At 66.2% G+C, this 56,201-nt stretch carries 57 protein-coding genes (2 of these 57 cut by a window edge); 21 read left to right on the top strand and 36 right to left on the bottom strand.

All coding sequences use genetic code 11. The features are described from left to right. Positions 1-456, bottom strand: partial view of a phosphoglycolate phosphatase gene (gph, locus tag P8R42_22170; protein ID MDG2307301.1) — the 5' portion only. The gene continues 288 nt to the left of window position 1, outside the view; only the first 456 of its 744 coding nucleotides appear in the window; its start codon is at positions 454-456; its stop codon lies beyond the left edge, outside the window. Then, positions 374-769 carry an iron-sulfur cluster assembly accessory protein gene (locus tag P8R42_22175; protein MDG2307302.1) on the bottom strand — a complete coding sequence of 132 codons (396 nt, stop codon included), beginning with the start codon at positions 767-769 and terminating at the stop codon, positions 374-376. Before P8R42_22175 ends, gph begins: the two co-directional genes overlap by 83 nt. Before the next feature lie 121 nt (positions 770-890). Here P8R42_22175 and P8R42_22180 point away from each other — a divergent pair, with 121 nt between their 5' ends. Then, positions 891-1,463, top strand: coding sequence for a hypothetical protein (locus P8R42_22180; protein MDG2307303.1), 573 nt, complete (start codon positions 891-893; stop codon positions 1,461-1,463). A 45-nt stretch (positions 1,464-1,508) separates the two neighbouring features. On the opposite strand, the gene P8R42_22185 is transcribed toward P8R42_22180, so the two are convergent. From P8R42_22185 to P8R42_22225, 9 genes are all read right to left on the bottom strand, one after another. Beyond that, positions 1,509-2,168: a methyltransferase domain-containing protein gene (locus tag P8R42_22185; GenBank protein ID MDG2307304.1), complete on the bottom strand. Its 660-nt coding sequence runs from the start codon at positions 2,166-2,168 to the stop codon at positions 1,509-1,511. 114 nt (positions 2,169-2,282) lie between these two features. Then, complete coding sequence (locus P8R42_22190) at positions 2,283-2,474, bottom strand: helix-turn-helix domain-containing protein (protein ID MDG2307305.1); 192 nt, start codon at positions 2,472-2,474, stop codon at positions 2,283-2,285. 265 nt (positions 2,475-2,739) lie between these two features. After that, entirely contained in the window at positions 2,740-4,287 is a 1,548-nt protein-coding gene (gene secD / locus P8R42_22195; protein MDG2307306.1) for a protein translocase subunit SecD, read from the bottom strand. Continuing rightward, complete coding sequence (gene yajC, locus P8R42_22200) at positions 4,288-4,584, bottom strand: preprotein translocase subunit YajC (GenBank protein ID MDG2307307.1); 297 nt, start codon at positions 4,582-4,584, stop codon at positions 4,288-4,290. A gap of 4 nt (positions 4,585-4,588) precedes the next feature. Continuing rightward, complete coding sequence (gene tgt / locus P8R42_22205; GenBank protein MDG2307308.1) at positions 4,589-5,776, bottom strand: tRNA guanosine(34) transglycosylase Tgt; 1,188 nt, start codon at positions 5,774-5,776, stop codon at positions 4,589-4,591. Between the two features lie 97 nt (positions 5,777-5,873). After that, complete coding sequence (queA, locus tag P8R42_22210; protein ID MDG2307309.1) at positions 5,874-6,911, bottom strand: tRNA preQ1(34) S-adenosylmethionine ribosyltransferase-isomerase QueA; 1,038 nt, start codon at positions 6,909-6,911, stop codon at positions 5,874-5,876. Continuing rightward, the gene (locus P8R42_22215; GenBank protein MDG2307310.1) at positions 6,901-7,656 is read right to left on the bottom strand and encodes a slipin family protein; all 756 of its coding nucleotides are present in this window, start codon (positions 7,654-7,656) and stop codon (positions 6,901-6,903) included. The genes queA and P8R42_22215 overlap by 11 nt, the downstream gene beginning before the upstream one ends. Then, positions 7,656-9,005: a nodulation protein NfeD gene (locus P8R42_22220; GenBank protein ID MDG2307311.1), complete on the bottom strand. Its 1,350-nt coding sequence runs from the start codon at positions 9,003-9,005 to the stop codon at positions 7,656-7,658. The genes P8R42_22215 and P8R42_22220 overlap by 1 nt, the downstream gene beginning before the upstream one ends. After that, a complete protein-coding gene (locus tag P8R42_22225) occupies positions 8,954-9,718 on the bottom strand; it encodes a uracil-DNA glycosylase (protein MDG2307312.1) in 765 nt (254 codons plus the stop codon). Before P8R42_22225 ends, P8R42_22220 begins: the two co-directional genes overlap by 52 nt. A 31-nt stretch (positions 9,719-9,749) precedes the next feature. Here P8R42_22225 and P8R42_22230 point away from each other — a divergent pair, with 31 nt between their 5' ends. After that, the gene (locus P8R42_22230) at positions 9,750-10,643 is read left to right on the top strand and encodes a zinc dependent phospholipase C family protein (protein MDG2307313.1); all 894 of its coding nucleotides are present in this window, start codon (positions 9,750-9,752) and stop codon (positions 10,641-10,643) included. Between the two features lie 48 nt (positions 10,644-10,691). Here the strand turns inward: P8R42_22230 and coaBC are convergent, their stop codons facing one another. Genes coaBC through P8R42_22245 form a run of 3 tightly spaced genes read right to left on the bottom strand, consistent with a single transcriptional unit; the run spans position 10,692 to position 14,001 of the window. Next, positions 10,692-11,924: a bifunctional phosphopantothenoylcysteine decarboxylase/phosphopantothenate--cysteine ligase CoaBC gene (coaBC, locus tag P8R42_22235; GenBank protein ID MDG2307314.1), complete on the bottom strand. Its 1,233-nt coding sequence runs from the start codon at positions 11,922-11,924 to the stop codon at positions 10,692-10,694. Then, positions 11,921-12,916 (bottom strand): lysylphosphatidylglycerol synthase transmembrane domain-containing protein, encoded by a 996-nt coding sequence (locus P8R42_22240; protein ID MDG2307315.1) that lies wholly within the window; start codon positions 12,914-12,916, stop codon positions 11,921-11,923. Before P8R42_22240 ends, coaBC begins: the two co-directional genes overlap by 4 nt. After that, a complete protein-coding gene (locus P8R42_22245) occupies positions 12,913-14,001 on the bottom strand; it encodes an Mrp/NBP35 family ATP-binding protein (protein ID MDG2307316.1) in 1,089 nt (362 codons plus the stop codon). Before P8R42_22245 ends, P8R42_22240 begins: the two co-directional genes overlap by 4 nt. A 76-nt stretch (positions 14,002-14,077) precedes the next feature. On the opposite strand from P8R42_22245, the gene P8R42_22250 reads away from it, so the two are divergent. The 5 genes from P8R42_22250 to grxD are packed head-to-tail and all read left to right on the top strand — an operon-like array spanning position 14,078 to position 17,759. Next, positions 14,078-15,073 carry a polyprenyl synthetase family protein gene (locus P8R42_22250; protein ID MDG2307317.1) on the top strand — a complete coding sequence of 332 codons (996 nt, stop codon included), beginning with the start codon at positions 14,078-14,080 and terminating at the stop codon, positions 15,071-15,073. Positions 15,074-15,084: 11 nt separating this feature from the next. Then, positions 15,085-16,074 (top strand): GTP 3',8-cyclase MoaA, encoded by a 990-nt coding sequence (moaA, locus tag P8R42_22255; protein MDG2307318.1) that lies wholly within the window; start codon positions 15,085-15,087, stop codon positions 16,072-16,074. A 6-nt stretch (positions 16,075-16,080) separates the two neighbouring features. Continuing rightward, on the top strand, positions 16,081-17,118 hold the full coding sequence (locus tag P8R42_22260; protein ID MDG2307319.1) for an NAD(P)/FAD-dependent oxidoreductase: 1,038 nt from the start codon (positions 16,081-16,083) through the stop codon (positions 17,116-17,118). Between the two features lie 41 nt (positions 17,119-17,159). Further along, the gene (locus tag P8R42_22265; GenBank protein ID MDG2307320.1) at positions 17,160-17,405 is read left to right on the top strand and encodes a BolA/IbaG family iron-sulfur metabolism protein; all 246 of its coding nucleotides are present in this window, start codon (positions 17,160-17,162) and stop codon (positions 17,403-17,405) included. 33 nt (positions 17,406-17,438) lie between these two features. Beyond that, on the top strand, positions 17,439-17,759 hold the full coding sequence (gene grxD, locus P8R42_22270; protein ID MDG2307321.1) for a Grx4 family monothiol glutaredoxin: 321 nt from the start codon (positions 17,439-17,441) through the stop codon (positions 17,757-17,759). Between the two features lie 8 nt (positions 17,760-17,767). Here the strand turns inward: grxD and coaE are convergent, their stop codons facing one another. Both coaE and P8R42_22280 read right to left on the bottom strand, forming a co-directional pair. Then, entirely contained in the window at positions 17,768-18,376 is a 609-nt protein-coding gene (gene coaE, locus P8R42_22275; protein ID MDG2307322.1) for a dephospho-CoA kinase, read from the bottom strand. A gap of 13 nt (positions 18,377-18,389) precedes the next feature. After that, positions 18,390-20,744 carry a penicillin acylase family protein gene (locus P8R42_22280; protein MDG2307323.1) on the bottom strand — a complete coding sequence of 785 codons (2,355 nt, stop codon included), beginning with the start codon at positions 20,742-20,744 and terminating at the stop codon, positions 18,390-18,392. 268 nt (positions 20,745-21,012) lie between these two features. Here P8R42_22280 and P8R42_22285 point away from each other — a divergent pair, with 268 nt between their 5' ends. After that, positions 21,013-21,285 carry a hypothetical protein gene (locus tag P8R42_22285; protein MDG2307324.1) on the top strand — a complete coding sequence of 91 codons (273 nt, stop codon included), beginning with the start codon at positions 21,013-21,015 and terminating at the stop codon, positions 21,283-21,285. A gap of 55 nt (positions 21,286-21,340) precedes the next feature. Then, on the top strand, positions 21,341-21,562 hold the full coding sequence (locus P8R42_22290; protein MDG2307325.1) for a hypothetical protein: 222 nt from the start codon (positions 21,341-21,343) through the stop codon (positions 21,560-21,562). Positions 21,563-21,680: 118 nt separating this feature from the next. Here the strand turns inward: P8R42_22290 and P8R42_22295 are convergent, their stop codons facing one another. Continuing rightward, entirely contained in the window at positions 21,681-22,841 is a 1,161-nt protein-coding gene (locus tag P8R42_22295) for a sigma-70 family RNA polymerase sigma factor (GenBank protein ID MDG2307326.1), read from the bottom strand. Between the two features lie 821 nt (positions 22,842-23,662). On the opposite strand from P8R42_22295, the gene P8R42_22300 reads away from it, so the two are divergent. Then, complete coding sequence (locus P8R42_22300; protein MDG2307327.1) at positions 23,663-23,884, top strand: hypothetical protein; 222 nt, start codon at positions 23,663-23,665, stop codon at positions 23,882-23,884. 27 nt (positions 23,885-23,911) lie between these two features. Here the strand turns inward: P8R42_22300 and P8R42_22305 are convergent, their stop codons facing one another. Then, positions 23,912-24,586, bottom strand: coding sequence for a class I SAM-dependent methyltransferase (locus P8R42_22305; protein MDG2307328.1), 675 nt, complete (start codon positions 24,584-24,586; stop codon positions 23,912-23,914). After that, entirely contained in the window at positions 24,576-26,255 is a 1,680-nt protein-coding gene (gene murJ / locus P8R42_22310) for a murein biosynthesis integral membrane protein MurJ (protein ID MDG2307329.1), read from the bottom strand. The genes P8R42_22305 and murJ overlap by 11 nt, the downstream gene beginning before the upstream one ends. Before the next feature lie 36 nt (positions 26,256-26,291). Between murJ and tatA the strand changes: the two genes are divergently transcribed. Beyond that, on the top strand, positions 26,292-26,549 hold the full coding sequence (gene tatA / locus P8R42_22315; protein MDG2307330.1) for a twin-arginine translocase TatA/TatE family subunit: 258 nt from the start codon (positions 26,292-26,294) through the stop codon (positions 26,547-26,549). Between the two features lie 17 nt (positions 26,550-26,566). Here tatA and P8R42_22320 read toward each other — a convergent pair whose 3' ends face one another. Beyond that, on the bottom strand, positions 26,567-27,463 hold the full coding sequence (locus tag P8R42_22320) for a hypothetical protein (GenBank protein MDG2307331.1): 897 nt from the start codon (positions 27,461-27,463) through the stop codon (positions 26,567-26,569). Positions 27,464-27,574: 111 nt separating this feature from the next. Between P8R42_22320 and P8R42_22325 the strand changes: the two genes are divergently transcribed. Next, a complete protein-coding gene (locus tag P8R42_22325) occupies positions 27,575-27,901 on the top strand; it encodes a gamma-butyrobetaine hydroxylase-like domain-containing protein (protein ID MDG2307332.1) in 327 nt (108 codons plus the stop codon). A gap of 16 nt (positions 27,902-27,917) precedes the next feature. On the opposite strand, the gene P8R42_22330 is transcribed toward P8R42_22325, so the two are convergent. Further along, on the bottom strand, positions 27,918-28,109 hold the full coding sequence (locus tag P8R42_22330; GenBank protein ID MDG2307333.1) for a ferredoxin: 192 nt from the start codon (positions 28,107-28,109) through the stop codon (positions 27,918-27,920). Between the two features lie 116 nt (positions 28,110-28,225). On the opposite strand from P8R42_22330, the gene P8R42_22335 reads away from it, so the two are divergent. Continuing rightward, positions 28,226-28,840 carry a 2,3-bisphosphoglycerate-dependent phosphoglycerate mutase gene (locus tag P8R42_22335; GenBank protein MDG2307334.1) on the top strand — a complete coding sequence of 205 codons (615 nt, stop codon included), beginning with the start codon at positions 28,226-28,228 and terminating at the stop codon, positions 28,838-28,840. A gap of 4 nt (positions 28,841-28,844) precedes the next feature. Here P8R42_22335 and P8R42_22340 read toward each other — a convergent pair whose 3' ends face one another. Genes P8R42_22340 through P8R42_22365 form a run of 6 tightly spaced genes read right to left on the bottom strand, consistent with a single transcriptional unit; the run spans position 28,845 to position 37,764 of the window. Then, positions 28,845-30,671 (bottom strand): FAD-binding protein, encoded by a 1,827-nt coding sequence (locus tag P8R42_22340; protein ID MDG2307335.1) that lies wholly within the window; start codon positions 30,669-30,671, stop codon positions 28,845-28,847. Positions 30,672-30,686: 15 nt separating this feature from the next. Continuing rightward, entirely contained in the window at positions 30,687-31,964 is a 1,278-nt protein-coding gene (gene serS, locus P8R42_22345; GenBank protein MDG2307336.1) for a serine--tRNA ligase, read from the bottom strand. Positions 31,965-32,011: 47 nt separating this feature from the next. After that, the gene (locus tag P8R42_22350; GenBank protein MDG2307337.1) at positions 32,012-32,386 is read right to left on the bottom strand and encodes a YraN family protein; all 375 of its coding nucleotides are present in this window, start codon (positions 32,384-32,386) and stop codon (positions 32,012-32,014) included. 34 nt (positions 32,387-32,420) lie between these two features. Continuing rightward, positions 32,421-35,201: an Hsp70 family protein gene (locus tag P8R42_22355; protein ID MDG2307338.1), complete on the bottom strand. Its 2,781-nt coding sequence runs from the start codon at positions 35,199-35,201 to the stop codon at positions 32,421-32,423. Continuing rightward, complete coding sequence (locus P8R42_22360; protein ID MDG2307339.1) at positions 35,198-37,057, bottom strand: Hsp70 family protein; 1,860 nt, start codon at positions 37,055-37,057, stop codon at positions 35,198-35,200. The genes P8R42_22355 and P8R42_22360 overlap by 4 nt, the downstream gene beginning before the upstream one ends. Further along, a complete protein-coding gene (locus P8R42_22365) occupies positions 37,054-37,764 on the bottom strand; it encodes a DUF2760 domain-containing protein (GenBank protein ID MDG2307340.1) in 711 nt (236 codons plus the stop codon). The genes P8R42_22360 and P8R42_22365 overlap by 4 nt, the downstream gene beginning before the upstream one ends. A gap of 98 nt (positions 37,765-37,862) precedes the next feature. Here P8R42_22365 and gatC point away from each other — a divergent pair, with 98 nt between their 5' ends. The 3 genes from gatC to gatB are packed head-to-tail and all read left to right on the top strand — an operon-like array spanning position 37,863 to position 41,118. Continuing rightward, a complete protein-coding gene (gene gatC, locus P8R42_22370; GenBank protein ID MDG2307341.1) occupies positions 37,863-38,150 on the top strand; it encodes an Asp-tRNA(Asn)/Glu-tRNA(Gln) amidotransferase subunit GatC in 288 nt (95 codons plus the stop codon). Beyond that, positions 38,150-39,631, top strand: a complete 1,482-nt coding sequence (gene gatA / locus P8R42_22375) for an Asp-tRNA(Asn)/Glu-tRNA(Gln) amidotransferase subunit GatA (GenBank protein ID MDG2307342.1) — start codon at positions 38,150-38,152, stop codon at positions 39,629-39,631. The genes gatC and gatA overlap by 1 nt, the downstream gene beginning before the upstream one ends. Further along, the gene (gatB, locus tag P8R42_22380; protein MDG2307343.1) at positions 39,628-41,118 is read left to right on the top strand and encodes an Asp-tRNA(Asn)/Glu-tRNA(Gln) amidotransferase subunit GatB; all 1,491 of its coding nucleotides are present in this window, start codon (positions 39,628-39,630) and stop codon (positions 41,116-41,118) included. Before gatA ends, gatB begins: the two co-directional genes overlap by 4 nt. 13 nt (positions 41,119-41,131) lie before the next feature. Here gatB and P8R42_22385 read toward each other — a convergent pair whose 3' ends face one another. Further along, entirely contained in the window at positions 41,132-43,063 is a 1,932-nt protein-coding gene (locus P8R42_22385) for a hypothetical protein (protein MDG2307344.1), read from the bottom strand. A 486-nt stretch (positions 43,064-43,549) separates the two neighbouring features. Here P8R42_22385 and P8R42_22390 point away from each other — a divergent pair, with 486 nt between their 5' ends. Further along, positions 43,550-44,020: a hypothetical protein gene (locus tag P8R42_22390; GenBank protein ID MDG2307345.1), complete on the top strand. Its 471-nt coding sequence runs from the start codon at positions 43,550-43,552 to the stop codon at positions 44,018-44,020. Positions 44,021-44,491: 471 nt separating this feature from the next. Here the strand turns inward: P8R42_22390 and P8R42_22395 are convergent, their stop codons facing one another. Further along, positions 44,492-45,058 carry a PKD domain-containing protein gene (locus P8R42_22395; protein MDG2307346.1) on the bottom strand — a complete coding sequence of 189 codons (567 nt, stop codon included), beginning with the start codon at positions 45,056-45,058 and terminating at the stop codon, positions 44,492-44,494. Positions 45,059-45,208: 150 nt separating this feature from the next. Here P8R42_22395 and P8R42_22400 point away from each other — a divergent pair, with 150 nt between their 5' ends. Beyond that, on the top strand, positions 45,209-45,928 hold the full coding sequence (locus P8R42_22400; protein ID MDG2307347.1) for a DUF1499 domain-containing protein: 720 nt from the start codon (positions 45,209-45,211) through the stop codon (positions 45,926-45,928). 171 nt (positions 45,929-46,099) lie between these two features. Next, the gene (locus P8R42_22405; protein ID MDG2307348.1) at positions 46,100-46,384 is read left to right on the top strand and encodes an HU family DNA-binding protein; all 285 of its coding nucleotides are present in this window, start codon (positions 46,100-46,102) and stop codon (positions 46,382-46,384) included. Between the two features lie 183 nt (positions 46,385-46,567). Here P8R42_22405 and secA read toward each other — a convergent pair whose 3' ends face one another. The 7 genes from secA to P8R42_22440 all read right to left on the bottom strand — a co-directional run bounded on the left by secA (position 46,568) and on the right by P8R42_22440 (position 55,515). Beyond that, on the bottom strand, positions 46,568-49,243 hold the full coding sequence (gene secA / locus P8R42_22410) for a preprotein translocase subunit SecA (protein MDG2307349.1): 2,676 nt from the start codon (positions 49,241-49,243) through the stop codon (positions 46,568-46,570). Positions 49,244-49,345: 102 nt separating this feature from the next. Continuing rightward, the gene (locus tag P8R42_22415) at positions 49,346-51,145 is read right to left on the bottom strand and encodes a tetratricopeptide repeat protein (protein MDG2307350.1); all 1,800 of its coding nucleotides are present in this window, start codon (positions 51,143-51,145) and stop codon (positions 49,346-49,348) included. Between the two features lie 4 nt (positions 51,146-51,149). Beyond that, positions 51,150-52,025, bottom strand: a complete 876-nt coding sequence (gene murI, locus P8R42_22420) for a glutamate racemase (GenBank protein MDG2307351.1) — start codon at positions 52,023-52,025, stop codon at positions 51,150-51,152. 11 nt (positions 52,026-52,036) lie between these two features. Then, positions 52,037-52,624 carry a ribosome biogenesis GTP-binding protein YihA/YsxC gene (yihA, locus tag P8R42_22425; protein MDG2307352.1) on the bottom strand — a complete coding sequence of 196 codons (588 nt, stop codon included), beginning with the start codon at positions 52,622-52,624 and terminating at the stop codon, positions 52,037-52,039. 22 nt (positions 52,625-52,646) lie between these two features. Beyond that, complete coding sequence (locus P8R42_22430; GenBank protein MDG2307353.1) at positions 52,647-53,078, bottom strand: hypothetical protein; 432 nt, start codon at positions 53,076-53,078, stop codon at positions 52,647-52,649. A gap of 52 nt (positions 53,079-53,130) precedes the next feature. Further along, positions 53,131-53,862 carry a molybdopterin-binding protein gene (locus P8R42_22435; GenBank protein MDG2307354.1) on the bottom strand — a complete coding sequence of 244 codons (732 nt, stop codon included), beginning with the start codon at positions 53,860-53,862 and terminating at the stop codon, positions 53,131-53,133. A gap of 3 nt (positions 53,863-53,865) precedes the next feature. Continuing rightward, positions 53,866-55,515, bottom strand: coding sequence for a thiamine pyrophosphate-binding protein (locus tag P8R42_22440; GenBank protein ID MDG2307355.1), 1,650 nt, complete (start codon positions 55,513-55,515; stop codon positions 53,866-53,868). Positions 55,516-55,627: 112 nt separating this feature from the next. On the opposite strand from P8R42_22440, the gene P8R42_22445 reads away from it, so the two are divergent. After that, positions 55,628-55,906: a BolA family transcriptional regulator gene (locus tag P8R42_22445; protein MDG2307356.1), complete on the top strand. Its 279-nt coding sequence runs from the start codon at positions 55,628-55,630 to the stop codon at positions 55,904-55,906. Positions 55,907-55,916: 10 nt separating this feature from the next. Continuing rightward, a protein-coding gene (locus P8R42_22450; protein ID MDG2307357.1) for a Na+/H+ antiporter crosses the window boundary here: on the top strand, positions 55,917-56,201 show its start. 1,311 nt of this gene lie beyond the right edge of the window; the window shows 285 of its 1,596 coding nt (coding positions 1-285); its start codon is at positions 55,917-55,919; its stop codon lies beyond the right edge, outside the window.

The following is a 56,201-nucleotide window of genomic DNA, read 5'->3' on the forward strand; positions in this document are numbered from 1 at the left end:
GAGAATGTCGTCCGAGAAGCCCCGGGGCTTGTTCGTGAGGACCGCCATCTGCGCCCCTCGGGCCGTCAGCTCGCGGATCGCAGCTTCGACCCCGGGGTAGAACCGGGTCCGATCGAGGCAATGGTTGCGGTAGTAGCTCTGGAAGGAGGCCAGCACATCGTCGATGCGCTCCGCCGGAGATTCCGGAGCCAGGACCTCGACGCTCCGCGCCACGAGGAGGCGGGCACCATTGCCGCTGAAACCGACGATCGTCTCGGTCGGGAGTTCGCCCAAGCCGTTGTGGCCCAAGGCTGCGTTGACCGCCGCGGCGAGATCCCCGAACGAGTCGACCAGGGTGCCGTCGAGATCAAAGACGATCAGACGGTAGATGGGCTCAGACCGAGAAAGAGGTGCCGCAACCGCACGTGCGATCCGCGTTGGGATTCGTGAACTTGAAGCCGGCGCCGTGAAGGCCATCGGCGAAGTCGACGACGGTGCCCTCGAGGTACTGGAGATTCTCCCGATCGACGAACATCCGAACGCCGCCCTCGAACTCGGACACGAGGTCTTTCTCGGTGGGCGCGTCGTCGAAGCCGAGCGTGTACGACATGCCCGAGCATCCGCCATTGGCCACGCCAACGCGTAGTCCTGCTCCGTCCGGACGCCCTTCCTTTTTCAGAAGAGCCCGCACGCGTTCCACGGCCGCGGGAGACAGCCCCACACCGTCGGTATCGGTGACATCCGCCGCGGGCGCGGCGTCTTTCTCTGTCGCGTCGACCTGTTCGCTCATCGTACAAAAAAACTAGCCACGTCCTTACCTACAGTCAAGCAGTCGCTATTCCGATAGAATGTTCGTAGAATCCGATTCGTAAGTCGGAAATCAGGAAACCGGAGAAGAGGGAGCGAGCGCCATGTCGCGAGCAGCGATTCTCGAATCTCACCCCACCGAGTTCTTCCGCGGCCTCGTGCGCGACGCGATGCAGGCCCAAGGCATCGAATCCGCCGAGGAGACCGAGTACTACCTCGTCTCGCTGCTCGAGGCACACGTCCGCAAGCAAGGCGGACTCCTCGATGAGCCACTCGCGGTGACCTACCTCGAAGCCGAGTCCGGAGCACCCGCGGAGAGCTTCCAGAGGTACAAGAAGGTCGGCGACACGGCCCTTTTCGTGTCCGGCCTCTTCGTGGAATGTCTGGAGCGGACGGTCGTGCAGCCGACGTACTACGTCGAGCTCGGCCAGCTCGCGTACCGGCGGATCGCGGAGGTCGGAGCCGAGCGTGTTCGCGAGATGTTCGACACGCTCGCGACCCAGTTCGCCGACCTGGTCCGCGTCCTCGGAGCCATCAGCAGCCGCGAGCTCTTCACTACGGATCGCGACACCCTGCGAATCTACCGCCGCTGGCTCCTGACCCGAGGCGCCACGGACGCCACGGAACTCGTGCGCCGCGGGATCATCCCGGGCGAGCCGAGCGGGTTCCAGCACTGACTCCACCCGGGGACCGGGCCGAGTCGAGACCGGGAGGAACCGGCGTCAGCCCGTAGCGCTGGCGCGCTCGTAAGCCTCGGGCTTGCGAGCGATCATCACCGTGAAGAGCGATCGCGGCGATGTCTTGAAACGGCGGACGTCCTCGAGTTCGACCTCTTCGAGTAGCTCGCCGGCACCCAGTTTCGTACTCCAGCCCAGCTTTCGCGTGATCGGATCGAGCCGGTCGACGACCGACGATACGATGCGCCGGGGGCTGCGGAAATGGTTGATGATGACCAATCGGCCGCCCGGACGGCACACGCGCGCCATCTCCCGCATCATCGCCTGCGCATCCGGCACGACGCTGACCACGTGGAACGACGTCACGTAGTCGAAGGACGCATCCGGGAAATCCAGGGCCTGCGCATCACCGACCGCAAGCTCGACGTGCCCCCAGCCGCTCCGCTCGATCTTGCGCTGGGCACGCGTGAGCATGTCCTCCGCGAGATCGACACCGACCACTTCACAGTGCGGCGGGTACGCGGTCAGCGAGAGCCCCGTGCCCACACCTACCTCGAGAACGCGGCTACCGGGTTCGAGGTTCATCGACTGGATCACCTGATTGATCCGAGGCGAGAACACGTTCGTGAAGATCCGGTCGTATAGCACCGAGAACTGCGAGTAGATCTTGCTCTCGTGGGCAAGCTGCGTCGTCGTCGATATCATCGGTTCCTCCCCCTGAAGCGACTGCTTGCCTTCCTACCAGCCCCGAGCGCCTTGCGCGCCCCGACCAGGCGATCATCCCCTGAGGATCGCCGTCAGCAGATAGGAACATGCTACTCAGGCAGCCGCGGCGCCCCGCATTTGTCGCTTGAAGGAGGCGATGTCCTGTCTACGGAAACGCCACTGTCTTCCCGCTTTGAAAGCCGGCAAAATCTGCTTACGAGCGAACTCGTTCACACGATCAGGGCTCATGTCGAGCAGCCTCGCTACGTCGCGACTGTTGAGAAGTGCGTTTTCTCTTACAAGCATGACTCGAAGTCCCCTGAGTAGGGTGCCGAGTGGCTAACATGCCCCCGCGCGGAGGGTCAACCCGGCCCGATCTACCGTCCCTAAAGGGTATCATTTCATTGATATTCCAACAACTTACGTAATTCGGAAGAAAACCGCGCGGTGCGCGAGAGAAACCCTCGATAAATCGCCTGTGTAACGCCACGACAACTCCCGAGGGGCTCCGAGCCAACCCGATTTTCATCTTCCCCCCGGTCGAAAATAGCTCCTCAAAGGCCCCACAGGCTCAAATGCTGACCGCCGGGAGGCGCCCGCGGGCCAGTCGGAGGTCGTAGTAGATCCGGGTTCCGAAGACGGCTGTGACGACGGTCGTCACGATGCCGATGCACAGGGTCACAGCGAAGCCCTTCACCGGCCCGGAGCCGAACTGGAAGAGGATGAGGCCCGAGACAAAGGTCGTGATGTTCGAGTCGCGAATCGCAGCCCAGGCCCGCTCGTAGCCGGCCTCAAGAGATGCCCTCGGGGTCTTCCCGAGCCTCAACTCCTCACGAACCCGCTCGTTGATGAGCACGTTCGCGTCGACCGCCATCCCCATCGTGAGCACGATTCCCGCGATGCCCGGGAGGGTGAGCGTGGCACCGAAGGCCGCCAAAAGCGCCATCAGGAAGACTACGTTCATCGCGAGTGCCGCATCCGCCAGCAAGCCGGCGCCGCGGTAGTACCAGGCCATGAACAAAACGACGAGGACGCCACCGACGGCCAGCGAGATCACACCCTGACGGATCGAATCGCGACCAAGCGAGGGGCCCACGGTGCGCTCCTCGATGATCTTGATCGGGGCGGGAAGAGCGCCGGCGCGCAAAACGATGGCCAGATCCCGGGCTTCCTTGATGTCGAAGCTACCGGTGATCGAGGCCCTCCCCCCACCGATCCGCTCACGGATCACAGGAGCCGAGAATACCCGGCCATCGAGGACGATCGCCATGTTCCGCCCCACGTTTTCTGCCGTGAGGGCTTCGAACTGGGCGGAGCCGGCGTCGGTCAGAACGAGCTCGACGTACGGACCCTCGAGCTGCGTACCCGGCCGAACCCGTGCGTCGGCCACAGCCGCGCCGGTCATCTGAACCTTCTTGTCGAGCAAGTACTCCCTGGGGCCGCCGCCGGAGTTCGGCGAGGACGGCACCGTCACGGTGGCGCCCTCCCCTCCGGTGTTCACGAACTGGAACTCCAACACGGCGGTCTTACCGATGAGCTCCTTCGCACGCTGCGGGTCCTGGACGCCGGGCAGCTGCACGACGATGTCGCTGGCCCCCTGGCGCTGAATGATCGGCTCGGCGACACCGAATTGGTCGATCCGATTGCGGATTGTCTCGAGCGACTGGTCGAGCGCGAGCTTCTTGATCCGGTCGACCTCTCGCTTGTCCGGAGTGAGGGTCAGGTCCGCGAGAGAGGAGCCCGCCGACCCGATCTCCAGACTCGGAAAGCGCGTGGCAACGAATTCATCGAAGGCCTGGCGTTGTTCCGCCGACTCGAGATGAACGGTGAGAGCCGTCCCCTCGTGCTCGATCTCCTTCACGCCGATCTCTTCGTCGCGCAGCTCACGGGCGAGCTCCTCGCCGGTGCGACCGATGTTGTTCTCCACGGCCTTGTCGACCTCGACGGTGAACAGGAGATGGGTTCCCCCGCGGAGATCCAGGCCGAGCTGGATGGGATCTTCGGGCAGGAAGGACGGGGTCATCCCTGCGGGCAGCACGACCGGAAGCAGATACGCGAACGAGGCGATCGTGGCGACCAGCAGGGCAGCCAGGCGGTAGTTGACGTTGCCGGAGCTCATTTAGGACTTTTCCTCGGTCTTTCCGGGTCGGTTCACCTGACCGACGGCGCTGCGCGAGAGCTTGATCTGTACTTTGGGGGCGACCTCGACCTGAACGTCCCCCTCACCGAGCTTGACGATCTTACCGTGGATTCCGCCGGTGGAGATGATCGGATCCCCGACCTTCAGATTGTCGAGCATCTCCTGGGTCTCTTTCGCCTTCTTCTGCTGCGGTCGGATCAGCAAGAAGTAAAAGACGACCAGGATCAGCGCGAATGGGGCCATCTGAATCAGGGCGCCTGCGTCGGGTGCGTTCATTGGATCAGTTCCTTTCCCCGTCGGAAGCGGATGCCTCCGGACCGCCCGTGGCGGTCAGGAATGCCGCTGCCTCCTGCTCGAAACGCCCCTCGTCCAGGGCACTTCGCAGACGGGCCATACGACTCAAATAGAAGTGGAGATTGTGCGTGGTGAGCGCCCGCGCCGCCAGCATCTCGTTGGTCACGAAGAGGTGCCGGAGATAAGCGCGGCTGAAGCGCTCGCATGCCGCGCACGAGCACTCGGGATCGAGCGGTGCCGCATCCTCGCGGTGCGCAGAATTCCGGATAGCCAGCCGTCCCTCGGAAGTGAAGGCCATTCCGTTGCGTGCATTGCGCGTCGGAAGCACGCAGTCGAAGAGATCGAATCCCATTGCCGTGTATCGAACCAGTTCCTCGGGAGTCCCGACGCCCATGAGGTAGCGAGGGCGATCCTCGGGCAGGAGCGCCACCGTATGCGCCGCAACCTCGTAGGTCGCCTGACGGTCCTCCCCGACGGACAGGCCGCCCACTGCGTATCCGTCGAATCCGAGGTCGGCAAGCTCAGCCGCGCTCTGCTCACGCAGCGTCTTGTCCAGACCTCCCTGGACGATGGCGAAGACCTGCTGATCGGTGCGCGTGCGGGCCGCACGGGCTCGCTTGGCCCACCGCGTCGTCCGGGCCCGCGCCTCTTCGACCTCCGAGCGCGGCGCGTTCCCGGCGGCGCACTCGTCCAGGACCATGGCGACGTCGACACCGAGGTTCTCCTGAACCTCGATGATGTCCTCGGGCCGGAACCGGTGGCGGCTCCCGTCGACGTGGCTCTTGAACTCGACGCCGGACTCGTCGATCCGGCGGAGGTCCTTCAAGCTGAAGATCTGGAAACCGCCGCTGTCGGTCAGGATCGCCCGGTCCCATCCCATGAAGCGATGTAGCCCACCAAGCCGGGCAATCTGCTTCGATCCCGGGCGCAGCTCGAGGTGGTAGGCATTCGAGAGGATTATCTCGGCGCCGAGCCCCTCGATTTCCCAGGGCGCCATCGCCTTCACCGCACCATAGGTGCCGACGGGCATGAAAGCGGGCGTCTCAACCGAGCCGTGAGCGGTCCAAAGGCGCCCACGGCGGGCGCCCGATGCCTTGGCGCGTCCGAGGACCTCGAAACCCAGGGGCTGCGAGCCCTCCTGGGCCGAACTCTCTGGTGTCCCGGACGCCGCCATCCCGTCAGACTTAGCAGGGCCCGGCGCCGATTTCCGCGCGAGGCCGAGGGCTATGGGCCTGACCCAAGATGGGTCGCGGCGATCCTGGGTCAGGCTCCTAGGGCAGGACCACCATGGCGTCTCCGTAGCTGTAGAAGCGGTAGCCCCCCTCGAGCGCGGCTCGATAGGCCTGCTCGGTGTGCGCCGTTCCGGCGAATCCGCACACCAGCGACAGCAGCGAGGACTCCGGCAGGTGGAAGTTCGTGAGGAGCGCGTCGATGGCGCGAAACTCCGCACCGGGCCGCAACACGAGATCGGTCGTCTGGAGGCCCGCGGGCCACCCGCTGCGCGCAGCCGCTTCCAGCGCGCGGGTCGTCGTCGTCCCGACCGCGATCACGCGGCCCCGTCCCCGGGTCTCCGCGATGGCCTTGCGCGTCTCTTCGGGGACTTCGTAACGCTCGGGCTCGACCGCCAGCGTCTCACGCCCGGGCTGCCCGGCCATGAAGGTTGCCGGGCCGACGTGAAGTACGACCTCTGCGAACCGGACCCCACGCGCGGCCAGTTGCTTGAGGAGCCGCTCCGACAGATGGAGACCGGCGGTCGGCGCCGCCACTGAGCCGAGCTCGCGGGCGAAGACGGTCTGGTAGCGGTCGCGATCGACGTCGGTCGGCCCATTCGGACGAAGGATGTACGGAGGCAGAGGCGTTTCGCCGAACCGCTGCGCCAAAGCGAGTGGGGCCGCTCCCGCACCGAAAGAGATCTCCAACGTGCCAGCTTCGAGATGGATGATCTCGACCTTGTCCTCACTCGGGCCGTCGCGCCCCACGAGCCGAAGCGACTCACCTATGCGCAGCCGCCGCATCGGTCGTGCGATCGCACGCCACGTCGTAGGTGCCGTCTCCTCGAGGAGGAGGAGCTCCACCCTTCCGCCGGTTTCGCGCTCTGCCCGCAGCCGCGCGGGGAAGACCCGACTTCGGTTCGCGACCAGGAGATCGCCCTCTTCGAGCAGCCCCGGCAGGTCGACGATCCATCGATGGGAGGGGGAGCCGTCCCCCGATCGCGAGAGAACGAGCAGCTTCGCGCCGTCTCGCTCGGCCGCAGGCTCCTGCGCAATTCGATCCGGTGGAAGGTCGAACTCGAACGGACTAGTCCCCACTCTTGCCCTGGGCGTCGAGGAACGGCCGAACCAGGTCGATCGGAACCGGGAACAGCGTCGTCGAGTTGTTCGGTCCGGCGATCTCGCTGAGCGACTGGAGGTAGCGCAGCGTCAGGGCCATCGGGTGCGTCCCCAGCACGGCGGCGGCATCCGCGAGCTTCTGCGAGGCCTGGAACTCACCCTCGGCCGAGATCACCTTCGCTCGCCGCTCACGCTCCGCCTCCGCCTGCCGGGCGATCGCGCGCTGCATGTCGGTTGGAAGATCGATGTCCTTGATCTCGACCGTCGAGACCTTCACCCCCCACGGCTCGGTCTGCTGATCGACGATCGTCTGGATCTGTGCGTTCACCTTCTCGCGCTCGGCCAGAAGCTCATCGAGTTCCACCTGGCCACAGACACTGCGCAGCGTCGTCTGGCCGATCATGTTGGATGCATAGACGTAGTTCTCAATCGCGATGACGGCCGACTGTGGCTCGACGACGCGGAAGTACAGCACCGCGCTCACCTTCACTGACACGTTGTCGCGGGTGATGACCTCCTGCGCCGGGATGTCCATTGTCACCGTGCGCAGATCCACCCGCTGGATCGACTCGATCAGCGGAATCACAATGATGATGCCCGGGCCGCGAACCCCGACGCTCCGCCCGAGGCGGAAGATCACGCCACGCTCATATTCCTGGATGATCTTCACACCACTCATCACCAGCAAGACCAGGATCACGACAAATACGGCCAACGGGGTCATCATTCTTTTGTCCTCTCTCCGCCCAGCGGAGCCACGTGCAACGTGAGGCCATCAACTTCGAGCACCCGCGCAGGGCACCCCTCGTCGATCGGCTCGGCCGACTCGGCCTTCCAAATCTCGCCGTGAACGAAGATCGTTCCTCTCGGCGCAGCCCGAGTTCGCATCTCACCGACGCTCCCGACAAGGGCCTCCCTACCCGTCGTCGGACGGCCGCGCATCGCCCGCACGACCAATGTCGCAACCGTCAGCATCGCAAGCCCCACTGCAGCCGCTGCGCTCCCGATCAGCATTCGGTCCACGTAGACCCCGGGCTCCGACTCATCGAACAAGAACAGCGACCCGAGGACGAAGGCGATCACCCCAACGCCCCCCACGATCCCGAAGCTCGGAAGGAAGAGCTCGGCAACCAGGAGCGCCAGGCCCAGGACGATGAGAAGGACCCCCGTCGTGTCGATCGGCAAGATCTGAAACGACGCGAGCGAAATCGCGAGGCAGAGGCCGCCGACGAGACCCGGCACCAGCGTCCCCGGGTGCGAGAGCTCGAGGTAAAGCCCGAGCAACCCGGCGAGCATGAGCATGTACGCGATGCTCGGGTCGGCGAGGAGCATCAGAACCTCCTGCCGCAGCGTCATCTCCATGCGGACGAGCGTCGCCCCGGCGACGTGCAGCACCTGCTCCTTCTCCCCAATCGTCACTGTGCGGCCATCGGCCTTTGCCAGCAGGTCGTCGACGTCGGTCGCGATGAGATCGATCACGTTCTTCGCAAGAGCCTCGCGGTCGGTCGCGGACACCGCGCGACGCACCGCCCGCGTGGCCCATTGCGCGTTCCGGCCCCGTTGTTCCGCGATCGCTTTCGCGAAGGAGGCCGTAAAGCTCTTCACCTTGGCCCCCATCGCGCCGGCGATGTCCCCACCGCCACCTTCGACGGGCGTACTCGCGCCGATGTTCGTTCCGGGAGCCATCGCCGCGATGTTTGCGGCCATCACCACGAAAACCCCGGCGGACGCCGCGCCCGCTCCACCGGGCGCCACATAGGCAATTACGGGGACCGGCGAGGCCAACAGCGCCTTCACGATGGTTCGCGTCGACGTGAGGAGACCCCCAGGCGTGTCGATCTCGATCACGAGCGCCGCGGCCTTTTGCTCCTCCGCTGCCCGCAAGCCGTCGGCGATGAAGTCCGCGCTGGCTGGACTGATCGCGCCGTCGACGCGCAACCAGAGCACGCGCGGTGAAGCCTGCGCGTCGAGCGCGGCGAGCGCGAGCGGCAGGACGACGAACAGAAGAGCGCCGAGGCGCTTCAGCCGCCTGCCATCCCGAGACGCTGCATAACTTGCTGAATGTCTTCCCACACTTGCCTCTTGAAACTGGGGTTCCGCAGCAGGTGCGCCGGATGGAACGTCGGCATCAGCGCAATGCCATGGTACTCATGCCATTCGCCGCGCAAACGGGTGATCGGACGCGTCGTCTGCAGAAGAGTCTGCGCTGCGAACTTCCCGAGGGCGACGATCACTTCGGGCTTCACGAGTTCGATTTGACGGATCAGGAACGGGGAGCACGCCGACACCTCTTCCGGCTCCGGGTTGCGATTGTCCGGCGGCCGGCACTTCACGACGTTGCAGATGTAAACCTCGGAGCGATCGATCTTCATGCCCTTTTCGATGATGTCGGTGAGCAAGGCGCCGGCGCGCCCGACGAACGGCTGGCCTTGCTGGTCCTCATCGCGCCCCGGCCCCTCCCCCACGAAGACGATCCGTGCGTCCGGGTTCCCGGTGCCGAAGACAATCTGCGTTCGGGTCGCCGACAACCGACACCGAGAACAGTCGCCGAGTTCGGAGCGGAGCGCCCCCAGATCGGTCGCCGCCAGACCACCGGCCACGGCCTCGTCGGGCCGTACCGCGACCTGCGGCTCAGCAGCAGCGGCTCCGGGCAACTCGGGCGTGGCCTCGGCAGCTTCGCCCCTCGGCCACGCCAGGCTCGGCGTGAGCTCGTCGACACCCGACAGCGCCATCCATTCCACATGCGCGGCAAGATCGCGTGCGAGACTCCGGATGACTTGTGACATCTCAGAGGAGATCCTACGCTAACCATCGCAAATGTCACAACTCGCGCTTCTTCTCGCAGCCGCCGCTGCCATCGTTCTCGCCCCAAGCGACGCCTGGGCCTGGGGACCGGTCACACACCTCGTCCACGGGGCCATGCTCCTTGAGCGGCTGCCCATGCTGCCGCCGGACGTTGCCTCACTGCTGGCGAGGTTTCCGTACGAGTACCTTTACGGGTGCATCGGCGCCGACATCGTCCAGGCGAAGAAGTTCACGAAGAGCCTCTACACCCACTGCCACCACTGGCGCACCGGGTGGGAGGTCCTCGACGGCGCGACGACCGAAAGCGAGCAGGCCTTCGCCCGCGGGTATCTCTCGCACCTGGCGAGCGACACCTTCTCCCACAACTACTACTTGCCCGTCCGCCTGATCAGCAGCTTCCGCTCCACCTCGATGCAACACGTCTACTGGGAGGCACGATTCGACGCGAACCAGGCCGAAGAGAGGTGGCCCCTGCTCACTCTGGTCGCCTCGAATCTCTATCCGCACTGCGACGAGCTCGTGGAACGCATCGTCGAGCGAACCCTGTTCTCCTTCCGAACCAACAAGCGCATCTTCGACTCGCTACTCGCGCTCCAGCGGCTCGAGTACTGGCAAACCGTCATGCAGCGAGCGACCGATAGCCAACGCCATCCCCTGCCCCGCGAAGACATCGAGCGGTTCAACGGACTGTGCGCAAACGCAATCGTCGACCTGATGCAGAACGGCCGCGGCGCGGCCTGCCAGGCGGACGATCCGACCGGCCAAGAAAACCTCGACCGCGCCAAACGCATTCGGAACCGGCTCCGAGGATTGGCGCGGCGTGGGGTTCTCGACGAGGAGCGCGAACGCGAGATTCTCGCGAGCGCTATCCCCCCGCTCGAAGCATCGCTCGGGTCACCGAGCTAGCGGCACGCAGTCGAACGACGGCGGCGAGCGCTCAACCCGGACGGCCCTTCAGCCGGCCTTGCTTGATTTGCGCTTCGGGCTCGTCTCGGACTTGGCGCGCAGGGTAACCACACGAGACAGGATCGCGTCGGCAACTTCGTCCTTCGCGAGCATGGGCAAGGACTCCTGCCCGTTCGCGTCGATCAGCGTCACGACGTTCGTGTCCACGTCGAAGCCGGCCCCTTCCGCCGTCACGTCGTTTGCGACGATCAGGTCGAGAGCCTTCCGGTCGAGCTTGCCGCGTGCACGCTCTTCGACGTCGGTCGTCTCGGCGGCAAAGCCCACGACGATTCGACCGCCGCCTCTCGGGACCGCCGTCGCAACCACATCCGGCGTGGCTTCGAGCGCGAGGTTCGACGCTCCGCCCTTCTTCGCCGACTTCTCGGAATCACGATCGGCCGGACGGTAGTCCGCGACAGCGGCCGCCGCCACGACCACGGTGGAACTAGCGGATTCGCGACGAACCACTTCCGCCATGTCCTCCGCTGTTTCTACGCGAATCGTCGTGACGCCGCGGGGGTCGGGCAACCCGCAGGGTCCCGCGACGAGAACTACCCGCGCCCCGCGCCGAGCGGCCGCGCGCGCGACGGCGAAGCCCATCTTCCCGGAGGACCGATTCGACAGGAAGCGAACCGGATCGAGGTACTCCCGCGTCGGGCCCGCAGTGACCACTACCGCCTCACCGCGAAGATCATCGGGCGCGAGCGCCGCGGCCACCGCTTCGAGCAGAACGTCCGCATCCGGCAACCGACCGGGCCCATCGTAGCCGCACGCGAGTGCGCCCGAGTCCGGTTCGACCACGGCCCAACCGTGCGTGGTCAGCTTGGTCAGGTTCTCTTGTACGATCGCGTTCTCGTACATGTGGACGTTCATCGCCGGAGCTACGACGACCGGCGCGCGGGTGGCGAGCAGAACCGTCGTGAGGAGATCGTCCGCCATTCCACAGGCCGCCTTGGCGACGAGGTTCGCCGTCGCGGGCGCCAGGAGGATCACGTCGACGTTGTCCGCAAGATCGATGTGACCGATCTCCGACTCTTGCGTGAGGTCGAACAACTCCGTCGCGACGGCCTCTCCGGACACGGTCTGGAGCGAGAGCGGTGTCACGAACTCCTGCGCCGCCCGCGTGAGGACGACCCGCACCCGTGCTCCGGCTTGGCGGAGCGCGCGCACGATCTCCGGGGCCTTATAAGCGGCGATCCCGCCGCTTACCCCGAGCAATACGGTCTTGCCGTCGAGCCTCACGCCGACTCCTCCGACGAGGCCGCTTCACGAACGTCTGCTAGCGAGAGCTTCAGACGCGACATCGACCACATACCCATCAGCACAATCACGACGAGTTGCACGAGCCAACTCAAGACGCCGAAGGTGAAGCCCATAGATTTCGGAATGTCGAAGAGCCCGAGCGCCACCTCCGAGCCCGCCCAGAACACCCCAATGAAACCCGGCGCAGAAGGCACCGAGACGGCCAGCGCGACAATGACCGTCGTGGCGAAACCCAGAGCGATCAGCGGAGCGTCGATGTCGAGTGCGAGCGCAACCGCCATGAAACTGCTGACGGTCAGGAGCCAGATGACGGTCGTGAAGACAAACACCGGCACGAGCACTCTCATGTCTGCGAGCCCGGCGAGACTGCGCAAGAAACCGCGACCGGCCTCGCGCAGGATCCCGCCAAGGAACTCCGGCAACCAGCCTGCGACGACGTCGAGTTTCTGCTCGAGCCAGGGCGCCAGCCGGATCACGAGAACGACACCCGCGAGCGCCACGCCGACGCCGGCAGCGACGAAGCTGGTCTTGCCTTGAAGGAAATCGGCCTGCGGCACGAGGACCAACGTTAGGACCGCGAACAGACCGAGCATGATCAGATCACACAGGCGCTCGAGCGCGACCGTCGCGAGAGCCGCAGGAATGCTCACATAGCCGGACCGAGCGACGACAATCGGCTTGATCGCTTCGCCGGCACGCAGCGGCAACACCATGTTGCCCATGAACCCGATGTTCGTCGCGTCAAAGACGGGGGTGTCCCCGATCGGCCCGAGAGTCTCCAGGAGGATGCGCCAACGGCGTGCTCGCAGCCAAAGCGAACCGACGCTCGAGGCCACCAGGGGAATCAGCCAGATCAGGCGCGCATCGCCTAGGTCGTGAAGGAACTCGCCGAATTCGACGCCGGCCAGGCTGTACCAAAGCGCCGCCGCGGTGATGATCAGCGAGACTGCGATCTGAATGGCTCGACTCACGCGCCGCGGGACGACGGTTCGGCCGCGACGATGCCGACCATGTCGGAGAGCTGGCTCGCGAGTTCGGTAAAGACCCGTGCGGCGTCTGAGTCGGGTGCAGCGGCTACGATGGGCTGGCCTCCGTCACCGTGCTCGCGGACCGCCGCTTCGACGGGAATTCGCGCGAGGACCGGAAGGCCCGACGCCTCTGCTACGCGGTCGCCGCCCCCGTGCCCGAAGAGCGCCTCCTGTGCCCCGCACTCCGGACAGCGAAAGTGACTCATGTTCTCGATCACGCCGAGCATCGGAACCTGAACCTGACCGAACATTCGGAGCCCGCGCATCACGTCGCGCACCGCGACCTCCTGCGGCGTCGTGACGAGCACGGCCCCGCTGAGCGGCACCTGCTGCGCGAGCGTCAGTTGGGCATCCCCCGTCCCGGGCGGCAGATCGATCACGAGGATGTCGAGCGAGCCCCACATGCAGTCGCGCAGGAATTGCTGCAACAGTCCCGCGACCATGGGCCCGCGCCAGATGACGGGCGATTCCTCGTCCAGGAAGAAGCCCATCGAAACGCACTTCACTCCGTGCTGGACGACGGGATGGAACTTGTTCTCACCGGCTGCCTTAGGCCGCTGCTGAACCCCCATGAGGATCGGAAGGCTCGGACCGTAGACGTCGGCATCGAGCAGGCCCGTCTGGAAGCCGGCCTCGGCAAACGCACAGGCCAGGTTCGTGGCAACGGTCGATTTGCCCACCCCACCCTTGGCACTGGAAACGGCAATCACCGCTTTCACGTCCGGAAGCAGGATCTTGTCCGGCGTCGCTGGAGCCGCCGCCGGGGCCTGCGGCCTAGCCGCCGGCGCGGCGACTCGGATCTCGAGCCGAAGGCCCAGCGGAGCGAGGGCTGCCGCCATGTCGGTCTGCATCTGCTCGGGCGGCTCCGTGCGCCCGGCGGGCAGGCGGAGGTTCACCCGAATGGCACCGTCGAGGCCCTCCAGGCCCGCCACCATGCCCAAAGTCACGATGTCCCGAGGGAACCCGGGGTACGTAACGGAACGGAGTGCTTCCTTCGCGTCTTCGAGACTGGCCTTGTCGTCGCTCATGGGCTCGGTTACCCCCTAACACAGGGGTTTCACGGCAACCAAAGAAGTGCTGCGAGCCTCACCGAACACGCTCCTCATGACCCTTCCTTCGACCGGAACTGCGACGCGGGCCGCGTCGACACCCGCGCCCCTGGCGCTGGTGTCCGAAGAGATGACACTCGTCGAGAAGCGCGTCTTGGAGCTATCGACCTCGCGCGAGCAGAAGTTGACCGACATCGCAGCCGATCTGATCGGTTCCGGCGGCAAGCGCGTCCGCCCGGCCCTGGCACTCATGGTCTTCCGGGCCGCCGGCGGTCAAGATCCGACCGACGTCATCGACATCGGCGCCGCGCTCGAGCTCATTCACTCCGCGACGCTGCTCCACGACGACATCCTCGATTCGGGAATGACCCGGCGGGGCTCCCCCTCGCCGCTCGCCCGATATGGCGTCGGCCCGACCCTGGTCACGGGGGACTTCCTGTTCAGCCGCGCCTTTGGGGTCGCGGGACGGTTCGACGCGATGATCGTCGGCTGGGCAACGGACGCCTGCACGCAGCTCTGCGAAGGCGAGATCCTGCAGCAGCGCTTCCAGCACAATCCGGAAGTCACCGTCGACGACTACCTGCAGATCGCCGAGGCCAAGACGGCCTCGCTCTTCAGCCAGGCGGCACGCATCGGAGCCCACCTTGCCGGAGCGTCACCGAGCCTCGTCGATGCGATGTATCGACTCGGCTACGAGATCGGGATCGGCTTCCAGATGGTCGACGACCTCTTGGACGTCGTCGGGCCCGAGGAACTGATCGGCAAGCCGGTCGGCAGCGACATCCGCGAAGGATCCCCCGCGCTGCCCACGGTGCTCGGCCTCTCGCACCTCCCCGAACTCCGTCGCGCATTCCTCGACAAGGAACCGAGCGTGGACGCGATCACCCGAGCGGTGCAGGAACTCCGTGACTCGGACGTCCTCGCGGAAGTGCGGCGCATCGCAACCGGGCGAATCCACGCGGCGCGCGAACAGATTGCTCTTCTGCCCAGATCGGAGTTTCGCGAAGGGCTCGAAGAGCTCTGCGAGATGCTCCTCGAACGCACCGGCTGAAGGAGAGAGCCATGCCGCGCGATCGCTTCCAACGCGAAATCGACTACCTGCGGATCTCCCTCACTGACCACTGCAACCTGCGCTGCGTCTACTGTATGCCTCTGACCGAGGTGAGCTATGCGCCGCCCGCGACCGCACTCAATCCGGAAGAGATCGAGCGCGTGGTGCGCGCCGCCGCCAGCATCGACTTTCGGAAGATAAGGCTCACCGGCGGCGAGCCGACCCTCCGCCCAGACCTCGTCGACATCGTGAAGCGAATCTCCCGCGTGTCGGGAATCGAAGACGTCGCGATGACGACAAACGGCATCCTGCTCTCTCGGATGGCCGTCACGCTGAAGCGGGCCGGCCTGAAACGCGTGAACATTCACGTCGACACGCTCAACCCGGAGCGGCTATCCCGCCTGATGCGGTGGGGAAAGCTCGACGACATCCAGCGCGGCATCGATGCCGCGGTCAATGCCGGCTTTTCGCCGCTGAAGCTGAACTGCGTCGTAACCAAGGGGTTCAACGAGGAAGACGTGGTCGACATGGCCCGTCTGACCCTGGAACGAGACTGGCACGTCCGGTTCATCGAGCTGATGCCGCTCGGTGGTGGCGAGTGCGCCAAGATATCGGTCGACCGGTACGTCTCGAACGTGGACACCCGCCGGCGGATCGAAGAGGAGCTCGGGCCCCTCGAACGCGTGGAGCCGACCAACCCATCGGACGAGTCGAAGAACTTCCGGCTGGGCAACGGGTCGGGCATCGTCGGCTTCATCAGCCCCGTCTCGGAGCCCTACTGTGGAAGCTGCAACCGGATGCGGCTCACGTCCGACGGGCGCTTCCATCTGTGTCTGCTCAAAGACGACGAGCTCGACGTACAGGCCGCGCTACGCCGCGGTGCAGACGAAGCCGAGCTCGCCGAGATCCTCCTCGCGGCTGTCGGCGCCAAGCCTACGGGCCACTCCCTGGCCGAAGGCCACTCCACGCTCGACCGCTCGATGCACCATCTCGGAGGCTGACCCCACATGACGACCCGAGCGCAACCGGAAGCCGGCGCCCCGGAGCTCGTGATCGTGGGAGCCGGACCGGTCGGCCTATTCGCAGCGTACTACGCCGGCTTCCGCGGGCTGCGGTGGTTGATCCTCGAGTCACTCCCGTTCGTCGGTGGACAGATCGCAACGTTCTACGCCCAGAGCGCGATCTACGACGTGCCGGGCTTTCCGGAAGTCCGCGGCGACGAGCTCCTGCAACGCCTCGAAGCTCAGGCGCGAAGCTTTGCCGGCGAAATTCGGCTGGGCACCCGTGTCACCGGGTACGAGAGGACCAAGGGCGGTATTCGCATCGCCTGGTCGAGAGAGAACGAGGAGTGCGAGCCGGAACCGATCGAGGTCCCGGCAATCCTGCTGACGACGGGCATCGGCCGCTTCGCCCCCCAACCGATGCCGGACCCGCAGATCCAATCGTGGAACGGCAAGGGCCTGACCTACCACCTCGACGACCCGACGCGTCTTTCGGGGCGACGCGCTCTCGTCGCCGGCGGCACGCAGCGCGGCGTCGAGATCGCCCTCGCCCTCGCCGAAGCGGGCGCCGAGACCACGCTCATCCACCGCCGCGACCGGCTCGCGATCCCACAGGACCTGAGAGACCGCTTCGATGCATCGGCGGTCTCCTTCCGGCCGCACCGCGAACTGGCCGCAATCGAGGGCTCGGCCACGGTCGAGCGCGCGATTCTCTCGGACCGTCGAGACGGCACCTCCGAAACCGTTGAAGTCGACGCCATAATCCCCTGCTTTGGATTTGCCGCCCACCGCGACGATCTCGCCGGGCTCGGTACGACCGCCGTCGACGGAGCGATCACCGTAGACTCCACCATGGCAGCCGCGCCAGGGGTCTGGGCGGCTGGGGATGCCGCGAGCTACCCCGGAAAAGTCCGCGTACTCGCTGCGGACTTCGGGGAGGCCTGTACCGCGGTCAACAACCTCACGAGCGCGCTCGTCCCCGACGCCCCCGTCTTCCCCGGCTATAGCTCCCACCGCGCCGGGGCGGCCCGACGCCCCGAGTAGCCTGCACTTGCCCCGCTGCGGTGCTACGTTGAGCGAGCACCATGACCGCCGAAGAGATCCGACAGAAGATCGAGACCACGATCGAGGGCGCCAGCGCAGAGGTCCGTGACTACACGGGCAGCGGTGACCACTTCGAGGTCCTCGTGATCAGCAATGCCTTCGACGGCAAGCCCTTGGTGAAGCGACACAAGATGGTCTACGAGGCGCTCGGCGCCGCCGTAGACGGCACGAACATCCACGCACTCGCATTGAAGACCCTTACTCCGGCCCAGGCCTCCCAGGCCTGAGTCCGGCCGTCACCCGACAGAGAGAGAACGACTATGGCCGAGAACGCTGCGGATCGAATCCAGAAGACCATCGACGACAATCGCGTCGTGATCTACATGAAGGGGACGCCGACGTTCCCGATGTGTGGATTCTCAGCCGCCACGATCGAGATCTTCAACGAGATCGGTGTGCCTTACGAGACTGTCGACGTCCTCACCGACCCAGAAATTCGCGAGGGCATCAAGCGGTTCTCCGAGTGGCCGACGATCCCGCAGGTCTACGTGAAGGGCGAGTTCGTGGGTGGCTGCGACATCATCCGTGAGATGCACGAGAGCGGCGAGCTCGCGCCGCTCGTCCAGCAAGCGCTGCAGTAGGCGACCGCTCAGTCGGCCGACGCGCGTTCGACCACGGCGGCGTACACACGCTCGAACTCATTGGCTGCGTGCTGCGTCGTGCTGGAGTTGTCGATGACGAAGTCGGCGAGTGCGGCCTTCTCTTCGACCGGCATCTGCGAGCGGATACGGTCCTCCGCTTCTTCACGAGAGAGACCGTTGCGGCCGGCCATGCGCTCGATCTGCGTCTCGCGGTCCGTGCGCACGACGACCAGAGGTCGCCAGGCGTCGACGTTTCCATTCTCGATGAGAAGCGCCGACTCGTAGACGACGAACGGAGCAACGCTCGCCTCCGCCGCGCGGAAGCGCTCGGCGATCAGTGCGCCGATGCGCGGATGCGTGATGGCCATCAGTCGCCGCCGCAAGCCGTCGTCGGCGAACACGATCTTTCCCAGGGCCGGCCGATCCAGGCTGCCATCCGGCGCGAGGATGCCCTCGCCGAACTCCGCAACCACGTCTGCGAGCCCCTCGCTCCCGGGCGAGACCGCGTCGCGAGCCGCCACGTCATCGTCAATGACCGGGACGTGGCGCTCCTCGAACAGCCGGCCGATCAGGCTCTTCCCGCAGGCGATTCCCCCCGTCAAACCTACCCGAAGCACGGTCGCCTCCCGCTCAGGCGCAGATGAGTTCGACGCGCTCGGTCTTCGGGCGATCGCCGATCTTGACGGTGACGTCCGTCCCGACCCCGACGACCCGCGCTTCCTTGGTCGCAAGATCCACGACGAGCCGAGCGCAAACCGCGACATCGACCTGGAACGGCGGACGCGGCCCACAGAACCTCTGGCCCAGAATCGTGAAAGGTGACCCGCCCGCCGCGGTCGCCGGCGAGGGGAACTGCTCCGGATCAGGACACGGGTGCTCGGCACGCATGGTATGGACGGCGCCCCATCTCCACCCGGAAGGTTCGCTTCCCAGTTTGTCCACCAGCCATTGCTCGGCCTTGCGGAAGGCATCGACGATTCCGTCGCGCTGCTCGATGCTGAGTTCAGGCGATCCGAGGACCCGGGCGACAGCCCCCAGCGAAACCTCGCGGCACTGCGCAACCGAACCGAAACGAGCCTCGGGCAAGAGAGCATCTACGAGGTAGGGCGCGAGCGCGACGTAGAACACGGCGGCCCCCGTCGACGCACTGTCCGCGGAACCATTCCAGTCCACCAAGGCCGCACGCACTCGCTCCGTTCCTGCGGCAGCGGCCTGATCGAGCACCGCGCGAATCGCCGGCAACAGAGCGAGCGCGCCGTCGTCGAGGACGTCCGCCGACAGCGCATCGAGTGCGCCCACACCGGAGGCATTCTGCAACGACGCCGCGAGCCGTTGCGCGCGAAGCGCCACGACGCTCTCGTTCCCGCCTTCGCCAAGGGCGCCCGTCGCCAGGGCAACGTCTGTCTCAACAGCAGCACTGCGATTCGAGAGAGGCTCGGCCCCCGACCAGCGCGCTTCGGAGATCCAACCGCGAAGCGGTAGCGCGGATGCCGAATTGCGTGTGGGCTTCGCCCCACCGAGGATCTTCACGGCGCCGCCCTCGCCGTCGGCGCCCAGGGCATCCAGCGGCAGCGGGGAACGATCGAGCAACGGTGCCGCCGCGAGAAGATCTTCCCCGTCCTTGGCGCGTGCCATCGCGAGCAAACCGGGCACCGCTGTGCCCAACGAATTCGCCCCCCAGCAGAGCGCGAGAGCAACCGGCCGCTCGGCCGGCGCGGGACCATCGAGCTGGTCCATCAAATGGGAGAGCAGCGGTCCGTGGCGGGTCTCCGCGACCTCGAGCTTGATCGTATCGCCATCCCGGACCCGCACGATCTCGCGGCGCCGGCTGAGCTTCTCCCAGCCCGCCTCGGAACGGAACGAGCCGATCCCGTCGAGTTCCTCCATGACGCAGTCCGCGTCGTCTATCCGGGCACCAGTGACGCCCCAGGCGACATGCTCGTTTCGGCCGGCGAGCAGCCCCGGCATTCCGACGTGCGCGATACCGACGGCGCGGAAGGCCGGGCAATCGAGGAAGGCCGTGTACATCGGGCTCGGCGACATCAACGGCAGCTCGATCGCCGCGGTGAGGGCTCCGACACCTCCCGCCCGGGCCCCGCGAAGTGCGGCCACGAACCCACTTGGAACGCCGACGGCTGCGTCGTTCACCAGGTTGATCAGTCTCGGATCGATGCGGCGCCACAACGCCAGCCGTTCGTCGTTGGTGGGTACGAAATCTACGGGCCGCGAGGAAACGATCCGCGCGCGCTCGACACCGCCGTGGGCAAGAGCACTCGCGACGAGAAGCTTCTCCGGCCAGGTCGCTGCGGCACAACACCACGCGAGGTAGAGCTCGATCGCAAGCGAGTCCGCGATCGTCCACGGCTCGATCTCGTACCCGAGCCGCTCGCTCTCCGCAGGCTTCACGATCGCTCGCGCCGCGTTCACGCCGCCGGCGAAGGCAGCCAGGATGTCACGAGCGATACCATCCATTCGCGAGGCGGCAGCGGCCGCACGCCGCGGGATCCCCACGGTGCGAACGAGCGCGTCACGTCGCGCGATCCCCTGCTCCCCGAGCAACTCGGCCGAGCGACCCGTCGCGATGCGGCGGTAGAAGTCCATCTGCCAGAGCCGGTCCTCGGCCATGCAGAACCCGAGCGCAGCGTACGCATCGCGCTCCGACTTCGCGTAGACGTGCGGCACTCCGTTCTCGTCGCGCAAGAGGTCCGCGGACGATCCGAGTGCGGCCAGGGTTCGGCGCGTGTGGGTCGGTCCGGTCGAACGGCGCCGACGGCCGGTCGGCTTCGCCTTGGGCTCTTCGGTCTCCGGCTCGGGCGAATCCGAGACGAGTCCGGGGGTTCCAGTCCAACCGGAGCCGCCGAATGGAGAACGCCGGTCCGCATGCTCGTCGGCCTCCTCGGTCGCGACGGTGGTGTCGGTCCAAGGAGCCCCACCGAAACCGCTGCGCGGGGGACCCCTCGGGGGCTGGCGATCACCGGGATTCATGCGAGCTCGTGTTCTGACTGCACATTGGAAGTGGGTTCCCCTCGTCCCTGGCCTTAGCACTGATCGCGCCAACTTCCCCAAGCACGTGAGTACAGCAAGCTAGCCACATTGCAGCGCTCTCTCAAACTCTGCGTCGAGATGGGTCCGCACCATCGCTTCGGGACCGGCTCGAACACGGGTCCGCAGGATTCCGGCAGAGCGCTTCCCCCCCTCCCCGGAAACGAGCTACATTTCGTTCTCCTAGGGGTTGTGGAGAGAGGGGGCTGTGATGCAGCAGGTGGAACAGGCGCTTCAAAAGGCAAAGGCGATCTTCCGATTCACCGAGGAAGTCGATAGGAGCCTCGCCGAGCAGGGCATCGCCGGGCTATCGGACCTCTTTGGCCTCTACGCGCAGTTCCGGGACGCTCTGGGACGGTTGGAAACCCGAGAGCTGGACTGGGCGAGCTCCGAGGCAGACCGGCTCTCCAAGTCCCTGAACCAGATCTGCACCGAACTCGCCCACTTGAGCGCCCTGAAGGCGTCTCTCGGGGTCCAGCACTGAGAAACTCGGCTGCGACCCCGAAGGCGGTCTACGTGCCTCCCAGGCACTGACCCGGGTGCCTCCGCTGGAGTACCTCGTGCAACAGTCCGACGACATCGGCACCGAAGCGGGCCGCCGCGGATGCCGTTGCAGAGAGCACGAAGTTGCGGAGCGCTGCGGACTCGTGTCGATCAGCCGCGGTCGCGAGCCGCACCGAAGTGTCGTGTTCCTGCCCGCTCCGGTCGGGGCCGCCTCCGGACGGAGTACCCGAATGGACGCCTCCGGGTTCGTCGACTAGGAACGAGCCCCAGCGCCCAACGCCCAACGCCCAACACCGCGTCACCGACCGCCGAAACGAAAACGGGGCGGGCCGCACATGGCGACCCACCCCGCAGAGCTTCGTTCGAAAATTCGTCTCAGACTTCGAGAAACGACTCGAGGCCCGCGCTTCCGCAGAGATCGCGGAGACGGGTCAGAGCCTTTGCCTCGAGCTGACGAATACGCTCACGGCTGACGCCGTAGCGCACGCCGATCTCTTCGAGGGTCTCGACCTGGTCGTCATCGAGTCCGAAGCGCAAGCGAATGATCGCCTGCTCCCGATCGGGCAGCTCCGTGAGAACGTCTTCGAGATGACGCGAGAGGTCACCGGCGACGCTACGCGCCTCCGGGCGATCGCCCTGCTCGTCGGGAATGACCTCGGCGAGAGTACGATCGTCATCGTGACCGAGCTCCATGTCGAGCGACAGCACGTGCGCAGGCTCGGCCATCATCTCCAGCTGGTTCTGGTCGATGCCACCCGCCTCGATGATCTCTTCCTTCGAGGGTGCGCGGTGTAGCTTGCTCTCCAGTGCCTGCGAGAGGCGGCCCACCTTGCGGCGCAGTTCGTGCCAATGGACAGGCGTACGAACAACCGAACGATCGTTGTCGATGGAACGCGCGATGTACTGCCAGATCCACCAGACGGCGTAAGTGGAGAACTTGATGTCCTTCGCGGGGTCGAACTTCTCGACGGCGCGAAGAAGGCCGAGGGTACCTTCCTGAATCAAATCAGGAAGAGGAAGCCCGCGGCGGGCGTGCTTGCGAGCGATGGCCGCAACGAGGCGGAGGTTCGCACGGAGCATGGAGTCGCGCGCCGTGCGGTACGCCTCGAGGCGAATATCGAGCTCACGGGCGAACTTCGCGACACGCTCACGGGTCAGGCGCAGCTTGCGCAGCTTTGCGGGGCTACGCGCCAGGATACGCGCGCGGTCGACCACGAGAAGGATCTCGCGCTCGCGGAACTCTTCGGTCGGACGAATGACGCCGCGGCCGCGCTCTGTGAGCGTGACGTTGACGATGCGCGGGTTGCGACGGAGCCAACGAACGACAGAGTCACGCGCGCGGCTGATCTCGGTCGTCAGAGTGCGCTCGGCCTCACGATCGAGCAACGGGGTCTTCGCGAGATCCGCGTAGAACCGACCGAGCACGTCGAGGTCGCCGATGAGCGGCTCGTCCTTCGCCGCAGGCTTCGCAGTCGTGGTCGCAGCGGCTTTCGTGTTCGACGCCGGGGTCACCGCCTCGTCTTCGATCTCACCCAAGTCATCGGCCGACAGCGTATTGCTGTTATTCTGAGTGTTACCTTCCTGGCCTTCAGTCCAGTCGGAGCCCTCGGCAGATTCGTTTTCGTACGTTGCGCTTGCGCTTCGCATTTGTCTCCCGACCCTTCACATAGCCTCGGCACGTGCCGCAGGGCGGCTCAACCGGGCGAAAGTGCTCTTCGTCGAACCGATCGGAAACCGGCTCGCGAGGAGTCTATGAAATCTGTTCGATGGAAAAGGAAAGCGAAAACAGGGAACCAGCTGTGCGTTCAGCCACATGACCTACGCTCGCGTGCCCGAGATCGCCGTGCCTCTAGGCTTCTTCCTTCGAAGCGGCCCCACACTACCCCAGTTGACTCAGCGTGTCACCAGTTTGATTACCGTTTTTGCGTTTTTTTCCTTCATCGTGAAAGACGAGCTTCTGAAGCCACTGATTCAGGGCCCAATCGGCTAATGGCCTGCCTGAGGCCCACTTCCCGCAAATTCGCACGAATTTAGGCCGAGATTGCACACACGCCCGGGTTTCGCCCTTCACACAGGCCCATTTCACGGGGGCGCCACGGCATGAGCCTTGCGACCCTTCCAAGCTGCCCCAGAGGACTCGTCCTCGACGGGCCGTTTGTTGCCGGTTTCGGCGGGACTCGTCCCTTCCCGCCCTCCCCTCAACCTCCTCATCGGCGACAGGCGGGACGGGCGCAGGGCGCGACCCTGCGCCCGTCCCACCCCCCCAAAAATGCTCGACATCTTGCGACGAGCGCGCCTGGTCGGTACCAAGCGCTTCTCGTGTGTGATTGCCGGCGGGGCCGGCGGAGGCGTTCAAGATGGCCGACAACAAGCTTAGTAAAACCGCTAGAGCCTCGACGCGAGGCAAAGTCGTCCTCAAGGCGTGGCACGTTGCCCGCGATTCCGGCAAGTCCGTGAGCCGCGTGAAGCTCGTGAATCACCTCATCGAGGGGAAGCGCATGAGCCGACTCGGCTGGATCACCGAAGATGGTGAAGTCCTGCTCGACCATCAGGTCGAGTACCGCCAATCGGCCGAGTAGCCTCTCCCCCTTCCCCGAGTCGTCGGCTCACCGCGGGCGGTAGGCGGCCAGGCGGACTCGTACGCGCGTACCCTCCTCGTCTACGAAGTGAACCCGCTCGTCGATGCACTCGAGCCCGAGTCGATCGAGTTGTTCGTAGAAGGCGGCCGTGTCGATGCGAAACGCATCGCCGAGGTACAGAACGCCACCCGGCGCCAGCGCCGACACGAGCGCCTCGGCCAGGGCAGAGAACGCCGTGCGCTCGTACAGGAGCTCCGCGGCGACGACGACGTCGAAGGTTCGCTCGGCAACCGCGCAGGCGACGTCGCCCTCGAGCACCTCCACGGGCACCGAAGCCCGCTCGCTGCTCGCGCGAACGAAGGCCAGCGCGACCGGGTCACGGTCCACCGCGGTCACCACGGCTCCTGCCTGCGCTGCGCAAAGCGAGATCAGGCCCAGACCGCAGCCGACGTCGAGCAGGCTCTTTCCGGCCGGCCTCGCATCTTCCAGCAGCCACTGGGCGACGAGGTGGGAACCGCTCCACACCAGCGCCCAGTAAGGCGGCTCGAAATCGTCGTCGCATAGAAGCTGGTCCCGGTCGAGCAGCGACTCCAACGACGCCACCGTGAGGAGTTCGACCTCACGACCACCGAGCGAATAGGAGGTCACCTCGGTCGGCCAATCGCCGATTCGCGCGGGCGCACGTTTCGAATCAGGAACCACCGGACGACCCCCGACGAACCAGGGCGCCGACCCGCGCGAGGACCGTCGTGATCTCCGTGAGCCCGAGCCGAGCCCCGGCCCACACGAACACCAGGGCCCCCACGGGCAGACAGGCGCCGACCGCAACGGCTCGGCCCGAAACCGACCCCAGAGGCAGGAGGGCCGCCACCCCTGCGCGCGTCGCCAGGCACGCCAACGCTACGGCGGCCGCCGCGAGCATCGTGCGCAGCAGGACACCCCCGAGCCCCACGGCAGGCCCCATCCTCCGGGTGAGGACCACGAACAGAACGAGGAAGTTCAAGAGCGCGACACAGGACGTGACCAGGGCGAGCGCGGCATGCCCGAAGCCGAAGTGGCGAATCGCCACCCAGTTGAGCGTCGCGTTGACGGCGATCGAGAGACAACTGACCAGCGCCGGCGTCCGGGCGTCCCCGAGCGCGTAGAACGCCGGGACGAGCACCTTGATGTTCGCGTATCCGGCGAGCCCGATCGAGTACGCGACCAGCGCCTCCGCCGCCATGGCGGTGTCGTGCGACCCGAACCGACCGTACTCGTACACGAGGCCGATAACCTGAGGGGCCAGGACCGCCAGGCCTATCGCCGAGGGGATGGTCAGGAGGAATACCAGCCCGAGCGCGCGCGTCACGGTGTCGTTGAATCCGCGCATGTCGTCGTGCGCAACGCGCCGCGACACGGCCGGAAGGGCCACGACTCCGATGGCGACACCGAACAACCCGATCGGCAGCTGCGTGAACCGAAACGCAACATTGAGCCAGGACACCGCGCCGTCCCCGAGCGTCGACGCGAAGTTGCTGTTGACCATCACGTTCACCTGCACGGCGGCCGCGCCGATGGTCGCGGGCGCCATCAGGGCCAGGACCTTACGAAGGCCCGAATCTCGAAAGGAGAGGACGGGCCGATAGCGGTAGTTCACGCGATACAGCGACGGCACCTGCACCAACAGCTGCAACGCACCTCCGATCAGCGTGCCAACGGCCATGCCGGTGATCGCCCGCGCCGCCGCCTCGGACGAGACGACGCTCCGCCCGCCCGACTCCCAAAGCTCGGACATGTACTCGGGAGCGAGCCACCAGGCCGTCGCGAGACCCGTCACGATCGATCCCAGGTTGAAGAAGCTCGATGCCGAGGCCGGAACCCCGAATCGCCCCTTCGCGTTCAGCATGCCCATGGCCACGGCGGCGAGCGCGATGAGCAGCAGGAATGGAAAGAGGAGCCGCGTGAGAAACACCGTGAGCTCTGTCTTGCCCGGCGTGGCGGCAAATCCCGGGGCGATGACGTCGACGAGCTGGGGAGCGCAGAGGATCCCCAGGACCACGATGCCGCCGACCACCAGCGCGAGAGCGTGCACCACCAGGTTGGCGAGGCGCCACGCGCTCGCTTCCCCCTCCTTCTCGAGCTTCTGCGAGAACGTGGTGACGAACGCCGCAGAGAGTGCGCCCTCTGCGAAGAGGTCTCGGAAGAGATTCGGGATGCGGAAAGCCGTGATGAACGCGTCGAGCTCGCGCCCTGCCCCGAAGAACCCGGCAAAGACCTGCTCGCGGATTAGCCCCAGAAGCCGACTGGCGAGGACCGCGCCCCCGACGACCGCGCCGGAGCGGGCGAGTCCACGCTCGGATGCCCCCTCTTCCGACCCGCTGGGCGTGCTCATTCAGCACGAGTCCGGTGAGACCGGACCACCCATCGCTTGACAGACCTCCACGCAGCAGATGGTATCGACGGCATGTTCGGTCTGGGTGTCCCCGAGCTGATCATCATTCTGGTGGTCGTGCTTCTCATCTTCGGTCCGCGCAAGCTACCGGAGCTCGGTAGCTTCGTCGGCAAGTCTCTCAAAGACTTCCGCGACGCCCTCGAGACTCGCGGCAACGACGACTCCGAGCCGCCACCGGCCCACGAGACGACCGAAACAAAGCGCGAACCCACCGACCACGAACCCCGTACCTGACGCGGAACCGGTCCGGTTCAGAAGCCGGTCACGGACCTCACGCGGCCGCGTTTCACCGTCACGGACTGGCGAGGCCCGTAAATCCATAGCGCCACGTCACGAGACTGGACCTGCACCTCCAGCGGCGAACCCAACTCGCGGACCAGCCGATCGACGGACCACCCCGTGCGGGGATGAGCCTCGGCAAAGCCGCGACGAGACGGGACCACGTACTCTTCGATCTGCGGAACGCCGGGCAGTGCCGGCTCGACCGGCTCCTGAACGACCGGCCGCTGCTCCAACTCCTGCAGCCGACCGTTCACTTCGTTCAGTTGCTGCTCGAGAGTCTGGATCGTGTGCGACTGCATCGCCACGCGCTCTCGCATCCCCTGGACGGCCATCTCCGACGCGCCGGCCCCAGCGGTGCCGGTGACGGCGGCCTCCTCCTGGAGGTCGCGGACGATGGTACCTAGCTGCGAGCCGGGGGCACCGGACCTGAGGCCGCCGGACACGTCCACCTTCGTGCGCCGCTGGGGCACCTCCGGCTGAGCCGGGCTCGCGCCGTCGGACCGAGCGACCGGCTTCGCGTTCGCGCTCTTCACCCGCGAGACCTTCTCGGCCGCAGCGCTCCCCACGAGTTCGATGCGCGACGGGTCGGTCAGCTCCAGCCGGAGCCGGCCCTGGCGGTCCTCCACGACGCCCCGCAGCCGGATGATCTGCCGCTCATACGTCTTGGGGTCGGGGAAGCCCGCACGGCTCTCGCCGGGGATGGTGGCCACGAAACCCGCCCAGCCCGCCTCGAACGACAGGAGGCAGGCCCGGGGCGAGCACATGACCTGCTGGACGAACCCCTCGATCGTCACCGCCTGCCCGACATGCTGCCCGGCCTCGCCGGGCGAGATCCCGTAGGCGCGCCCGCAAAGCGGCCCCAGCAAAACCAGAATCAGGACCGCGGTCGGGCCGAGACAGCCCGCCCGGCCCCGGATTCGCCCGGACGCTTGTCGTGGCTCCCGAGCTTCCCTAACATTCCTCAGACGCTCTCTCCCATGGCTCAGACCCCTACAATCCGACAAACCAAGCGCATCGGGCACTACGCCTTGGGTGTGGACTGGCTCGACGGGCATGACTCGATCATGCCTTACACGAGTCTCCGCGCCCACTGCCCCTGCGAAGAATGCGCCGCCATGCGAGAACGCGACGAGGCCCCGGGCAACCGCGGCATCCAACTCACATCGGTCGACGTCCTGGGCGAAGCGAGCGCCTTCCTGACCTGGTCCGACGGCCACGAGAGCGTCTACCTGCTTCCCGAACTCCGTGCGCTCTGTCGCTGCGCGTACTGCGCGGGCGAACCGGAACGCCCGATCACGGGCTGAGCGCGAGTCTCATGCGTCAGCCTTCGATTGAAATGGCCTTGGTCGGACAGCCCTTTACCGCGGCGTCCACCTTCGCGCGCAGTTCTTCACCCGGATTCTCCTGCAGGATGTAGAGGAAGTTGTCCTCCCGTACCTCGAAGACCTCGGGTGCAGCTGCCTGGCAGACTGCATTGCTATTGCACTTGTCGAAATCAACTACGATTTTCATCAAAACCACCCTCCCGCCCGTAGGCTCCGGGCGCTCTAACACAACCAGGATCGACGATGAAGCCGCGTTCGGCCGTGCCGACGCGCCTCGATCCGTATCCACCTGAGGAAGATCTCTTGTCCATTCTCGTTTTGCTTCGCCACGGCCAGTCCCAGTGGAACCTGGAGAACAAGTTCACTGGCTGGGTCGACGTCCCCCTTACGGAACAGGGTATCGAGGAGGCTCACCGTGCGGGTAAGCTCCTCAAGGAGTCCGGCATCGCCTTCGCACGGTGCTTCACCTCCGAGCTCGAGCGCGCCCAGGAGACGCTGCGCATCGCGCTCGAGGAGATGGGCCTCCCCGACCTGCCCGTCACCCGCGAGCAAGCGCTGAACGAACGCCACTACGGCGATCTGCAGGGGCTCGACAAGGCCGAGACGGCGAAGAAGTACGGCGACGAGCAGGTGCACATCTGGCGCCGTAGCTATGACGTAGCGCCGCCGAACGGCGAGAGCCTGAAGCACACGGCGGCCCGAACCCTCCCCTACTTCTCGCTGCAGATCCGGACGTGTCTCGACGCAGGCGAGAACGTCCTCGTGGCCGCGCACGGAAACAGCTTGCGATCGATCGTGATGGAGCTCGAAAAGCTCACCCGCGAGCAGGTCCTCGAGCTGAACATCGCGACCGGCGTGCCTCTGGTGTACGATTTGGACATCAACGGCAAGATCCTCAGTCAGAAGATCCTGGAGTAGGACCTCAGCCGAGGGCGGACAGCAGCTCGTCGAGCACCGCGGTCGCATCCCCGACCACGCCGAGATCCGCGCCTTCGAAGATCTCCGCCTTCGGGTCGTTGTTGACGGCCACGATCGTTCCGGCGCGGCGTACGCCGACCATGTGGTTGAACGAGCCGCGGACTCCGAACGCCAGGTAGAGGTCCGGGGCGACGCTGCGTCCCGAGAGGCCGACCTGCGCCTGGCGCGCGAGCCATTTGAGGTCACACACGCGTCGCGTCCCGGCGACGACGCCACCGAGCCTCTTGGCGAGCCGAACCGCCTTCTCCACACTCGCTTCCCCGAGACCGAACCCTACACACACGACGACCCGAGCGTCTTCCATGGCCGCCTCTTCGGCGCCGACCTCAGCTTCGAAACGACGAACCCGGACCGGGCTCGCCTCGACCGGGGGCGTCGACAACGCGACGGCGCGAGCCGCAGGACGCGCATCGTCTTGCATCGCACGCTCGAGCACGCCGGGGCGAAGCGTCACCATCTCGGGCTTCGTCTTCGATAGAATCGGCGCGACGACCTGGCCGCCGAACGCCGGCTTCAACTGCTGCAGGCGACCGTCGCCGTCGAGCTCCACGCCGATCGCATCGCCGGTGAGCCCGAGGCTGAGACGCGCCGCGAGCTGCGGAACGAGGTCGCGCCCGAGGACCGTAGCCGGGGCCAACACCATCCGTGGCCGTCGATCTCGGATGGCCGCCGCGAGCACGTCGACCGACGCACTCACCGGCGCGTTGCTCTCGAACAGAACATCGGCTCCACGTCGGCCCATCTCCGCGGCGAGGGACGCCACGGGCGCCCGTGTGTCGTCCGGAAGAGGGGGGTCGAGCAGAAACACGGATGTCGATGCCGCCAGCGACGCAGCCAGGCGGTCGGCTGCCGCCAGCAACTCCCACGTCACGGGGCGAACGGCCCCCTCGGGCCCCCGTTCGCCCAGAACCCAGATCTCGGGCCCGTCGGCTGTGGCCGTATGGACCAGCGCTGCGCCTGCCGAGCGCCCCGCACCCTCCTCGTCCGCACGATGGGCAACCTCGACGACCGCCTGAATCGCTGCCGCACGGTCGTCTTCGTGGACGACGCGAGCTTGCTTGCGTTCCGAGAGGACGGGTTGGACCTCTTCGACCCATGTCGGGGAACCGGCTTGGCCGTAGTCGCTCTCGTCACCACCGAGATCCGCGATCGACCAGACCTCGACCGGCCCGTTCTCCGTCGCGTCCTCGTCGGGCAGAACACGCGGAATGCGGCTCTTCCATCGATCCGTGCACGTGACGACCACCGGCGCGGGGACATCGACCTCGATGAAGCCGTCGTCCCCCTCGCACTCCGCGTCGAGCGCCCATCCTCCGTCGCTCGCCGAGATCTCGAGGCGCCGCACACCGCCGAGGAAGGAAACCCCAAGCAGTGCGGCGACTTCCGGACCAACCTGGCCCGTCTCCGAATCGATGCTGTACCGCCCCGCGAGGACGAGATCGAAGCCGATGCGTTCGGTCGCTCGCGCCAGGGCGCGCGACGTCGCGAGCGTGTCGGCGCCGGCGAAGCCGCGATCGCTCAAGTGCACCACGCGGTCGGCGCCGAGACCGAGGCACTCCCGCAGGATGCTCTCCGCTTGCGGCGGCCCCATCGTGACGGCGGTGATGGTACCGCCATGCTCTCCCTTCAGTCGGTGCGCCTCGAGAACCGCGCGGCGATCGAACGGGTTCATCATCGAATCGACGCCGTCTCGGCGAAGCCGACGGGTTTCCGGGTCGATCTGGAGTTCTGAAACCTCCGGCACCTGCTTCACGAAAACGACGATGCGCATGAGATCCGACTCCGACTAAGAGGTGGGCCGCAGTACCTCGTCACCGCCCATGTAGGGCAAGAGCGCCTCGGGGACGCGGACGGAGCCGTCGGCCTGCTGGTAGGTTTCGAGAACGCCGATCAGCACGCGCGGGAGCGCCAATCCGGACCCGTTCAGGGTGTGGAGGAACTCCGGCTTGGCACCGGGCTCGCCTCGATAGCGGATTCCAGCGCGGCGGGCCTGGAAGTCGCGGAAATTCGAGCAGGAACTCACCTCGAGCCACTCGCCGCACCCCGGGGCCCAGAGCTCTACGTCGTACTTCATGGCCGAGACGAAGCTCAGGTCGCCCGTGCACATCTGGATGACGCGATGAGCGAGACCGAGCCGACGACAGATGTCCTCGGCGTCGTCGAGCAAGCTCAGGAGCTCGGCGTCCGACCGCTCGGGAGCGACGAACTTCACCATCTCGACCTTGTCGAACTGGTGACCACGCTTGATGCCTCGCACATCGCGCCCCGCGGACATCCGCTCGCGCCGGAAACACGGGCTGTACGCCACGTGACGGACGGGCAAGTCCGCGCTGTCGAGGATCTCCTCGCGGTACATGTTCGTGACCGGAACTTCCGCGGTCGGCACGAACCAGAAGTCGTCTTCCGCATCCCGGTACATCGTGTCGCCGAACTTCGGGAGATTCCCGGTGCCCACGAGACACTCGGACCTGACCATCGCCGGCGGGTACACCTCGACGTAGCCGTGTTCGCGGGTGTGCACGTCCAGCATGAAGCTGATGAGCGCGCGCTGCAGCCGCGCGCCCGGGCCGGTCAGGAGGTAGAACCGTGAGCCGGAGATCTTCACGCCACGCTCGAAGTCGATCGCGCCCAGCGCCGGCCCGAGGTCCCAGTGGCACTTCACGTCGAAGTCGAATTGGGGCAGAGCCTCCGCCTCGCGAAGAACGATGTTGGCGGAATCGTCGGCACCGAACGGGACGTCGGGATGCGGAAGATTGGGGATCTCCAGCATCCTCTGCCGAAACTCCGCGTCCGCCTCCTCGGCGACCGCCTCGGCGGCAGAAATCTCGGCGCCCAGAGAACCAACCGCCGCGCCGGCGGCCTTGCGCTCCTGCGGCGGAAGCTTGCCGATCTCCTTGGAACGGCGTCCTCGCTCGGCCCGCTTGGTCTCGAGCTCGTGCAGCGCCTCGCGTCGCTTTTTGTCGATCGCAAGGATGTCGTCGACGACCGAAGCCGGACACTGCACCTTTGCGAGGCCGGCTTTCACTTGGTCGGGGTCTTCACGAATGAGACGGATGTCCAACATGGGGCTCTCTCGTAAACACGTCGGCGGCCAAGGAAAAAGGGGGGCCGTCAGAACGGGCTATCGAAGGCACTCCGAATCAGCGTGCAGACCGGATGCCCTTCCCCCCACTCGACACCGACGACGTCGAACCGCGCCGCCACGGCACGGCGCTGCCTCGATAGGTAGGCCGCCGCCACGCGGGCGATCCGAGCCTGTTTCTCCCGGCCGATCGTCGCGAGAGGGCCCCCGTGGCGCCGACTCGACCGCGAGCGGACCTCGATGAAGACGGTCGTGGAACCATCGAGGGCCACCACATCGACCTCCGCCCCTGCGAGCCGAACGTTGCGGGCCACGATCGTGTAGCCGCTGCGTACGAGAAGTTCGCAAGCGGCGTCCTCGGCCGCTCGGCCGCGCGCGATCCTTGGATCCTTTGCCCGTGCCATGAGCCGAGCAGGCTCCAACGGGCAGCGCCTCGGCTCAAGCCGTATCCGTACCCTCTTCCGAGACAATCCGAAGCCCGGTCGGGAGCGCCTCGGACAGCATCAGCGCCTGCTGACTCGCGTCCATCGGCACGAGCTCGCGAACCCAGCGGGCGAAGCCCTTGCCGGCCGGCTCTCGATCGAGTCGCTCTGCGACTGCACTAGCCGACTCGGGGCCGACATCCCGCGCGGGGTCACCCGTGCGGCGAGCCATCTGCGCAACGGCGAGCGCCAAGCTCGACGAGCGCTCCCACTTCGCCCGGACGAGCTTCTCGAGCCACGCCTCCGCCGACTCTCGGCTCACCACCGTGTTTGCGGGGCCGTAGACCGGGGCCCGTGCGGCGAGCCGACCCAAGGCCCAGATCTCCGCCTCCGAAGCCTTTCCCTTGGCGACGCGTGGAACGAGCGCGGCCGCGAGTTCCTGCTTCGCGTGCGCATCGATCCGCTCGAGACTCGCGGCAACCTGCCAGAGCTCGCGGGCTTCCTGCTTGCCCGCTTTCCAGCGAAGCGGCTTCCCCTTCTTGCGCGCCTCCGGAAGGAGCACCGGTCGGACCTCCTGGTGAATCACCTGCTGCTGCGAACGGGTCAGCCCGCCGGCGGCGCGTTTCCACATGGTCCACCACTCCGCACGCCCCTGGGTCGCGTTCGCGAACGCCAGCCCGCGATCGAAGAGTCGCCAGAGCTGCTCCGTGCGCCACGAATCACGCTCCTCTCCCCACCCGGGCCGCAACAGAAAACCGGCGAGGTTGAACCAGCGTGCTTCGTGGTCGGGCGTGCGGTGTCGGCCCTTCTCGAGCTCGAGCAGCCTGTCCAGGAGTCGGCGGATGCAGGCGAGCGGCCACGCGTCCTTTCCCGCGGCGAGCGCTTCTTCGAGTCGGCGCGTGATCTGTACCGGCTCGATCTCGTCGCCCGAGAAGCACGCATCGAGCAGCGAGAGCGCCGCGTCCACCGAATCGTCGGGAACGATGAGTTCCTGGGTATCGTCAGGCACCGACCCGTCGGCATCCGGACCGGTTGCGCCTTCCTGGCCCGTGCGGGCGCGAAGATCGAAGCTAAGCCGCCAACGATGATCGGTGTTCCGCGAAAGACACCAGACCTCGAGGGTCCCGGTCTCGGTGAGGTGCACCCGCAAGTAGACGGGCACATCGCGCGCAGCCAGCGACTTTCCGAAGCGGAGCACCGTCGCCATCTCCGGTAGCTCGAGTACACTGTGGGCCGGCACGTCGAGAACGGCGCCCGCATCGTCACCGGTGCGCGTGCTCGACGCGTAGATGCTGAAACGGACGGGCTGGTTGGCGGCGACGACGAAATCGTGATCTCGCACGTCGATCTCTGCGCCTTCCTCCATCCCGCGCGGTGCGATGCAGAGCACTCGATGGTTCTCCGCCTCACGATCGTCCTGCAGGCCGAGGTAGTACGACCGGGCCGCACCGCCCGCGATGCGAACCCCGAAACCGCGGCGGGCGAACCCGTACGCGACCGCCCCCCGAGACACCGCCAGGTCGAGATCTGCGCCGGCCAGCTCGATCGGCCGCTTCCCCGACCACGTTTCCAGGAGATCCATGACCCGCGACCGAACGGCATCGGGCTTTACGGCGCCTCCGTTGAACAGGACCGCATCGGGAACCGCCGCTTCCTGCCCGGTTCCATCCGCCGTCCGAAGGAATGTGGCGAGGTGACGCGTGATCGACGGATCGGACGAGTACGGAAGTCCGAACTCGACCAGCCCGGCACGACTCCCCCTCTCCGGCTCGGCCGACGCGTCGACAGCGGGAAAGAAGCCATCTAGAACTTCGTCGAGAATGTCCTTCCCGACGAGGTCGGCGCGCACCGTTCCGGCCACGACGCCTCGGCCGCGACCGGCGACGGACACGGGCACCTTCTGCGGTGGGTCTTCCCCGAGGAGCCGCTCCTTCGCTTCGCGGCACAGCGCGGAGAGCTGCTGCCACCGGGCCGCGTCCAGCCCCGCACTTCCCGCGCGGGCGAGGATCCGCGTCGCGAGCGCCAGGTCCATGTTGTCGCCGCCGAGCAGGATGTGGTCGCCCACCGACACGCGCTCGAGCCCGACCCCGTCGGCCGAACGGCGAACGGCGACAGTCGAAAAATCAGTCGTGCCCCCACCCACGTCGAGAACGAGGATCGTCTCGTGCCCTTCGAGCGCTTCACGCCAGTCGTCGTGAGCAGCGATCCAGGCGTAAATCGCCGCCTGGGGCTCCTCCACGAGGCGCAGCCGCGGAAGCCCCGCGTCCGCGGCGGAGCGAACGGTGAGCTCGCGTGCGACTTCATCGAACGAGGCCGGAACCGTGAGAACGAGATCCTGCTCCTCGAGCGGCGCCTCCGGGTGCGCTACGTTCCAGGCCGCGCGGAGGTGCGACAGGATGGCCGTCGACGCCTCGACCGGCGAGACCTTCGTAACGTCTTCAGAACCTCCCCACGGCAAGATCGCAGCGTCGCGGTCGACGCCGCCGTGACACAGCCACGACTTGGCCGAAACGACCTGCCGACCGGCGACGCGGGCCCCGAGCTTCCGAGCCAAAGCCCCGACCGCACGTCGTTCATCCTTCGCCCAGGGCAGTTCCAGAGCCCCGTCCGGCACGTCATGCTCGCCGGCCAGATAGAGCGCGGACGGCAGCACCGGGCGTGCGGCGACCTCCCCCTCTCCGACGAGCTGCGCGATCTCGAATGACTCGATGGCGCCACCCGAGACCCGGCCCCACGAAACCGTCGTGTTCGTCGTTCCGAGATCGATACCGACGACGAACTGCGGAGATTCGCTCACCCGCGCCCACCCGCCTCACGCACGGTGAACTCCAGACGCCAGCGCGGGCCCTTCCCACGACCCACGAAGAACAGCTCCAGAGTACCGATCTCGGTGACGTGCGCGCGCAGGCGGACCGGCACACGCTCGCCACTTTCGCCCTCCAGTTCGACGTGAAGTGGGGCGAGTTCCTCGAGATCTCCGGTATCGAACTCATCGAGCACCTGCCCCGGGGCGTCCTCGTCACGCGTCGTCGAAGCAAAAAACCGGAACTCGCCGGTCTGCCCGACCAGGAGCCCGAACTCGCTGCCCGGAACTTCGAGCTCGGTTCCTTCCTCGACCCCGAAGGGGACCACGCACAGACCCTTAACAGGGGCCGGGTGCCCGGGAACCGCCGGCATCGAACTGGCGATCCCGACGTAGTACGAGCGTGCCGTTCCACCGCGAATCCGAACGCCCGTGCCTCGACGCGCGCGTCCGTAACAGGCGGCACCGCGCGCGACGGCATGCGCCAGATCCGCCCCGGACAGGACGCGCGGCGGAGGCGCCTTGGCACTCTTCGCCCAGTCGCCCACGACGTCCTCAATACGCGCCCGAATGCCCTCGGCCGCCATGACGCCGCCGTTGAAGAGCAACGCCGTCGGCAAGGGCGCCGCATCCTCCTTGCCCTGTGCGGCCTCGACAGCGCCCTGATGGGCACCGAGAAAGTCAGCCAGGTGCCGGGTGATGGCGGCGTCGGCAGCGAACGGCAGACCGATCTCGGAAAGACCGGCGGCCTCGTCTCGCGCAACGCGAGCATCCGACGCCACCTTCGGGAAGAACCCGTCGAGGAGAAGCTCGTTCACCTGCGTCCGTGTCAACTCGCTACGAAGTGTCCCACCGATGAGCTTCTTTCCGCGGCCGAGCACGGAGATCGGCACCGCGTCGGGCCCGTCCGCGGACAGAAGCCCTTCCTTCGCCACGCGGCAGCTCTGGACCAGGCCGCGTAGCTGCCATGGGTCGAGCCGCTTTCCGTCCTTCGCGAGACTGCTGCGGACCGCGAACGCGAGCGCGAGGTCCATGTTGTCGCCGCCGAGGAGAATGTGGTTCCCGACGGCGACGCGCGTGAGGGAGAGACCTCCCTCTTCCTCGTCCACCAGGACCAAGCTCAAGTCCGTGGTGCCTCCGCCGACGTCGCAGACGAGGAGAACGTCCCCGACGGCCACCTGCTCGCGCCAGTCCTCCCCGGCCTGGTCAAGCCACGCGTATACCGCCGCCTGCGGCTCCTCGATCAGGTGGACGCGCGCAAGACCCGCGGCCTTCGCCGCTTCGACGGTCAATTCGCGCGCCGCCGCATCAAACGATGCGGGAACCGTCAAGTATACATCTTGCTCCGCCAGGGGAGCCGCCTCACTCTTGCCGAAGCTCTCGTCCCAAGCCGCCCGTAGGTGCGCGAGGTACGCCGTAGACGCCTGGAGGGGCGAGACGCGTTCCGTGCCCCCGGTCTCGGCTCCGCCCTCGACCCAAGGAAGAATCGCCTCCTTGCGATCCACATTTGCATTGCACAACCACGACTTGGCCGACGACACGACACGGTCCGGCGATTCCGCAGCCCTCTTCGACGCGAGCGTACCCACGACATGACCGGCCTCCGGGGCGCCCCAGGGAAGCCGAATCGACTTCGCCGGCACCTCCTCTCTCCGCGGGATGAGGAGGAACGAGGGGAGCTGTGAGCGCGCTTCGACGGTGCCGGGAGACGTGAGTTGAGGCACTTCGAGGAGGCGCACCTCGGCGCCTTCTCCGCCCCCCGTATCCGTGTAGGCGAGGACCGAGTTCGTCGTACCCAGATCGATGCCGACGATGAACCGTGCGTCACCTTCGCTCGCCGGTCCGCTCATTCGCCGCCGACCTCGACCTCCGCGGGTGCGAGGATCGTGGGGTCGCTCCCGGGCGTCGGGACGGGCAGTCGCGCGTCAGTTGCCTTCCAACCCCCGTGTCGCAAGACCCCCTTGTACGGGGGCTCACCGGAGGGGTTCCCTGTGACCCGGATCAGGGCCGGGTCGAAGTCGGCCGGGACCTCGACAGGGTCACCGTCTTCACCTTCCAAGATCGCAACCATTCCGAGGCGCTCGTCGACGGCCTTGCGCAGCGAGGAGTGGATGCCGCGGACGGCCGCCCCCACCTGCTCGTCGCTGTAGTCGTCGAGGTTCTCGCGGACGAAGTCGACCAACCGAGCCTCTTCCTGGAGCGCGGCAAGAAGCCGGAGCCCCGCAGCACCCGGCAGCTCGGCAGGGGCCTCCTCGTGTTCTTCTGCGTCTTGCGCCCCCTTCGCCGCCCCACCTTTGGGCGCGACGACCAACAGCAGGAGGGCTAGGAGAAAAGGCCCGACCGTCGGGAGGAGGAGCCAGGGCAGGAGGCCCGCGCCCTGGGCCGCGCGAAACGCGGCCCCGACGCCTCCGTCCGCCGCAGCCCGCACGGCTGCCAGTGCCTCCGCCGGCCCGGGGGCGGCGAGTTGGTACAGCGCGAACCCGCTGCCCGCGGCAAGCGCCACCGACAGCACACTCGTGACGTAGATTCCCGTCTTGCGGGAGGAGGCCTCAGCCATGCATTGCTCCTGTTTTCGCGGACTTGCCGTACTGGGGATACGCGTGCACGCCGGCGGCGAAATTGCCGCCTCGGGCGAGCGCTGTTAACGCATAACAAATGCCGGTCTCCCTGGAAGACGTCGACCACATCGCGCTCCTCGCGCGCCTGGGGCTGACGGACGATGAGCGTATGGCGCTGCGAGGCGAACTCGAGGCGATCCTCGGGTACGTCGAACAGCTGAGCGAAATCGACACGAGCGAAGTCGAAGCGACGGCGAGCACCGTCGAGACGCCGGCCCCCGTTCGGCCCGACCGAGCAGTCAATGAGGCCCGCGCCGACCAGATGGTCGCCAATGCACCCGACCGCGACCGCACCTACCTGCGCGTCCCGAAGATCCTCGAGTAATGGCCAACCTCGATCTGTGGACCATCCAAGACGCGCGCCGCGCGCTCGATGCGGGGGACACGTCTTCCGTTGAGCTGACGGAGGCCCTTCTAGGCCGGATCTCCGCACACGAACCCACCATCGGCGCGCTAATCACCGTCACGGGCGAGCGGGCGCTCGCCGACGCGCGCGCAGCCGACGAGCGGCGTGCCAGCGGCGAACGCAAGCCCCTGCTCGGAATTCCCATCGTCCTGAAGGACATCTTCGCGACCGAGGGCATCCGCACGACGTGCGCGTCGAAGATCCTCGAGGACTTCGTCCCACCGTACGATGCCGACGCGACGACCCGCCTTGCCACCTCCGGTGCCGTGCTTCTCGGAAAAGCCAACATGGACGAGTTCGCGATGGGCTCGTCGAACGAGAACTCCGCCTTCGATCCGACCCGGAACCCGTGGGATCCCTCCCGCGTGCCCGGCGGATCGTCGGGTGGCTCCGCGGCCGCCGTGGCGGCCGGCGAGTGCCTGGGCTCGCTGGGGACCGACACCGGCGGATCGATCCGCCTTCCGGCCAGCTACTGCGGCGTCGTGGGCCTCAAACCCACCTACGGACGCTGCTCCCGCTACGGCGTCATCGCCTACGCCTCCTCGCTGGACCAGGTGGGGCCCTTCGCCCACACCGCCCGGGACGCCGCGACCCTTCTCCAGGTCATCGCCGGGCACGACCCACGGGACTCGACGTCTGCACACCGGGAGGTGCCCAACTACGAAGCCGCGCTCACCGGCGATCTCTCCGGCGTGCGCATCGGCGTCCCCGCCGAGTACTTCGTCGACGGGCTGGCCCCCGCCGTCGAGAAGGCAACCCGTGACGCGATCGAAACGCTTGGAGCGCGCGGCGCGAAGATCGTGAACGTGAGCCTGCCGCACACCTCGTACGCCGTCGCCACCTACTACCTCCTCGGAACCGCGGAGGCGTCGTCCAACCTCGCACGCTACGACGGCGTGAAGTACGGGCTGCGCACCCAAAAGGGCGGCGAGCTGCTCGACATGTACCGACAGACGCGCGACGAAGGCTTCGGAACCGAAGTAAAGCGAAGGATCCTGCTGGGTACGTACGCGCTCTCCGCCGGTTACTACGACGCGTACTACTTGAAGGCTCAGAAGGTCCGAACATTGATCCGACAAGACTTCATCCGCGCGTTCGAGTCGTGCGATCTCATCGCGAGCCCCACCGCCTCCACGACGGCGTTCCGCCTCGGCGAGCGCAGCGACGACCCGCTCAGCATGTACCTCACCGACATCTTCACGGTCCCGGCGAACCTAGCGGGCCTGCCCGGGCTTTCTCTGGCCTGCGGGTTCGACGACAACGGCCTTCCCATCGGCTTGCAGATCCTGGCCCCGGCATTCGCCGAGGCCGAGGCCCTTCGAGCGGCCGATGCGTACCAGCGCGACACCGATTTCCACACCCGTCGCCCCGCCCTTTCCCAGGGAGACTCGAGCCGATGAACCAGGATACCCGCGCCGGCCAGGACGCTCCGCCCGATTACGGCGATTGGGAACCCGTGATCGGACTCGAGGTCCACGCCCAACTCCTAACGGAGTCGAAGCTATTCTGCGGCTGCTCGGCGAGCTTCGGGGCAGCCCCCAACTCGCACACGTGCCCGGTCTGCATGGGCTTTCCCGGCGTCCTCCCGGTCTTAAACGAACGCGCACTGGAGTTGTCGCTCCGGACCAGCGTCGCCACCGGTTGCCGCATCCCACCAGTCGCCCGTTGGGCGCGCAAGAACTACTTCTACCCAGACCTTCCCAAGGGCTTTCAGGTCAGCATGTTCGACGAACCGCTGGCCGTGGAGGGCTTCGTCGAGATCGACACCCCGGAGGGACTGAAGAGCGTGCGCCTCACGCGCATTCACATGGAGGAGGATGCCGGCAAAAGCATCCACGACGCCCATGAGGCGCACTCCCTCGTGGACCTGAACCGAACGGGCGTCCCCTTGATGGAGATCGTCAGCGAGCCGGACATGTCGTCCGCGGCGGAAGCCGTCGCCTACCTCCGCGCCCTTCGCTCGATCCTGCTCTACCTCGAGGTGTGCGACGGAAACATGGACGAGGGCAGCTTTCGCTGTGACGCCAACGTGTCCGTGCGAAGGCTCGGCGCCACCGAGCTGACCACCCGAACTGAAACCAAGAACATGAACTCGTTCCGGAGCGTCGAGCGAGCGATCGACTTCGAGATCCGCCGCCAAATCGAACTGGTTGGAGACGGCGGTCGCGTCACCCAGGAAACGCGCAGCTGGGACGCCGACCGCGGCCGCTCGACGCCGATGCGATCCAAGGAACACGCACACGACTACCGCTACTTCCCCGAGCCCGACCTCCTTCCGCTGGAGACGTCGCAAGAGCGCGTAGAAGCGCTCCGCGCCGAGCTCCCGGAGCTACCACGAGCCCGTCGCGCGCGCTTCGTCAGCCAGTACGGCTTGCCGGAATACGACGCCGAGGTGCTGACCGCGCGACGCGACCTCGGAGACTACTTCGAAGCGGCGGTCGCCGTGCATGACAGCGCAAAATCCATCTCCAACTGGGTCATGGGCGACGTCTTGCGGCTGGTTCGAGAGGGTCGTCTGGACGGCGCACTCGTCATCCAGAAGTGGCCCGTCTCAGCAGACCACCTCGCACAGCTCGTCCAACTGATTGATGACTCGACGATCAGCGGGAAGATCGCCAAGACCGTGTTCGACGAGATGCACCAGTCGGGCGACGCCCCGGGAGACATCGTAGAGCGAAAGGGCCTGCGTCAAGTCACCGACCAGAGCGCCATCACCGCCGCGGTCGATAGCGTGCTCGAGCAACAGCCGGACAAGGTCGCCGAGTACCACGGAGGCAAGGATAAGCTCATCGGTTTCTTCGTCGGACAGGTCATGAAGGCCACTGGCGGCAAGGCCAACCCGAAGGCCGTGAACGAAATCCTTCGCGCACGGCTCGCAAAGCCCTGACCCGAACGCCGCCTTACGACGCCGGCGCGCGGATTCGCTCGGGCCGCCGGTGCATTTGCACGAACCACAGCGGAACGCCGTAGTGAGCCGGTGACGCTACGAACCATCGGCGTGCCTCCTCCAGCGGAATCTCCGCAACCATCTCGGGCTCGAACCAGGGCCAGACGAACTCACTCTCGATCCAGCGACGGGCGTCACTAGGAGGCAGGAGGAGATACACCTCGAACCCATCGGCAAGCGCCTGGTCGAGGATGTAGGGCGGCGTAACGCCCCATCGGGTCACCTCACGAAGGTAGACCGCATTCGCGTCGGTGTAAAAATTGATGTTCTCTGCCGGGCGTCCAATCTCCGAACTCGTGATGATCAGCGCCTTGTCGCTCGTGGCTCCCTCGATCGTCTCTCGAGCGATCTGGACCTGCTCCTGCTGGAAGCTCCCGCGGAGCCCGATGCGGGAACTGGTACGTACGGCCACGACCCCGGAGAGACTCAGCCCTAGGACGATCGCGAACACCCACTTGGCGCGCCCACCGGGAAAAAACACGCCAACGAGCAGGGCGGCCGCCAAGGCCCCCTCGAGCGCAACGGTGGCCCACGGACGCGCGCTCACCTCTTCGACGTCCGGTACTCCGAGGCCCCACGTGCACAATCCGATCACGACGGCCGCTCCACCGAGGGCAACCCACGTGCGAACCCCGCGGCGCCGCGCCTCGTCCGTTGCCGCAGCAACCGTCACCGCGCCGTAGATGACGAGCAAGCTGGACAACAGGATGCTGCCCGCCAGATAACGAGGGTCCGGCCGGGTCCAAAGACTGAAGAAGAGTGTCGACACCACCACGTAGGGCACCGTCAATAGAAACAGCGGCAATCGCCGCACTGCCGCCAGCGCACCGAAGCAACCCAGTGCGCCGCCGAGCGGTCCGAACACGGACAGATAGAGATCCAGGTTCTGCGGAAGCGTCGTCCGGAGGTGGGCAAGTCGGAGCCCTCCTCCCTGGAGAAGGCGGGCGGCACGTTTGTCGGCCACCGATGTCGCCGCCTGGGCATGCGCCCTCGTCGGCCCCGCGACTCGTGCGATGGCATCGAGAACGTCTTCGTCGGACCGATCGTCCACACTCGACAACACCCGGTTGAGTTCCATCGCCTGCGTCGGACGCAGCGGGTTCCCCGTCGCGATCCAGTTGTACGTGAGAAGCGGAAGCACACCGACGAGGAGTGCCGCGGCTCCCGCCAGAATGTCCCGTCGCGCCCAGGGCCTCCACTGAAACGCCAGCGCAATGGCAGGGACGGCGTACAGAACCGCATCGATCCGCGTGCTGATGGTGCAGCCGAGAAGAAAGCCGGAGACGATCCAACGGGTGACGGACCGGCGCGACCCGGGCACCGGCACCAAGACCCCGAGGCCCGCGAGCGCAAACGTGTGGGCGGGCACGTCGCGCAGGGGCGAAATCGACCACAGCAGCACGTAGGTCGGCAGCAGCGTGACCAGGAGCGCCGCACCCAGCCCGAGCCAATCGGAGTCGAGGACCCTGCGGCCCAGCCAGAACAGCGTCGCCAAGAGGAGTCCGGCAGCGACCGGGTTCACCAGATGTGTCGCCGCCGGGCCGAAGACGATCTGGACGAGTGCCAGGATCAGCGGGAAACCCGGTGCATAGCGGCAAAACAACTCGCCGGCGTGGTACACGTACGTTTGGCCCAGGACGTCCGCGTCCAGACCCGCCGGCAGGAACTGGCGCAGAACCTCGAGGAACGGCCATTCGTGCAGGACCCGGCCATGGACCAGGTCTTTTGCGAACGTCAGGTACCCGAACTGGTCGATCGCGAGGTACCACGTCGTCCGCCGCGCGACCCAGGTGATCACCACAGCGACCAGTGCCGCCGCCAGAGCTCGCGCCAGCCAAGTCAGAGGCTCCTGTCGCGCCGGGGCGGTCGAATCCGCTGCGTTCACCGGTCCGAGGGATACCAAGGGCGAGGCCGCGCGGCTACCACCGCGTCGGAAACGGCGCCTCAGACCATCCGCATCGCCATGTACTCTGCGTAGTCGAGGCGGAATTTTCGCGGGGATCACACAGGATTCCCGGCTCCTCGCGCAGCCTGCTCAGCCGCATCCGGGTGCTAGAGTGAATCTCCGCGGTCATCGAGTTTGCAGCGCAGAACGGGACCTCGCACACCGTCTTGTGCCTCCGTATGCAGGTCGAAATCACGCGTAAAGCCCTTCGAGTGCGAGAAGCTCCCAAAAAGTGGGACAATCGGGGCTTTTTCCTCCGAGGAACCGAATAATCCCGTTGACTGTTCCGAGGCAGGCCCCGTATTACACTAGTTATGCAGCAGCTGCAGCCGAAGGTGGCCCATTTCGCGCCCTTACTTGGTCGAGCAAGGCGCGACCTGGAATCGCTCACGGCCTGAACCCCCAACCCCCTAATTAGGAGGACACATGAAGAAGTTCCTGGGAACCATGACAGCCCTAGCGGTCGCGCTCAGCGCGTCTGCCGCGATGGCTGGCGTTTACGTATCTGGCCCTCTGCCGTCCGAGTTCACGAACTTGGTGCCGAGCCTCAGCTCCGGCTTCATTCCGCCGAACCCGGACGTATTCAAGGCCGTTAGCAAGGCCTCTAAGGAAGGTTCCAAGCTCGCCGGTGGCCTTTCGAAGTGCTTTAGCAAGGGCGCAAAGAGCGTCTCGAAGGGCAGTGCCTCCGGCGTTGACACCTGCATCAATGACGCCAAGAAGGGCGTCTTGACCAAGTACTTCGCCAAGATTGCCAGCATTGCTTCGAAGTCACCGCTTCCGGCGTGCCACAACTTCGCCCTGGACGGAAACCTGATCCGCGTCCTGACGAAGACCTTCAACCCGCAAGTCTACTGTCAGTCCCCGAGCGGTGCGTTCATCGACCACGCGGGCTTCTAAGCTAGCTTGATTCGGGCGGCTCACGCTGCCCGGTCAGCTCGACCATACGACGACGGCCCCGGCGGCTCACGCTGCCGGGGCCGTCGTTCGTTTGGGGTCCGACTCGGGCCGGGCCGGCGCGATCGAGCACCCTGCCCCCCACCGGGCGCAGGGACCGCAAGCCAGATCCACGGCATGCGCCAGAACAGCGCTCCGCGCGTCGCGGGACTCTACTTTGGCCGCTGCGGCGTGGGACGCCTGCAGGGCGCTCAGCGGGCGCGGGGTCCTACGTGCCAAAAGGGCAGGGGTTTCCCCGCAGCCGCCGCCCCAAGGGCTGGAGCGGGCTCACAGGCCCACGGAGTGGGACCGGGGTCGCGCGCCGCCTACGGAGTGGGACCGGGGTCGCGCCGCGGCCGGGGTCGCCTGCCGCGCGGGACATCGAGGGCTGCCGGGACCGGGGCCCAGCGGGCCCCGTCCCGACGTCCGCTCGTTCTACTTGCCGCTCCTGCCCATCGCGTCGACACCGGGGACGCCGTCGAGCTCGGGTGCGATCTCATTGGGCGGCATCATCCGCATCAACTGCTCCGCCGTGACGCCCCCCGGCTCTTCGCCCTCGTCGACGGAGATGTCGGAGAAGTCCTGATCGATCTCCCCTTTGGAGTCCGTCACGATCACGCTGGCCCGGAAGCTCCCAGGGATGATGTAGGTGTGAACCGGCGACTTCGCCGTGCTGAACTTCGTCGCGTCACCGAAGTCCCAGATGTACGTGAACGGGGGGTGTCCCGTCCCCGGGATCACGTCGACATCGAGCCTCACGCTGTGCGGGGTCTCCCCGCTGCTCTCGTCCGCGTCGGCAAATGCGGTCAGCGCACCCGGCTCCGCGGCGCCGTCGGCGGCCTGGGCGGGCTCGGCAGCCGCGGCCTGGGCCTTGCCAGCATCATTCTGCGCCACCAGAAGCGGGGCGGCAGACTGTTGCGAGTCGTCAGCCGCCTGAGCCAACGCCGGGGCAAAGGCGAGAATAGTGGCGGCGAACAGAATCGTCGAATTCGAAAGTCTCATAAGGGAAGGGGTTTTGCAGACCGCGCGAGGCTAAGTCAACGTTCACCGGCGACGTGCCCGGGACGCAGCGACGCCTTGCGGGGACCGCTAGAACCGGCCAAGATCCGCCGCGCCGGCGACCCCAGCCCAGACCGCCCAGGAGGCCGAAAGATGAGTGACGAAAATAGCCAAGGGGGAGCCCCCGCAACCTGGCTCGACTGGATCGGCTTCGCAGCCGCTGGAGCCTTAGTCCTGGGGCCCCTTTTGGGGTGGTTCCGGGTGATTCCGGCCCTCCCCGCGTTCTATCTCTTCGTCCTCGGGGGCCTCCTGTCGGTGATCGCCGGTGTGAGCGCCCTGATTCAGGCCGCGCGCGGCCGAGGGTTCGGAGCCGGCAGAACCGCCGCCCTACTCGGCGGAATGATCTTCATTTTCACCACCTCGACCGTTGGCCGTGGTTCCGTGACGAACGACTTCACTACCGACCTTCATGACCCTCCGGTCTTCGAGCACGCCGCGACCCTACCGGCCAACGCCGCGCGGGACATGGCCTACGACCCCAGCTTCGAGGCCGAGCAAAAGAAATGCTGCGCCGACCTCGCGAGCCTGGAGCTCCCGGTACCGGTCGAGAAGGCCTTCGAGGTCGCCCTCCAGGCGGCGCGCGCGATGCCGGCGTGGACGGTCGTGTGGGACGACCCCGCCTCGGGCCGGATCGAAGCCGTCGTCGTCACTCGCGTATTCGGGTTCAAAGACGACGTGGCGATCCGTGTTCGCAGCGACGGAACCGCCAGTCGACTCGACATGCGATCGAAGTCGCGCGACGGTCGCGGCGACATCGGTGCAAACTCCGCGCGTATTCGCGCGTACCTCGCGTCGATCGGCGACGAAAAGTAGCGATCGCGAAACACCATGCCCAGAGCGAACTTTCGAACATTGAAGTGCGAAAAGTCGCTCCTAGAGCGACTTTTCAGCACCCTACCTTGTTGACAGTCATGCTGGGCTTTCGTAAGAGGCGTTCGCCTTAGTGGAATACTGGAATCACCTGTTTGAGGAGGGGATAGGCAAATGACGAAATCAGAGTTTCTCGACAAGCTGGCCCAATCGGCCGACATCACCAAGAAGCAGGCGGACATCGTCCTCACGACTCTCGTTGAGGTCGCGCACAAAGTCGTGAAGAAGGGCGAGCCCGTGAAGATTCCGGGTCTCGGAATTCTTCGGCTTCGCAAGATGAAAGCGCGCATGGGGCGCAACCCGCAGACCGGCGAGGCGATCAAGATCCCGGCGCGGAAGAAGGTTGGTTTCACGGTTTCCAAGAGCTTCAAGGACGCCGTGCTCGGCGTGAAGAAGTAGTCACCCCGGCGCTGTAGATCGAGCTCGGGCCGGCCTGCAAACGCGGGCCGGCCCAAGTCTCTCCCGCGCTGTACCTATCGGCCGGCGCCGCCCGAGCAGAGTCCTTGCGCGGAGCCCTCGGGACGGCTCCCATCCCGCGCAGCCCCCGACAGGCGGGATCAACCTGGCAGCATCAGTCGGCCATCAGCGGCCGTGGCACTTCTTGAACTTCTTGCCGCTGCCGCAAGGACAGGGGTCGTTCCGGCCGGTCTTGTCTCCGTCGTTGCGAACCGGGGTCTGCGCCGCTGCCGCCTCAGAGACGGCACCGTGCGAGAGCGTCACCCCCTGCTGCTTAGGGCGCCGCTCCTCCATGTCTTCGAGATCCTGTTCTTGCTTCACCTGCACCGTGAAGAGACTCCGAACCGCTTCGGTGTGAATGCGGTCCATCATCTCGTTGAACATCGCAAAACCTTCCTTCTGGTAGGCCTGCAGCGGGTTCTGCTGGCCGTAGCCGCGCAGCCCGACGCCCTCCTTCAGGCGATCCATATTGAGCAGGTGGTCCTTCCACTGCTGATCGATCGTCCGCAGCAGCACGACACGCTCGAGGTGACGCATGACCTCCGGTGTGAACTGCTCTTCGCGGGCCGCATAGACGGCCTTGACGGCCTCCATGATGCGCTCCTGGAGGTCTTCGGGAAGAAGCCCCTCGCGCTCCTCCTCCGCGACGTCGAAGTGCAACCCGAAGCGCTCGAGGACTCCGGTTCCGATCGCATCCCACTCCCACTCCGTAGAGACCACGGCCGTGTCGACGGCGGTATCGATCACACCCTGGGCGACATCCGCCGTCAGCTCGTGGACTTCCTCTGACAGATGTTCGCCGCCGAGAGTTTCGAGGCGCTTGTTGTAGACCACCTCGCGCTGCTTGTTCATGACGTCGTCGTACTCGAGGAGGTGCTTACGCATGTCGAAGTTGTGCCCTTCGACCTTCGTCTGCGCGTTCTGAATGGCGCGGGTGAGCATCTTGTGCTCGATCGGTTCCCCCTCCTCCATTCCCAGCCGCGTCATGAGCCCCTGGATGCGCTCGGCGCCGAAGATGCGGAGCAGATCGTCTTCGAGCGACAGGAAGAAACGGGACGAGCCCGGGTCGCCCTGACGACCCGACCGTCCGCGGAGCTGGTTGTCGATGCGCCGTGACTCGTGGCGCTCCGTACCGACGATGTGGAGACCGCCTGCCTCCAGCACCTGCTCGCGCTCTCCTTCGAACTCCGCCTCGTGCTTGGCGATCGCTTCCTTGAACTCGGGATCCTCCGGATCCCGACGGCCAATCTGCGCCACCGCCATTGCTTCCGCGTTGCCGCCGAGCACGATGTCGGTGCCACGACCGGCCATGTTCGTCGAGATCGTAACGGCGCCGAGCCTACCGGCCTGCGCGACGATCTCGGCCTCGCGACCGTGCGCCTTCGCGTTCAGGACGTGGTGCTTCACGCCGCGGCGCTTGAGCAACGCCGAGAGCCTCTCGGACTTGTCGATCGTGATGGTGCCGACGAGGACTGGCTGGCCCGTCTCCCGGCACTCTTCGATCTCGTCGATGACGGCTTCGAACTTCTCCGGCTCGGTCTTGTAGACCACGTCGGGATGGTCCTTGCGGACCATGTCCCGGTGCGTCGGAACGACCATCACGTCGAGGTCGTAGATCTTCTTGAACTCGATGGCCTCGGTATCCGCGGTGCCCGTCATGCCGGCGAGCTTGTCGTACATCCGGAAGTAGTTCTGGAAGGTAACTGTCGCGAGCGTCTGGTTCTCGCGCTCGATCTTCACACCTTCCTTGGCCTCGATCGCCTGGTGAAGCCCGTCGGACCAGCGTCGGCCTTCCATCATGCGGCCGGTGAACTCGTCGACGATGATGACCTCGCCTTCCTTCACGACGTAGTCGGTGTCGAGATGGAACAACGAATGGGCCCGAAGCGACTGCGTGAGGTGATGAAGAGTGTCGATCTGGCTCGTGTCGTAGAGGTTGTCGATGTTGAGGAGTTCCTCCGAGCGAGCAACGCCCTGCTCGGTGAGGATCACCTGCTTCATCTTCTCGTCGATCGCGAAGTCGCCGTCCTCGGCTTCGCCCTTCTCGGTCGTCTTCCCCTGCTTGAGCTTGGGAACGATCTGGTTGATCACCGCGTATCGATCGGTGGAATCCTCCGACGGCCCGGAGATGATGAGGGGCGTACGAGCCTCATCGACGAGAATGGAGTCGACCTCATCGACGATGGCGAAATTGAGATCTCGCTGGACGTAGTCCTCGAGCGAGAACTTCATGTTGTCGCGGAGGTAGTCGAATCCGAACTCGTTGTTCTGCCCGTACGTGATGTCCGCCTGATAGGCGTTTCGCCGGGTCTGATCGTCGATTCCGTGGACGACGACTCCCCAGCTCAACCCTAGGAAATTGTACATCCGGCCCATCCACTCCGCGTCGCGCGAAGCCAGATAGTCGTTGACGGTGACGACGTGAACACCCTTGCCGGTGAGTGCGTTCAGATAGACCGGCAGCGTCGCGACGAGCGTCTTTCCCTCACCGGTGCGCATCTCGGCGATTCGACCGTGGTGCAAGACCATGCCGCCGACGAGCTGGACGTCGAACGGGCGCATCCCGAGAGCCCGTTTCGCCCCCTCCCGCGCGACCGCGAAGGCCGGTACGAGCAGATCGTCGACGTCGGCGCCCTGTTCCAACTGCTCCTTGAAGCCTGCAGTGCGGGCCCGCAGCCCGTCGTCGGACAACGCTTCGATCTCCGGCTCCAGGTTGCTGATCTCGTGAACGAGAGGCTGGAGCCTCTTGAGCTCTCGATCGTTCTTCGTTCCGAAGACCTTCCTGACGAGTCCACCCAACATTCTCAGATCCGCTCCCAGCCGTTCGAAAAAAGCCCCGTAAAACCAACAGGCTAACCAGAAGCTTGAACGCTCTGCAAAGAAGCCGGGGGCGGGCGTAGGGAACTAATGTCCCCCGCGCGGGCGAATCCTCTCACGATGCGGACGCCCCGCCTCGTACTCGCGGAGGCGGCCCTCGACCCTCCGTGCCAGCTCCGGCTGACCCTCCCTCCGAGCGGCGCGAACCGCGGCCCTCGCCTTCCGGACCGCCACGATGAAGTCCCCTGCTTCCGCGTGGGCGGCCGCGAGAGTGTCGAGCGCCTGGGCGTCCTGTCCGCCGCTCCAGCGCAGCGCAGTCCGGGCCAATCGAACGGACTCGGGACCATCGCGGAGCGCACCATCCGGATGGGTCGCCAGCAGCCACGCGAGATTGTTCGCCGCAGCGCCTTCTCGCGGCGCTAGAATCATAGCGACTCTATAGCGTCCGATGCCGTCTACGTAGTCACCGAGCTCGACCAGAACGACGGCGAGGTTCAGATGGAACTTGGCGTTCGTCGGCTCGAGCGCAACCGCACGCTCATACTGCCGACGCGCCCCCTCGAAGTCGCCCTCTCCCTGAAGGGCCAGCCCGAGGTTGTAGTGCATCACGAAGTTGCCCTGGGTGACGGCGATCGAGCGCGCCGCCATCGCGCGTGCACTCTCCCAATGGGACAACTGCGCACGGGTCCCGACCAGACACAGGACCAGGAGGAGGACCGCGACGCCAGCCACGGTCAGACGCCGCCACCGCGCGCGCGCGGCGATCTCCGCACCGAGCCAGGCCACGCCGACGAACAGGCCGATCAGCGGCACATACGAGTACCGGTCGGCCGTTGCCTGAGCACCGACCTGAACCAACCCGATCATCGGGACCAGCGTTCCGAGAAACCAGAGCCAACCCACGAGGAGATAGGGCCGACCGACGGCCTGCCAGAGCGTCACCACCGTCACCCCCAGCAGCACCCAGAGCGGACCGAGCCAGGCCGTGGCGGCGGGCGTCGAACCCGCCAGCAGGTACGGATGCGGATAGAGGACGGCCAGCCCCGTCGGCAGGATCGTCTTCTCGAGGTACCAAACGTAGGCGATGATCGCGTTCACGACGCGGGCGCCGACGCCCAGAGCGGGCGTCCCGACGACCGCGCCGCCTGCATCCTGCGCGAGGAGCGTCACGAGGCTGGCGAGAAGGACGAGCGCCAACATCGGGAGCTTCTCCAAGAGCAACCGGCTCGGCGACGATGGTGCGACGAGCGGCGCCCCCTCCCCGCGCACGCCCGACACCCAGGGCGTACGCCCCAGCGGCCACAGGTCCAGGAGCAAGAGCACGCACGGCAGCGTCACCACCAGGGGCTTCGACAAGAGGCCCGCCAGCAGCAATGCGAGCACGGCGAGATACCTCGGCACCCCACCCACACGGACCCAGGAAAGGTACGCGTGGAGCGTCAGCATCCAGAAGAAGGTGGAGAGCACGTCCTTCCGCTCCGAGATCCAAGCGACGGACTCGACGTGCAACGGATGCAGCGCGAACAGCGCGGCGGCGAATGCGCTCGGCCACGGCGCACTGGTCGCGCGGACGAGAAACCCGAACAGAAGCACCGCATTCAGTGCGTGGAAGAGCACGTTCACCAGGTGATGCGGTCCCGGAGCGACACCGAACAGGTCGACGTCGGCCATGTGCGAGAGCCACGTCAGCGGGTGGAAGTTCGCCTTGTGGAAGGACTGAAACGCCCACTGCGCCCCTTCGGCGGTCCACCCCGCTACGACGTGCGGGTTGTCGTAGACGTAGCCGGGGTCGTCGTAGTTCACGAACCCGGCATCACCCAGTGGCCAGAAAACCCCGAGGGTACCCAGGAACAGGACCAGCCCGATCAACCGGCTCGTCCCCCGCATGACGCTATCCGTCGCGGAGAACGACGCGTACGGCCGAAGACACGCTCGAGCCGTAGAAGCGTTCCCCAATCCGCGTGAATCGCTCAGCGAGGTCCGTCACGAAGAAGCTCGCGGAGCCCTTCCCGGTCTTGCGCGCGAGCTTCTCGGCCGAGAGAACCTTCTTCACCTCGCGCGCCGTCTCTTCAGCCGAGTCGACCAGACGCACACGCGGCCCCATGTAATCGCCGATGGCCTTGGCTAGGAGTGGGTAGTGGGTGCAGCCGAGGATCATCGTATCGATCCCGCTCTTCTTCAGGCTCGCGAGGTAGGTCGCCACCGTCCGGCGCGCGACGTCGTTCGCGGTCCAACCCTCCTCCGCCAGAGGCACGAACATGGGACAGGCCCGAGTGAATATCTCCACCTCCGGGGCGACCGCGCGGAGGTGCTGCGCGTACGCGCCGCTGGCAACCGTCGCCTCCGTGCCGATGACGCCGACCCGCTGATTGCGCGTCGCCTTGAGCGCAGCCCGCGCGCCGGGCTCGATCACACCGATGACCGGAATTGGGTAGCGCTGACGCAGCAGGTCCAACGCCAGCGCCGTCGTCGTGTTGCAGGCGACGACCATGAGCTTCACCCCCCGGTCGACGAAGAAGTCCGCGGTCTCGATCGCGTACCGGGTGATGGTCTCACCGGACTTGGGCCCGTACGGAACCCGCGCGGTGTCTCCCAAATAGATCAGGTTCTCGCGCGGCATCTGGCGCGACAGCTCGTGCAGAACCGTGAGGCCACCCACTCCGGAATCGAAGACGCCGATCGCCTGATCGGCCCTCGGACGGACCGGACGTCCGTTCGCCTTCTTGGCGACCTTCTTCTTGGGGGGCGTACCGCGCGCCTTGGCCATCGTCGGCAACGCTAACCGAGGGCCGCGAGATCCGTCAATCGACGCCACAGATCGCGCTCGCCCTCGCCGGTCATCGCGGAGAACGGGATGACGCCATCGAGCTCCTCCTTCGCCGTTCGGAGCTGGCGCACGCGCTCCCCCTGTTTGAGCTTGTCGATCTTCGAGAGAACCGGCACGACCGGGATCTCATGCTCGGCCAGGAAGTCGAGAAGTTGCCGATCCTCATCCCCGAGGCCCCGTCGGGAGTCGACGATGACGACGACGCCGCGCAGGGTCTCGCGCCCGACCAGATACTCCTCCACGAGAGGTCGCCAAGCCTCTCGAACGGGCCTCGGAGCTCGAGCCCAGCCGTACCCCGGCAGGTCCGCGAAGACGATCTCCTCGATCCCGAGGAAGAAGTTGATCTGCTGGGTGCGACCCGGGGTTCGACTCGTACGCGCAAGTCCACGCGTCCGCGTGATGTTGTTGATCAGGCTGGACTTCCCGACGTTGGATTTGCCGGCAAAGGCGACCTCGGGGAACTCCAGAACCGGCGGCGTCCCACCGGCACTGACGGCGCCCGCAAAGTGCCAGGGCGCCCGCTCGCGGCGGCGCGTCACGCGGGCGCCGGATCCGGTCGGCTCACTGCGCCCACTCGGAGTCGGCTTCCTTGAAGGTCGGCTCTTGGACCGGCGGCATCGGCGGATGGCCGTTGAAGTGCAGCTGGTCTTCGCCCGTGAGCATCCCCGGTGTGAGCACGTAGGTGCCGCCGAGGGTTGGTTCCCAGATTCCGTTCGCGGTCTCAGTGCTTCCCAGGGTCACCACGTACGCGAGCCCACCAACGATCCCTCCAACCGAAGCGTAGACCAACTTCGCCGGGATGTAGAGCACATTCGTCAGTCCGGCTCCCGCGCCGACTCCGACGTCCTTCCAGAACGAGCTCTCATCGGCACTCGCACCCGCCGCCTGCAGCTCCGCCAGCGCGGGACCGACCGAGAACACCAGCGCTACGCAGACCGCCACCGCACAGACAAGTCGCCACACGCGAACCCCACTCCACCTCACACGACCCATGAGACACCTCCACCTCTGTTACGCGCTCGCCCCGTGGCTGCGCGCCCTACATTTACTCGGTTCGAACGACGGCATCTGCCGTCAAAAGATCCAGCAGCCGATCGAACGCCCTCTGCACGTACGCCTCATCCTTCGACTCGATCGTGAGCTTCACCCGATATTCCGGGTGCGCGATCTTGGGATAGCTGCCGAGCATCAACTCGGGAAACTCGCGCATCGTCTGGTTCAACGAGTCCGCGATCGCGCTCTCGTTCCAGCTCGAGTAGATGACCTTCAGGTAGTACGGCTCCGCCTGGAACCGGCTCCGAAGGCCGTTGAACTTCTTCACCAGGATCTCGGGAATGCCCGGGAGGATGTAGATGTTCTCCACCTGGATCGTCGGGAATCCGAGATTCGCGTCCTGGATCAGAACGGCGCCGTCGGGCACTTCCGCCATCTTGAGCTGTGCCGCATTCACTTCGCCCTCGATGAAAGCACGGATGCCCTCTTCGAGCTTGGGGTGAACGATCACCTTGCGGTCGAGACCTCGCGCGATGCCCTCCATCGTGACGTCATCGTGAGTCGGCCCGACCCCTCCGGAGGTGAAGACGATGTCGTACGCCTCACCGAACGATCGAACCTCTTCGGCGATCAAGTCGACTTCGTCGGGGATCGTAACGATCCGGCGGAGCTCGACCCCGAGCTCACGCAGCCCTTGGGCCATGAACGGCGAGTTCGCGTCCGTCACCTTGCCCGAGAGGATCTCGTTTCCGATGACGATGATTCCGGCCGTGCGATCCGCCATGATTCAGACCGAAATGGCGTCCTTGCGGAAGTCGCTGGCGCCGATCTTGATGTTCACGATTGCCGGCCGGCCGGCGCCCAGGGCCCGCACCAGCGCGGGGCGTACCTCTTCCGGGCGCTCTACGTACTCGCCGTGGCAACCCAGAGCCTCGCCAACCTGGTCGTAGCGCGTGTAGTCCAGCGCGCAGGCCACGGACCGGTCCGGACCGTAGATCTGCACCTGCCCGCGGCGGATCTGCTGCCACGCGGCATCGTTGCCGATCACGCCGACCACATTAATCTTCTGTCGCGCCATCGCTTCGAATTCGAAGCCGTTCAGACCGAACGATCCGTCGCCGTAAACGATGATGACGTTACTCTTGGGGTGGGCCAGCTTCGCCGCCATCGCGAACCCCGGGCCGGCGCCCAGGGTACCGAGCGGTCCGGCGTCGAGCCAATGCCCCGGCTTGCGGATCTTCAATACGTTCGCCGCAGTCCCGACGAAGTCGCCACCATCGCCGATCACGATGGTGTCCTCGTCGAGAACGCCGTCGATCTCGGCGCAAGCGCGCACGGGGTTCACGGGCACGGCATCGGAACGCATCTCGGGCTCGGTCGCCGCGCGTCTGTCGCGGTCGATGCCGCGGATCTCGTTGGTCCACGTCCCGTAGAGGCTCGACTGGAACCCGCTCTTCTTCGCGACGGCGGTCAACTGCTCCATCACCATCCCGGTGTCGCCGACGATACCAACCTCGATCGCTCGATTCCGGCCAATCTCCCCGCCGTCGAGGTCAATCTGGATGAGCTTCGCGTCTTCGGCGATGTGCGTCGCTTTGCCATAGCCCAGACGGAAGTCGAGAGGGGTCCCGAAGATCATGACGACGTCGGCACGGCGCAGCGCGTCTTTCCTGGCGAGCGTCATCCACGAGGGATGCTCGGGCGGGATCGACCCCCGCGCCATACCGTTCACGAAGACAGGCATGTCGAACGTCTCGAGGAACGGCAGGTAGGCATCGCGACGACGCGACCACCAGTACTGGCTGCCCACGAGGCAAACCGGGCGCTCGGCGCGACGGAGGACGTCGACCGCCGACTCGATGTATTCCGGGTCGCCGGCGAGTCCGGCCTTCGTGCGGTACTGGGTCGGGAAGACGCAGTTCTCCTCTTCGACGCTGTCGAACAGGAAATCGAGCGGCATCTCCAAGAAAACGGGACCGGGGACGTTTGTGGTCGCGATCCGGAACGCGGTCGACACGTACTCGCCGAGACGCGCGGAGTCAGGCACTGCAACCGACCATTTAGTGATCGGACGCATCAGCTCGACGTGATTCATGTCCTGCAGGCCACCCATGTCCTGGTAGCCTCGCGGCGCCTGCCCGCCGATGATGACCATGGGCGCTTTGGCACGCTGCGCGGTTGCGACGCCGGTCACGGCATCGGTCAGTCCGGGGCCGGCGGTCACGATCGCCACACCCGGCTCGCCCGTGACCCGGCCCCAGCCGTCGGCCGCATGGGCCGCGGTCTGCTCGTGGCGTACGTCGATCACACCGATGCCGTGATCGATGCACCCATCGTAGATCGACATCACGTGCCCTCCGCAAAGGGTGAAGACGAACTTCACTCCCTCGTTGGCGAGCGCGCGGGCGACGATTTGTCCTCCGTGAAGCTGTCCCATGGCGGTCGGGCTCGTACCCCGCCTCGCTTATATGCAGCGCGGCATTCGCTGGCAACCAGATCTCGACCCCGGGCGAGCCGCTTCCAACGCAATCTGCTAGGTTTGGAGAGCCATGACGCGGTCAGACAAGATCGAAGACAAGCTCAAAACCGCCCTCACCGCCGACCACGTCGAGGTCGAAGACGACAGCGCCCGCCACGCGGGCCACGCCGGCGCCTCGGGCGGCGCCGGCCACTTCAACGTGATCGTCGTCGCCGCCCAGTTCGAGGGCCGGAATCGGGTCGCCCGCCACCGAGCCGTCTACGCGGCGCTCGACGACATGATGCCGACCGAGATCCACGCGTTATCAGCCCGCACCTTCACGCCAGCCGAGTGGCGCGGCCAGTCTTGAGATCCACCCCATGATCGAGACCGCTGTCGAGCTCACGACGGCCCTCTTCTGCATCGTCGTCCTGCTCGGCGTCCTGGCCCGCCGGGTGGCGTTCCCCTTCCCGATCCTCCTCGTCCTGGCCGGCGTAGGGCTCGGGCTGCTCCCGTTGATGCCCAAGGTGACGATCGATCCCGATCTCATCTTCGTGATCGTGCTCCCGCCGCTCCTGTACTCGGCGGCTGTCGCGATGCCCTGGCACGAGTTCCGAGCGAATCTCTGGCCGATCATCAGCCTCGCCGTGGGACTCGTCCTCGCG

The organism is Candidatus Binatia bacterium (assembly GCA_029243485.1).
Classification (GTDB): domain Bacteria; phylum Desulfobacterota; class Binatia; order UBA12015; family UBA12015; genus VGTG01.

Bases quoted from the DNA above. Each gene is read 5' to 3' on its own strand.
- P8R42_22175 (MDG2307302.1), bottom strand. From the start codon at position 769: ATGAGCGAACAGGTCGACGCGACAGAGAAAGACGCCGCGCCCGCGGCG.
- P8R42_22180 (MDG2307303.1), top strand. From the start codon at position 891: ATGTCGCGAGCAGCGATTCTCGAATCTCACCCCACCGAGTTCTTCCGC.
- P8R42_22185 (MDG2307304.1), bottom strand. From the start codon at position 2,168: ATGATATCGACGACGACGCAGCTTGCCCACGAGAGCAAGATCTACTCG.
- P8R42_22190 (MDG2307305.1), bottom strand. From the start codon at position 2,474: ATGCTTGTAAGAGAAAACGCACTTCTCAACAGTCGCGACGTAGCGAGG.
- secD (MDG2307306.1), bottom strand. From the start codon at position 4,287: ATGAGCTCCGGCAACGTCAACTACCGCCTGGCTGCCCTGCTGGTCGCC.
- yajC (MDG2307307.1), bottom strand. From the start codon at position 4,584: ATGAACGCACCCGACGCAGGCGCCCTGATTCAGATGGCCCCATTCGCG.
- tgt (MDG2307308.1), bottom strand. From the start codon at position 5,776: ATGGCGGCGTCCGGGACACCAGAGAGTTCGGCCCAGGAGGGCTCGCAG.
- P8R42_22215 (MDG2307310.1), bottom strand. From the start codon at position 7,656: ATGACCCCGTTGGCCGTATTTGTCGTGATCCTGGTCTTGCTGGTGATG.
- P8R42_22225 (MDG2307312.1), bottom strand. From the start codon at position 9,718: ATGTCACAAGTCATCCGGAGTCTCGCACGCGATCTTGCCGCGCATGTG.
- P8R42_22230 (MDG2307313.1), top strand. From the start codon at position 9,750: ATGTCACAACTCGCGCTTCTTCTCGCAGCCGCCGCTGCCATCGTTCTC.
- P8R42_22245 (MDG2307316.1), bottom strand. From the start codon at position 14,001: ATGAGCGACGACAAGGCCAGTCTCGAAGACGCGAAGGAAGCACTCCGT.
- P8R42_22250 (MDG2307317.1), top strand. From the start codon at position 14,078: ATGACCCTTCCTTCGACCGGAACTGCGACGCGGGCCGCGTCGACACCC.
- moaA (MDG2307318.1), top strand. From the start codon at position 15,085: ATGCCGCGCGATCGCTTCCAACGCGAAATCGACTACCTGCGGATCTCC.
- P8R42_22260 (MDG2307319.1), top strand. From the start codon at position 16,081: ATGACGACCCGAGCGCAACCGGAAGCCGGCGCCCCGGAGCTCGTGATC.
- P8R42_22265 (MDG2307320.1), top strand. From the start codon at position 17,160: ATGACCGCCGAAGAGATCCGACAGAAGATCGAGACCACGATCGAGGGC.
- grxD (MDG2307321.1), top strand. From the start codon at position 17,439: ATGGCCGAGAACGCTGCGGATCGAATCCAGAAGACCATCGACGACAAT.
- P8R42_22280 (MDG2307323.1), bottom strand. From the start codon at position 20,744: ATGAATCCCGGTGATCGCCAGCCCCCGAGGGGTCCCCCGCGCAGCGGT.
- P8R42_22285 (MDG2307324.1), top strand. From the start codon at position 21,013: ATGCAGCAGGTGGAACAGGCGCTTCAAAAGGCAAAGGCGATCTTCCGA.
- P8R42_22300 (MDG2307327.1), top strand. From the start codon at position 23,663: ATGGCCGACAACAAGCTTAGTAAAACCGCTAGAGCCTCGACGCGAGGC.
- murJ (MDG2307329.1), bottom strand. From the start codon at position 26,255: ATGAGCACGCCCAGCGGGTCGGAAGAGGGGGCATCCGAGCGTGGACTC.
- P8R42_22325 (MDG2307332.1), top strand. From the start codon at position 27,575: ATGGCTCAGACCCCTACAATCCGACAAACCAAGCGCATCGGGCACTAC.
- P8R42_22330 (MDG2307333.1), bottom strand. From the start codon at position 28,109: ATGAAAATCGTAGTTGATTTCGACAAGTGCAATAGCAATGCAGTCTGC.
- P8R42_22340 (MDG2307335.1), bottom strand. From the start codon at position 30,671: ATGCGCATCGTCGTTTTCGTGAAGCAGGTGCCGGAGGTTTCAGAACTC.
- serS (MDG2307336.1), bottom strand. From the start codon at position 31,964: ATGTTGGACATCCGTCTCATTCGTGAAGACCCCGACCAAGTGAAAGCC.
- P8R42_22350 (MDG2307337.1), bottom strand. From the start codon at position 32,386: ATGGCACGGGCAAAGGATCCAAGGATCGCGCGCGGCCGAGCGGCCGAG.
- P8R42_22360 (MDG2307339.1), bottom strand. From the start codon at position 37,057: ATGAGCGGACCGGCGAGCGAAGGTGACGCACGGTTCATCGTCGGCATC.
- P8R42_22365 (MDG2307340.1), bottom strand. From the start codon at position 37,764: ATGGCTGAGGCCTCCTCCCGCAAGACGGGAATCTACGTCACGAGTGTG.
- gatC (MDG2307341.1), top strand. From the start codon at position 37,863: ATGCCGGTCTCCCTGGAAGACGTCGACCACATCGCGCTCCTCGCGCGC.
- gatA (MDG2307342.1), top strand. From the start codon at position 38,150: ATGGCCAACCTCGATCTGTGGACCATCCAAGACGCGCGCCGCGCGCTC.
- gatB (MDG2307343.1), top strand. From the start codon at position 39,628: ATGAACCAGGATACCCGCGCCGGCCAGGACGCTCCGCCCGATTACGGC.
- P8R42_22390 (MDG2307345.1), top strand. From the start codon at position 43,550: ATGAAGAAGTTCCTGGGAACCATGACAGCCCTAGCGGTCGCGCTCAGC.
- P8R42_22395 (MDG2307346.1), bottom strand. From the start codon at position 45,058: ATGAGACTTTCGAATTCGACGATTCTGTTCGCCGCCACTATTCTCGCC.
- P8R42_22400 (MDG2307347.1), top strand. From the start codon at position 45,209: ATGAGTGACGAAAATAGCCAAGGGGGAGCCCCCGCAACCTGGCTCGAC.
- P8R42_22405 (MDG2307348.1), top strand. From the start codon at position 46,100: ATGACGAAATCAGAGTTTCTCGACAAGCTGGCCCAATCGGCCGACATC.
- secA (MDG2307349.1), bottom strand. From the start codon at position 49,243: ATGTTGGGTGGACTCGTCAGGAAGGTCTTCGGAACGAAGAACGATCGA.
- P8R42_22415 (MDG2307350.1), bottom strand. From the start codon at position 51,145: ATGCGGGGGACGAGCCGGTTGATCGGGCTGGTCCTGTTCCTGGGTACC.
- murI (MDG2307351.1), bottom strand. From the start codon at position 52,025: ATGGCCAAGGCGCGCGGTACGCCCCCCAAGAAGAAGGTCGCCAAGAAG.
- P8R42_22430 (MDG2307353.1), bottom strand. From the start codon at position 53,078: ATGGGTCGTGTGAGGTGGAGTGGGGTTCGCGTGTGGCGACTTGTCTGT.
- P8R42_22435 (MDG2307354.1), bottom strand. From the start codon at position 53,862: ATGGCGGATCGCACGGCCGGAATCATCGTCATCGGAAACGAGATCCTC.
- P8R42_22440 (MDG2307355.1), bottom strand. From the start codon at position 55,515: ATGGGACAGCTTCACGGAGGACAAATCGTCGCCCGCGCGCTCGCCAAC.
- P8R42_22445 (MDG2307356.1), top strand. From the start codon at position 55,628: ATGACGCGGTCAGACAAGATCGAAGACAAGCTCAAAACCGCCCTCACC.